Source organism: Clostridium sp. FP2, from assembly GCF_011065955.2.
GTDB lineage: Bacteria > Bacillota > Clostridia > Clostridiales > Clostridiaceae > Clostridium_AD > Clostridium_AD tagluense.
Map to the genome: position 1 here is coordinate 230,686 of NZ_JAAMNI020000001.1, position 57,671 is coordinate 288,356.

Annotated in this window: 56 protein-coding genes, 2 tRNA genes, 2 rRNA genes and 1 other annotated feature (2 of these 61 only partly in view); of the genes, 47 read left to right on the plus strand and 13 right to left on the minus strand. The window is 29.4% G+C overall.

Translation table 11 applies throughout. The features are described 5' to 3' along the window. The 5 genes from G9F71_RS01105 to G9F71_RS01125 form a co-directional block, all read left to right on the plus strand. Positions 1 to 187: ribosomal RNA gene (locus G9F71_RS01105) — 23S ribosomal RNA — on the plus strand (it extends 2,739 nt beyond the left edge of the window). 81 nt (positions 188 to 268) lie between these two features. Beyond that, positions 269 to 385 (plus strand): 5S ribosomal RNA (gene rrf, locus G9F71_RS01110). A 5-nt stretch (positions 386 to 390) separates the two neighbouring features. Then, positions 391 to 466 (plus strand) — tRNA-Phe (locus tag G9F71_RS01115). A 5-nt stretch (positions 467 to 471) separates the two neighbouring features. Then, a tRNA-Cys gene (locus G9F71_RS01120) sits at positions 472 to 546 on the plus strand. A 427-nt stretch (positions 547 to 973) separates the two neighbouring features. Then, positions 974 to 1,465: a hypothetical protein gene (locus G9F71_RS01125; RefSeq protein WP_124996796.1), complete on the plus strand. Its 492-nt coding sequence runs from the start codon at positions 974 to 976 to the stop codon at positions 1,463 to 1,465. A gap of 94 nt (positions 1,466 to 1,559) precedes the next feature. On the opposite strand, the gene G9F71_RS01130 is transcribed toward G9F71_RS01125, so the two are convergent. Further along, positions 1,560 to 2,705, minus strand: a complete 1,146-nt coding sequence (locus G9F71_RS01130; RefSeq protein ID WP_164950285.1) for a M20 family metallopeptidase — start codon at positions 2,703 to 2,705, stop codon at positions 1,560 to 1,562. Between the two features lie 391 nt (positions 2,706 to 3,096). Between G9F71_RS01130 and G9F71_RS01135 the strand changes: the two genes are divergently transcribed. From G9F71_RS01135 to G9F71_RS01175, 9 genes are all read left to right on the plus strand, one after another. Then, entirely contained in the window at positions 3,097 to 3,309 is a 213-nt protein-coding gene (locus G9F71_RS01135; RefSeq protein ID WP_124996800.1) for a sigma factor G inhibitor Gin, read from the plus strand. Then, complete coding sequence (locus G9F71_RS01140) at positions 3,288 to 4,736, plus strand: aminotransferase class I/II-fold pyridoxal phosphate-dependent enzyme (protein ID WP_164950286.1); 1,449 nt, start codon at positions 3,288 to 3,290, stop codon at positions 4,734 to 4,736. The genes G9F71_RS01135 and G9F71_RS01140 overlap by 22 nt, the downstream gene beginning before the upstream one ends. 50 nt (positions 4,737 to 4,786) lie before the next feature. Then, positions 4,787 to 5,407 carry a dTMP kinase gene (gene tmk / locus G9F71_RS01145; RefSeq protein ID WP_164950287.1) on the plus strand — a complete coding sequence of 207 codons (621 nt, stop codon included), beginning with the start codon at positions 4,787 to 4,789 and terminating at the stop codon, positions 5,405 to 5,407. 14 nt (positions 5,408 to 5,421) lie between these two features. Next, a complete protein-coding gene (locus G9F71_RS01150; RefSeq protein ID WP_124996806.1) occupies positions 5,422 to 5,751 on the plus strand; it encodes a cyclic-di-AMP receptor in 330 nt (109 codons plus the stop codon). Between the two features lie 57 nt (positions 5,752 to 5,808). Further along, positions 5,809 to 6,753: a DNA polymerase III subunit delta' gene (locus G9F71_RS01155; RefSeq protein WP_164947229.1), complete on the plus strand. Its 945-nt coding sequence runs from the start codon at positions 5,809 to 5,811 to the stop codon at positions 6,751 to 6,753. Between the two features lies 1 nt (position 6,754). Further along, on the plus strand, positions 6,755 to 7,666 hold the full coding sequence (locus G9F71_RS01160) for a stage 0 sporulation family protein (RefSeq protein ID WP_164947230.1): 912 nt from the start codon (positions 6,755 to 6,757) through the stop codon (positions 7,664 to 7,666). A gap of 10 nt (positions 7,667 to 7,676) precedes the next feature. Then, positions 7,677 to 7,880 carry a heavy-metal-associated domain-containing protein gene (locus G9F71_RS01165; RefSeq protein ID WP_164947231.1) on the plus strand — a complete coding sequence of 68 codons (204 nt, stop codon included), beginning with the start codon at positions 7,677 to 7,679 and terminating at the stop codon, positions 7,878 to 7,880. A 167-nt stretch (positions 7,881 to 8,047) separates the two neighbouring features. Further along, positions 8,048 to 8,299 (plus strand): YkuS family protein, encoded by a 252-nt coding sequence (locus G9F71_RS01170; protein WP_124996815.1) that lies wholly within the window; start codon positions 8,048 to 8,050, stop codon positions 8,297 to 8,299. 234 nt (positions 8,300 to 8,533) lie between these two features. Next, positions 8,534 to 9,175 (plus strand): LysM peptidoglycan-binding domain-containing protein, encoded by a 642-nt coding sequence (locus tag G9F71_RS01175; protein ID WP_164950288.1) that lies wholly within the window; start codon positions 8,534 to 8,536, stop codon positions 9,173 to 9,175. Between the two features lie 71 nt (positions 9,176 to 9,246). On the opposite strand, the gene G9F71_RS01180 is transcribed toward G9F71_RS01175, so the two are convergent. After that, on the minus strand, positions 9,247 to 9,903 hold the full coding sequence (locus tag G9F71_RS01180) for a PIN domain-containing protein (protein ID WP_124996819.1): 657 nt from the start codon (positions 9,901 to 9,903) through the stop codon (positions 9,247 to 9,249). 198 nt (positions 9,904 to 10,101) lie between these two features. On the opposite strand from G9F71_RS01180, the gene G9F71_RS01185 reads away from it, so the two are divergent. The 3 genes from G9F71_RS01185 to G9F71_RS01195 all read left to right on the plus strand — a co-directional run bounded on the left by G9F71_RS01185 (position 10,102) and on the right by G9F71_RS01195 (position 13,014). Further along, positions 10,102 to 10,845, plus strand: a complete 744-nt coding sequence (locus G9F71_RS01185) for a tRNA1(Val) (adenine(37)-N6)-methyltransferase (protein ID WP_164950289.1) — start codon at positions 10,102 to 10,104, stop codon at positions 10,843 to 10,845. 29 nt (positions 10,846 to 10,874) lie between these two features. Continuing rightward, positions 10,875 to 11,717, plus strand: coding sequence for a 16S rRNA (cytidine(1402)-2'-O)-methyltransferase (rsmI, locus tag G9F71_RS01190; protein ID WP_124996823.1), 843 nt, complete (start codon positions 10,875 to 10,877; stop codon positions 11,715 to 11,717). Positions 11,718 to 11,913: 196 nt separating this feature from the next. Further along, entirely contained in the window at positions 11,914 to 13,014 is a 1,101-nt protein-coding gene (locus G9F71_RS01195; protein WP_164950290.1) for an NlpC/P60 family protein, read from the plus strand. A 151-nt stretch (positions 13,015 to 13,165) separates the two neighbouring features. On the opposite strand, the gene G9F71_RS01200 is transcribed toward G9F71_RS01195, so the two are convergent. Further along, the gene (locus G9F71_RS01200; protein ID WP_124996827.1) at positions 13,166 to 13,411 is read right to left on the minus strand and encodes an AbrB/MazE/SpoVT family DNA-binding domain-containing protein; all 246 of its coding nucleotides are present in this window, start codon (positions 13,409 to 13,411) and stop codon (positions 13,166 to 13,168) included. Positions 13,412 to 14,080: 669 nt separating this feature from the next. On the opposite strand from G9F71_RS01200, the gene fsa reads away from it, so the two are divergent. Beyond that, positions 14,081 to 14,725, plus strand: a complete 645-nt coding sequence (gene fsa / locus G9F71_RS01205; protein ID WP_164950291.1) for a fructose-6-phosphate aldolase — start codon at positions 14,081 to 14,083, stop codon at positions 14,723 to 14,725. A 279-nt stretch (positions 14,726 to 15,004) separates the two neighbouring features. On the opposite strand, the gene G9F71_RS01210 is transcribed toward fsa, so the two are convergent. Next, positions 15,005 to 15,649: a PspA/IM30 family protein gene (locus G9F71_RS01210; RefSeq protein ID WP_164950292.1), complete on the minus strand. Its 645-nt coding sequence runs from the start codon at positions 15,647 to 15,649 to the stop codon at positions 15,005 to 15,007. Between the two features lie 318 nt (positions 15,650 to 15,967). On the opposite strand from G9F71_RS01210, the gene G9F71_RS01215 reads away from it, so the two are divergent. Next, a complete protein-coding gene (locus tag G9F71_RS01215; protein WP_164950293.1) occupies positions 15,968 to 16,558 on the plus strand; it encodes a DUF1836 domain-containing protein in 591 nt (196 codons plus the stop codon). A gap of 67 nt (positions 16,559 to 16,625) precedes the next feature. Here the strand turns inward: G9F71_RS01215 and G9F71_RS01220 are convergent, their stop codons facing one another. Further along, positions 16,626 to 16,811, minus strand: coding sequence for a hypothetical protein (locus G9F71_RS01220; protein ID WP_164950294.1), 186 nt, complete (start codon positions 16,809 to 16,811; stop codon positions 16,626 to 16,628). Between the two features lie 599 nt (positions 16,812 to 17,410). On the opposite strand from G9F71_RS01220, the gene arcC reads away from it, so the two are divergent. From arcC to G9F71_RS01245, 5 genes are all read left to right on the plus strand, one after another. After that, positions 17,411 to 18,355 (plus strand): carbamate kinase, encoded by a 945-nt coding sequence (gene arcC / locus G9F71_RS01225; protein ID WP_164950295.1) that lies wholly within the window; start codon positions 17,411 to 17,413, stop codon positions 18,353 to 18,355. A gap of 28 nt (positions 18,356 to 18,383) precedes the next feature. Continuing rightward, positions 18,384 to 19,592, plus strand: coding sequence for an arginine deiminase (gene arcA / locus G9F71_RS01230; protein ID WP_164950296.1), 1,209 nt, complete (start codon positions 18,384 to 18,386; stop codon positions 19,590 to 19,592). Positions 19,593 to 19,629: 37 nt separating this feature from the next. After that, positions 19,630 to 20,631 carry an ornithine carbamoyltransferase gene (gene argF / locus G9F71_RS01235; RefSeq protein WP_202017950.1) on the plus strand — a complete coding sequence of 334 codons (1,002 nt, stop codon included), beginning with the start codon at positions 19,630 to 19,632 and terminating at the stop codon, positions 20,629 to 20,631. A 219-nt stretch (positions 20,632 to 20,850) separates the two neighbouring features. Continuing rightward, the gene (locus tag G9F71_RS01240; protein ID WP_164950298.1) at positions 20,851 to 21,057 is read left to right on the plus strand and encodes a hypothetical protein; all 207 of its coding nucleotides are present in this window, start codon (positions 20,851 to 20,853) and stop codon (positions 21,055 to 21,057) included. 363 nt (positions 21,058 to 21,420) lie between these two features. Continuing rightward, positions 21,421 to 23,334: an EAL domain-containing protein gene (locus G9F71_RS01245; RefSeq protein ID WP_164950299.1), complete on the plus strand. Its 1,914-nt coding sequence runs from the start codon at positions 21,421 to 21,423 to the stop codon at positions 23,332 to 23,334. Positions 23,335 to 23,401: 67 nt separating this feature from the next. Here the strand turns inward: G9F71_RS01245 and ispF are convergent, their stop codons facing one another. Then, positions 23,402 to 23,869, minus strand: a complete 468-nt coding sequence (gene ispF, locus G9F71_RS01250) for a 2-C-methyl-D-erythritol 2,4-cyclodiphosphate synthase (RefSeq protein WP_164950300.1) — start codon at positions 23,867 to 23,869, stop codon at positions 23,402 to 23,404. Between the two features lie 123 nt (positions 23,870 to 23,992). On the opposite strand from ispF, the gene G9F71_RS01255 reads away from it, so the two are divergent. Together G9F71_RS01255 and G9F71_RS01260 are read left to right on the plus strand one after the other, a co-directional pair. Beyond that, entirely contained in the window at positions 23,993 to 24,139 is a 147-nt protein-coding gene (locus G9F71_RS01255; RefSeq protein WP_164950301.1) for a hypothetical protein, read from the plus strand. A gap of 577 nt (positions 24,140 to 24,716) precedes the next feature. Then, a complete protein-coding gene (locus G9F71_RS01260; protein WP_164950302.1) occupies positions 24,717 to 25,253 on the plus strand; it encodes a hypothetical protein in 537 nt (178 codons plus the stop codon). 128 nt (positions 25,254 to 25,381) lie between these two features. Here G9F71_RS01260 and rluF read toward each other — a convergent pair whose 3' ends face one another. Continuing rightward, the gene (gene rluF, locus G9F71_RS01265) at positions 25,382 to 26,167 is read right to left on the minus strand and encodes a 23S rRNA pseudouridine(2604) synthase RluF (protein WP_164950303.1); all 786 of its coding nucleotides are present in this window, start codon (positions 26,165 to 26,167) and stop codon (positions 25,382 to 25,384) included. Between the two features lie 294 nt (positions 26,168 to 26,461). Here rluF and G9F71_RS01270 point away from each other — a divergent pair, with 294 nt between their 5' ends. Then, positions 26,462 to 27,619 carry an N-acetylglucosaminidase gene (locus G9F71_RS01270; protein WP_164950304.1) on the plus strand — a complete coding sequence of 386 codons (1,158 nt, stop codon included), beginning with the start codon at positions 26,462 to 26,464 and terminating at the stop codon, positions 27,617 to 27,619. 28 nt (positions 27,620 to 27,647) lie between these two features. Here G9F71_RS01270 and G9F71_RS01275 read toward each other — a convergent pair whose 3' ends face one another. Further along, entirely contained in the window at positions 27,648 to 28,220 is a 573-nt protein-coding gene (locus tag G9F71_RS01275; protein ID WP_164950305.1) for a hypothetical protein, read from the minus strand. Between the two features lie 213 nt (positions 28,221 to 28,433). Here G9F71_RS01275 and G9F71_RS01280 point away from each other — a divergent pair, with 213 nt between their 5' ends. The 3 genes from G9F71_RS01280 to G9F71_RS01290 all read left to right on the plus strand — a co-directional run bounded on the left by G9F71_RS01280 (position 28,434) and on the right by G9F71_RS01290 (position 34,026). Continuing rightward, positions 28,434 to 29,783, plus strand: a complete 1,350-nt coding sequence (locus G9F71_RS01280) for a GAF domain-containing sensor histidine kinase (RefSeq protein WP_164950306.1) — start codon at positions 28,434 to 28,436, stop codon at positions 29,781 to 29,783. A gap of 199 nt (positions 29,784 to 29,982) precedes the next feature. Further along, positions 29,983 to 32,340, plus strand: a complete 2,358-nt coding sequence (locus G9F71_RS01285) for a DUF5050 domain-containing protein (RefSeq protein ID WP_164950307.1) — start codon at positions 29,983 to 29,985, stop codon at positions 32,338 to 32,340. A gap of 126 nt (positions 32,341 to 32,466) precedes the next feature. Continuing rightward, on the plus strand, positions 32,467 to 34,026 hold the full coding sequence (locus G9F71_RS01290) for a hypothetical protein (RefSeq protein ID WP_164950308.1): 1,560 nt from the start codon (positions 32,467 to 32,469) through the stop codon (positions 34,024 to 34,026). A 74-nt stretch (positions 34,027 to 34,100) separates the two neighbouring features. Here the strand turns inward: G9F71_RS01290 and cls are convergent, their stop codons facing one another. Further along, positions 34,101 to 35,555, minus strand: a complete 1,455-nt coding sequence (gene cls / locus G9F71_RS01295) for a cardiolipin synthase (protein WP_164950309.1) — start codon at positions 35,553 to 35,555, stop codon at positions 34,101 to 34,103. A 213-nt stretch (positions 35,556 to 35,768) separates the two neighbouring features. Here cls and G9F71_RS01300 point away from each other — a divergent pair, with 213 nt between their 5' ends. The 3 genes from G9F71_RS01300 to G9F71_RS01310 all read left to right on the plus strand — a co-directional run bounded on the left by G9F71_RS01300 (position 35,769) and on the right by G9F71_RS01310 (position 40,049). After that, positions 35,769 to 37,286, plus strand: a complete 1,518-nt coding sequence (locus G9F71_RS01300) for a YiiX/YebB-like N1pC/P60 family cysteine hydrolase (protein ID WP_164950310.1) — start codon at positions 35,769 to 35,771, stop codon at positions 37,284 to 37,286. A gap of 95 nt (positions 37,287 to 37,381) precedes the next feature. Then, entirely contained in the window at positions 37,382 to 38,119 is a 738-nt protein-coding gene (gene truA, locus G9F71_RS01305) for a tRNA pseudouridine(38-40) synthase TruA (RefSeq protein ID WP_164950311.1), read from the plus strand. Positions 38,120 to 38,369: 250 nt separating this feature from the next. Further along, positions 38,370 to 40,049: a PAS domain-containing sensor histidine kinase gene (locus tag G9F71_RS01310; protein WP_164950312.1), complete on the plus strand. Its 1,680-nt coding sequence runs from the start codon at positions 38,370 to 38,372 to the stop codon at positions 40,047 to 40,049. Positions 40,050 to 40,153: 104 nt separating this feature from the next. On the opposite strand, the gene G9F71_RS01315 is transcribed toward G9F71_RS01310, so the two are convergent. Together G9F71_RS01315 and G9F71_RS01320 are read right to left on the minus strand one after the other, a co-directional pair. Further along, positions 40,154 to 40,339, minus strand: coding sequence for a hypothetical protein (locus tag G9F71_RS01315; RefSeq protein ID WP_124996871.1), 186 nt, complete (start codon positions 40,337 to 40,339; stop codon positions 40,154 to 40,156). 109 nt (positions 40,340 to 40,448) lie between these two features. Then, the gene (locus tag G9F71_RS01320; RefSeq protein ID WP_164950313.1) at positions 40,449 to 41,309 is read right to left on the minus strand and encodes a putative ABC transporter permease; all 861 of its coding nucleotides are present in this window, start codon (positions 41,307 to 41,309) and stop codon (positions 40,449 to 40,451) included. A gap of 171 nt (positions 41,310 to 41,480) precedes the next feature. On the opposite strand from G9F71_RS01320, the gene G9F71_RS01325 reads away from it, so the two are divergent. From G9F71_RS01325 to G9F71_RS01385, 13 genes are all read left to right on the plus strand, one after another. Further along, positions 41,481 to 42,056, plus strand: a complete 576-nt coding sequence (locus tag G9F71_RS01325) for a nucleoside recognition domain-containing protein (RefSeq protein ID WP_164950314.1) — start codon at positions 41,481 to 41,483, stop codon at positions 42,054 to 42,056. A gap of 51 nt (positions 42,057 to 42,107) precedes the next feature. After that, on the plus strand, positions 42,108 to 42,638 hold the full coding sequence (locus G9F71_RS01330) for a spore maturation protein (RefSeq protein WP_164950315.1): 531 nt from the start codon (positions 42,108 to 42,110) through the stop codon (positions 42,636 to 42,638). Positions 42,639 to 42,831: 193 nt separating this feature from the next. Then, positions 42,832 to 43,557 (plus strand): ABC transporter ATP-binding protein, encoded by a 726-nt coding sequence (locus G9F71_RS01335; protein WP_124996879.1) that lies wholly within the window; start codon positions 42,832 to 42,834, stop codon positions 43,555 to 43,557. Continuing rightward, a complete protein-coding gene (locus tag G9F71_RS01340) occupies positions 43,550 to 45,214 on the plus strand; it encodes a putative ABC transporter permease subunit (protein WP_164950316.1) in 1,665 nt (554 codons plus the stop codon). The genes G9F71_RS01335 and G9F71_RS01340 overlap by 8 nt, the downstream gene beginning before the upstream one ends. An 83-nt stretch (positions 45,215 to 45,297) precedes the next feature. Continuing rightward, positions 45,298 to 45,532: a binding site (T-box leader), on the plus strand. 148 nt (positions 45,533 to 45,680) lie between these two features. Then, complete coding sequence (gene metG, locus G9F71_RS01345) at positions 45,681 to 47,621, plus strand: methionine--tRNA ligase (protein ID WP_164950317.1); 1,941 nt, start codon at positions 45,681 to 45,683, stop codon at positions 47,619 to 47,621. 188 nt (positions 47,622 to 47,809) lie between these two features. Further along, complete coding sequence (locus G9F71_RS01350) at positions 47,810 to 49,327, plus strand: DUF445 family protein (protein WP_164950318.1); 1,518 nt, start codon at positions 47,810 to 47,812, stop codon at positions 49,325 to 49,327. Positions 49,328 to 49,394: 67 nt separating this feature from the next. Then, positions 49,395 to 50,162, plus strand: a complete 768-nt coding sequence (locus G9F71_RS01355) for a TatD family hydrolase (RefSeq protein WP_164950319.1) — start codon at positions 49,395 to 49,397, stop codon at positions 50,160 to 50,162. A 282-nt stretch (positions 50,163 to 50,444) separates the two neighbouring features. Next, positions 50,445 to 51,485 (plus strand): 3D domain-containing protein, encoded by a 1,041-nt coding sequence (locus G9F71_RS01360; protein ID WP_164950320.1) that lies wholly within the window; start codon positions 50,445 to 50,447, stop codon positions 51,483 to 51,485. Between the two features lie 167 nt (positions 51,486 to 51,652). Then, positions 51,653 to 52,216, plus strand: a complete 564-nt coding sequence (rnmV, locus tag G9F71_RS01365; protein ID WP_164950446.1) for a ribonuclease M5 — start codon at positions 51,653 to 51,655, stop codon at positions 52,214 to 52,216. Continuing rightward, entirely contained in the window at positions 52,197 to 53,033 is an 837-nt protein-coding gene (gene rsmA / locus G9F71_RS01370) for a 16S rRNA (adenine(1518)-N(6)/adenine(1519)-N(6))-dimethyltransferase RsmA (protein ID WP_124996891.1), read from the plus strand. Before rnmV ends, rsmA begins: the two co-directional genes overlap by 20 nt. A 77-nt stretch (positions 53,034 to 53,110) precedes the next feature. Beyond that, entirely contained in the window at positions 53,111 to 54,502 is a 1,392-nt protein-coding gene (locus G9F71_RS01375; RefSeq protein ID WP_164950321.1) for a cell envelope integrity protein TolA, read from the plus strand. Positions 54,503 to 54,613: 111 nt separating this feature from the next. After that, positions 54,614 to 55,198, plus strand: coding sequence for a hypothetical protein (locus G9F71_RS01380; protein WP_185732550.1), 585 nt, complete (start codon positions 54,614 to 54,616; stop codon positions 55,196 to 55,198). 214 nt (positions 55,199 to 55,412) lie between these two features. Then, positions 55,413 to 56,246, plus strand: coding sequence for a hypothetical protein (locus G9F71_RS01385; RefSeq protein WP_164950322.1), 834 nt, complete (start codon positions 55,413 to 55,415; stop codon positions 56,244 to 56,246). A gap of 91 nt (positions 56,247 to 56,337) precedes the next feature. On the opposite strand, the gene G9F71_RS01390 is transcribed toward G9F71_RS01385, so the two are convergent. Further along, entirely contained in the window at positions 56,338 to 56,517 is a 180-nt protein-coding gene (locus G9F71_RS01390; RefSeq protein ID WP_124996897.1) for a hypothetical protein, read from the minus strand. A gap of 219 nt (positions 56,518 to 56,736) precedes the next feature. Next, positions 56,737 to 56,937 (minus strand): cold-shock protein, encoded by a 201-nt coding sequence (locus G9F71_RS01395; protein WP_071611001.1) that lies wholly within the window; start codon positions 56,935 to 56,937, stop codon positions 56,737 to 56,739. A 552-nt stretch (positions 56,938 to 57,489) separates the two neighbouring features. On the opposite strand from G9F71_RS01395, the gene nrdD reads away from it, so the two are divergent. Next, positions 57,490 to 57,671 carry the 5' portion of an anaerobic ribonucleoside-triphosphate reductase gene (gene nrdD, locus G9F71_RS01400; protein ID WP_164950323.1) on the plus strand. The gene runs 1,927 nt beyond the window's last position, so 182 of the gene's 2,109 nt are visible here — the first part of the coding sequence; the start codon lies at positions 57,490 to 57,492; its stop codon lies beyond the right edge, outside the window.

Consider the following 57,671-nt stretch of genomic DNA (forward strand, 5'->3'; position numbering starts at 1 on the left):
TGTTTGGAAGGGATAAACGCTGAAAGCATCTAAGCGTGAAGCCCACCCTGAGATGAGATTTCCCATAACTCGCACGTAAGTGCGGTGTTAGTAAGACTCCTGGAAGAACACCAGGTTGATAGGTTAGAGGTGTAAGCATGGTAACATGTTCAGCTGACTAATACTAATAAGTCGAGGGCTTGACCTTAATATATATAAAGCGTAAGCTTCAAGCGAAAGCGAGAAGATAATTTCACTGTGCAATTTTGAGAGAATATAATTTTCTCAATCTGGTGATTATGGCATGAAGGTAACACCCCTTCCCATACCGAACAGGTCGGTTAAGCTTCAATGCGCCAATGGTACTGCAGGGGTAACTTTGTGGGAGAGTAGGTCGTCGCCAGGTAATGTGGCTGGATAGCTCAGTCGGTAGAGCAGAGGACTGAAAATCCTCGTGTCCCTGGTTCGATTCCTGGTCTAGCCACCAGTTATGGCGCTATAGCCAAGCGGTAAGGTCAAGGTCTGCAAAACCTTTATTCCCCGGTTCAAATCCGGGTGGCGCCTCCAAAGCACTTTGTAAATAATACAAAGTGCTTTTTTACGTTCAATATTTTGAGTGTATATGTTGAAGGAAAACTGCATATCAATTATAAAGTAGACAATTATATAAAATATTGTAAAATAAAAAAATGTATAAGTTTACATTTATACTGATATACTTATACTAAGTTTATATTCTTTAATATATATAAATAAATAAAATAGACATAAATTTTTATAAAAAATAGCAATTTAGAGATAAACTTAGAAATACATATGTTGATACATACAAGTTAGCCTAAGTAAGTAATATGCTCATATACTGAGGTTATACACACTATAGGGAACTTGGTGCAAGTAGATTAATGTATGAAATGCTAGTATAATCACATATGTTGGACACAAAACTATTTATGCCTAACATTTTAAATTACTTTAGGGGGTCTAAAATTTTATGTATAAAGAGATGGTTCAAAGAAAAAAGTTTCCAGTTGTGGTGGTGTTGTTTATTACACTAATTACATTTATATGCCTATCAGACTTATTACCTAAGATAAATATAGGTAGCATAAATTTAAAAACATTCATAACTATGTTCTTTAATACATTAATGGTAGCTCTTTGTTTTATTGAATTTTCAAGATGTAAGATTAAGTATAAGTATTCTATTGTTGCAGACCAATTCATTATTCATAAAATAAGAGGTGAAGAGTCTAAAATACTAGAGGATATTAAATTAAAGGATATAGAATTTATCGGTAAACATAGTAATTGTAACACACACATTCATATTAGTAGCAGTAAAAAGTATATATGTTCTACATTTAATGGAAGTAAGTTTTGCTGTGTATATAAAGCAGGAGATAAATTCAAAAAGTTTTACTTTGAGCCTAGCGAAGGTCTTATGAATAAAATTAGGTCATTAAAAGCAAAACCATTATTTTAAAAATAATTAGTAAATATATAAAAGAAGTATAATTGGATTAAAATTATACTTCTTTTTTTTTATCGCAAAGATATTTAACAATATTAATTTTATGCTATTTTAATTCAACTATAATTTCTTTTAATAAATCTTGCTTTTCAATAATGTCTAGGCCGGTTATAGCAAGAGCTGCAGCAGCTCTTATAATATTACTTTTGCAAAAGTCTGTTTGAGTTTCTAAAGCAAATGCTGTTGATGGGCAACTTATTAGGGATTTATCTGTAATAGCTATTGAGGGGTATATGCATGGCGTAATATGGCTTATAGCTCCTATTCCGAGGCCATATGTTGCGTTTTTACAAGGATCAATATTAATAATGCCACATTCTTTTAAGTTATGTGTAAATATTCTTGATAGTGATTTATTAGTCAAAAGTTCTTCTGAAGGTAATTCAAATAGGCTAATCTCTGGAGTTATATTCATTATTCCAGACAGTGACTTCACAAAATCACCCATAGTTTTTTCTAATACTTTAGCCTCGGTTATTTTAGTAGCTGTCAAATAAAGTTTAGCCTCTGATTGAGAATGTGAGTTAGCACAAGAGGAAGCATTACTTATGGAGACAGCATCAATATAACAACTGTTGTTTAACCCTTTTAACAATTGACTAAATGTATTAAATATATATAAATAAGCATCTAAAGATGAAAATTTACCAATCTCTTTATTATTAGTGTTAATATCTTGATTATACACAATTTTAATTGGGATGGTAGCCATGGAAGTACCACTTTCCGCATTGCTTATATCGCAGTGAGGTGCAAATATAACATCTATATCATCCAAGCATTTTTCTTTTGTTAAAGCTAATTCTGCTCCATTGGAGTAACCACCTGGGCATCCTAGTAAAATTACAGTTCCTCCAATTTTAGAGATTACCTTTGATAAACCTAATGCCGCTGCAGTAGAAATACTTGCATTCACGTTATTACCAAAAATATGACCTGCATTTTCTGTAGATGCGTATTTGCATATATAACATATCTTAGGGTGACCACTTCCATATTTAGCGTAAAAGGAAGTAGGAATATTACAATAGTTTTCTTGTATTTCAAAATCATGATCTTTTAGCATATTTATTATATAAGAACAACCTTTATATTCTTTATAACTTGTTTCTGGATTATCATAAAGATATTTAGATAAATTATATATATCTTCTTTTATAGTGCTTAAATAACTTATAATTTTTTGTCTCATGGAACAATCTCCTTTCAAATTTTTGTTATTATTAACACAGTTAGTATAACCTAAGGTCCATAAATATATTGATAATAACAAATAAAGTTTTATAAGGTCATATAACAATTTTTAATAGCTTGTTTTGACTTAAAATGTAGATAAATATATTTCCAATAATTATGTGGACAAAATAAGAAACCGTACTTACTTGAATAAAATATATAATAAGAGGCTATACTTTAGTTAGTTTTAACGGCATTTCAGAAGGGAAGTAACCGATATTTATAAATAGGCGTCAAATACTGTAACAAGAAAAAAACTTATATGGAAGTATAAATATCATTCTGAAGTCGTTAATATTGCAGTGCCAGAGGTGATGATTTAAAAGAGCAAGTTTAAGGGGGAAATTATGAAAAAAGAAAAATGTATTATATGCAGAAAGCCTCTAAATGATGGTATAATAATAAATGGAAGAGGAATTTGTGTGAATTGCGAAGGAAGAATTATAAAGGCAAAGGCTAATACAGATTTCTATGAATATTACAAGAACTGTATAAGAAAGACTTTGGTACAGTGCTTGCCAAGAGGAGTGACTAAGGATTGTCAAAATTACCACTTGTAGAAGGAGTGTTAAAATATATAAAAGAAAAAAATATTCCCTTTTCTATGCCAGGTCATAAGGGTGGACTCGGGTTTTTAAAAACGTTGCAGGGAAGGGAGCTTTATGAAAATCTCATAAAAGGAGATATCACCGAGGTTGATGGAGTAGATAATCTTCATTGTGCAGAAGGTATAATAAAAGAATCTCAAAAGTTGTTGAGTGAATACTATGGAAGTATTAAATCTTATTTTCTAGTGAATGGCAGTACTAGTGGGAATTTAGCTATGATTTTTTCATGTTTCAATGAGGGTGATAAAATTATAGTAGAGAGAAATTGTCATCGTTCCATATTTAATGCCATTATCATGAGAAAATTAAAACCAGTATATATTAAAAATAAAATTAATTCGAAATATGATGCTCCTTTTCCCTTAGATAAGGAGCATTTTTTATATTTGATTAATAAAAATAAAGATGCTAAAGGGATTATCGTTACCTACCCTAATTATTATGGTATATGCTTAGATTTACGGTATGTTATTGAAATAGCTAGAAAATATAACATGAAGGTATTAGTAGACTCTGCACATGGTGCTCATTTTGGATCATCTACGTTATTACCTGAAAGTCCTTTGAAAATGGGAGCGGATATGGTAGTCATGAGTGCACATAAAACACTACCCAGCTTAACACAAACAGCTTTTTTACATGTAGGAGAGGGGATTGATATTAGTAAAGTAGATTTTTATGTAAGTGCTTTTTTAAGTACAAGTCCCTCCTATATGCTCTTATGCTCTATGGATTATGCAAGGTTTTATCTGGAGGAGTATGGTGAAAATGATTATGAAAAGTTAATTGAACTCTGCCAGTTTTATAGAGATAAAATTAATAGCCTTAATAAATTTTATGTTTTAGGCCCTGAAGATTTATATGAGATGTCAGGAAAATATGATAAAGACATTAATAAGTATACTATGGATTTAACTAGGTATATACTAAATGTACCCAAAGGTTACAGTGGGCATAAATTATTAGAATATTTAAGAGTAAACAAAATTCAAGCTGAAATGAGTGATAGTAGAAATGTAGTTTTAATATTTTCTCCATTTAATTCGCAGCAAGAGTTTAATGCCTTATATATAGCGCTTAAAGACTGTGATATGAATACTTTAAAGCAAGAATATGTAGATTTAATAGATTACGATATTCCAATTTCTCTTATGCACCCATATGAAGTAATGGATAGAGAGAAAACCATGGTGGAGGTAAGAAATTTAGAGGGTAAAATAAGTGCGGTAGCAATAGTTCCATATCCGCCAGGAATACCTATTGTAATGCCTGGAGAAAGGATAGATGAACATACTATAGCTGTCATAGAATATTACATGCGGTGCAATGTAACAGTGCTTGGAATTAATGAAGGAAAAGTAGCAATAGTAGAGAAATAGATATTATTATTGTTATATATTAATATATATATATTGGTGGAGGGGATTGCATGGAAATAGGTCGTCTAATAATATTAGAAGGTCCAGATGGTTCAGGAAAAACTACTCAAATAGAATTATTAGAAGGGTATCTAAAAGAGGCAGGATATGAGGTAGTAAGAACAAGAGAGCCAGGAGGAACAGAAATTAGCGAGAAAATCAGAGATATAATACTAGACAATGATAATTCTAATATGAGCGATATGTGTGAAGCATTACTCTATGCAGCATCTCGTGCACAACTAGTGAGTGAGGTTATAAAGCCAGCATTAGCCCTTGGTAAGATGGTTATATGTGATAGGTTTGTTTATTCTTCAATGGTGTATCAAGGGATTGGTAGAGGACTTGGTATGGAAAGAATAAGAAGCATTAATGAAGCTGCCTTAGATGGACTAGAGGCAGATTTAACTTTTATGATTACCATTCCTTATGAAGAAGGGCTAAAGAGGAAAAAAATGCAAGGGACTTTAGATCGTTTAGAAAATAGTGGAAATGAGTTCCATAAAAAAGTTTTTGAAGGTTACTTAGATATTTGTAAGAAATATGATAAAATAGAAGTAATCAATGGTAATAGAAATGTAGATGAAGTACATAAAGATATAATAAAAGCTATTAAAAAAATAAAATTATAAAAGGATGGGATTATATGAAATTAGTTATTGCAATAGTACAAGATGATGATGCAAGTGATTTAATTGAAGTAATAACAGACAAAGATTTTAGAGTTACAAAACTCGCGACTACAGGTGGTTTTTTAAAAGCAGGAAATACAACATTGCTAATAGGTGTAGAGAAAGAAAAGGTAGATGAAGTTTTAGCTATTATAAAAGATGTGTGCAAGTCAAGAAAGCAAATAGTAACATCACCTTCACCAGTAGCTGGATCTACAGGAGTATATATGCCATTTCCTATTGAAGTGGACGCAGGTGGAGCAAATGTATTTGTAGTTGATGTGGATAAATATATAAAGTTATAACTATTTATAAGCAAGTATATAAATCTATACTTGCTTATATGCATATGGAGGACTAAAATGAGTTTTGAGAGCATAATAGGCCATAATAATATAAAAAACCAAATAAGTAAATCTATAAATTTAGATAAACTATCACATGCTCATCTTTTAGTTGGAGAGGATGGAATAGGAAAAAGTATACTCGCTAGGAATATAGGGTTTAAGATTTTAGGAAAGAATAAAGATATGCAATATGTTGATTTAGTGGAATGGCACATAGAAAAAAGTAAAAGTACAATAGGAGTTAATTCTATAAGAACTTTAATTGAAGAAATTAATAAAAAACCTTATGAAGGGGATAAGAAAGTCATAATTATTTATGAAGCTGATAAAATGACAACCCAAGCTCAAAATGCTTTTTTAAAAACAATTGAAGAGCCACCTAAGAATGTGACTATATTTTTACTATGTGAAAATCTAGAAGTAATATTGGATACAATAAAATCAAGATGTCAAATACATAAATTAAAAAGCTTAACTGTAGGTGAAATGGAAAAATTTCTAAAAGTAAATCATCCAAGTTTATCTTTAGAGGAAACAAAAGTTATTGTGGCTTTTAGTGATGGAATACCTGGGAGAGCAGAAAAATTTCTTTTCGATAATAATTTTAAAAATATTAGAAATATTACATTGGAAATATTACTCCAGCTCAATAAAGTGGGAACTGAAGAATTAATGAAATATGAAAAGAAATTATCGGATCAAAAAGAAAACTTTAAAGAAATATTAACTGCATTTCTTTCGTATATTAGGGATACTATAATATATAAAGAAATTGAAGAAGAAAATATAATTATTAACATAGATAAGTTATTAAGTATAAAAGAATTAGCCAATATATTTTCATTTAACAAATTAAATGGTATTATAAATATAATAAACGATACTAGAGAGAATTTAGATAGGAACGTTAACCCAGGGCTTACGTTTCAGGTAATGCTACTTAAAATGCAGGAGGTTTAAAATGGTTACAGTCATAGGAGTAAGATTTAAAAAAGCTGGTAAAATATATTATTTTAGCCCAAACGATATAGATATTCAAAAGGGAAATAAGGTTATCGTTGAAACAGTAAGAGGTATAGAATTTGGAGAATGTGTTATTGGAATAAAGGAAATAAAAGAAGATGATATAGTATCTCCTCTAAAATGCGTTATTAGAAAGGCTACAGATGCAGATGCAGAAAAAGATGCGGAAAATAAAAGAAAAGAAACGGAAGCTTACGAGGTTTGCTTAGATAAAATTCATAAACATGAACTTGATATGAAACTTATAGATGTAGAGTATACTTTTGATAATAATAAAGTTATATTTTACTTCACAGCAGATGGAAGAGTAGATTTTCGAGAACTCGTAAAGGATCTTGCGGCTGTATTTAGAACAAGAATAGAACTTAGACAAATAGGCGTTAGAGATGAAGCGAAAATGATAGGCGGGCTTGGACCATGTGGTAGACCTATGTGTTGTTCAACTTTTTTAGGAGAGTTCGCACCAGTTTCTATAAAAATGGCCAAAGAGCAAAACTTATCATTAAACCCTACAAAAATTTCAGGTATATGTGGGAGACTAATGTGCTGCTTAAATTATGAGCAGGATACTTATGAAAAAATAAGAAAAACATTACCTACTTTAGGCTCCATAGTTGATACACCTTATGGTAGAGCAGAAGTTATCGGAAATAGTGTAGTAAAAGAAGCTGTTAAAATTAAGATAAAACTTAATGGTAGTGATGAAGAAATAGTGGAGGTTAAAATTGAAGACCTAACATTAATTTCAGGAAGCTATGAAGATACTGTAGTTGTTGCGGATATTAAATTGGAGTTGGTCGGAAATGAAGAAGATTCATATATAATAAAAGAATTATTCAAAGATAATTAGGAGGATATAGATGAAGTCAGTTATAAAAGTATGCAATATGAATACTTCAGATGATATTAGTAACATTAATGTGGCAATATCAAATAATCAAGGAGTTATTGCTTGCCAAATAAATTGTGAAAGCAAAGAAATAGAAATAATATATGATGATTATTTTGTTTCATTAGATAATTTAATTGAGTCTATTGAAGATGCTGGGTACGCAGTTATATAAAAAAACAAAAAAGACCCACAATTAGAGTTTTATAAATACCGAGTAGATGGTTTGGATAACTATGTATTCGGTATTTTTTTTACAATGTTAAAGACTCAAGTATAATTACTTCCTGTGAATACTCTTTTTTTTATTGGAGATAATAATTTTGAAGGGAGGTATGAAGTATGAAGAAAGTGGCAGTACAAAATGGGTTGGGCATAATTAGTGATTACTTATGCAAAGAAGGATATACAGTGAAAGAGTTTGATAACAGAAAGAAAAATGCAGGCAATTTTTTAAATAAATATGATGCAATTGTTGTTACAGGTGAAAATCAAAATATTATGGGAATAGAGGATACTATCTCAAGCACTCCAATTATTGATGCAACTGGAATGACGGCCAAGGAAGTTATGCAGAGAATAGAAGCTAAGTAGTAGATAATCAACCGCCAACTACTACTAAAATTTATAAAATAGAGAATATAGAGAATATAGAGGTTGTTAACTTATATTAAAGTTAACAACCTCTTTTTGTTTGGCAAGGATACTTTAAATGTATTTTAATAAGATTAATTTAAACAAAAATATATTTTATGTATGAGATTTTTAAATTATGTCAATAATTTAAATGTAAATAATTTACTAATAGATATGAAAGGGGTTATAAATATGAGAATGAAAAAAGGAATAATTACTGTATCTACTATTGTTGTAGTAATCTTAGGAGTATTTTTTTCTTTAAGATTTATTGGAGGACGAGAAACTGCTACTAATGTAAAAACAAAGGATGATAGTATAGTTAAAAAAAATAATGAGGTATTAAAAAATGAAAATGAAGAAAGTAACCTAGGCGCTACGAAAACAGAGCAGGGAGTTGAAAATACTGAGGGGAAAAGTACTAATGAAATGGATGCTGCTTATATAAATGACAAAAGTAATGTTGGAATTTATACTGTTAAAAAAGATGATACAGTATTCAGTATAGCAAAAACATATATGCCCAGTCAGGATAAAAGCAAAATTGTTGAATTTATTAGAAATAGAAATAGTATAGATGAATCTTATAAGATTTCAGAGGGGCAGAAAATAGTAATTCCTTATGAAAAAGCAAGAGCAACAGCAAAGGCTGTAGATTCAGATGTTAATACTAAGGAATACATTATTAAAAAGCAAGATACCTTAAGTTCAATTGCTAAAAATAACATGCCTTCTTATGCTGTAAAACAGGCTATAGAAATGATAAAACAAACAAATAAAATTACAAATGAGAATAACATTAAAGAAGGAACACATATTTATATTCCCAAATAACAACTAAAAAAGAAGCGTATTTTGAGAAAATTAAAATACGCTTCTTTTTTAGCTTAATTAATCTAAATGGTTTAAATTTTAAGGATTTTCATTTTACTGCTTTCAGCAAAAAGAAAATCACCGTCCAAAGTTAGTAGAAAATCTATATTGTTGTACTCCGCAGTAGCTAGGTGGAAGGCATCATTTACAGACAATAAGTTTTCGCACATGAAAATTTTAACTAGGGATATACACTCTTCAGAAATGTTGAGGTATTTTATATTTATAATTTTTTCTAGTTCGGAAATTATTTCTACGGACTTATTGTAATAGATATTCAATAGGTTTCTTCTCATAGAATTTTTAGAAATATTATCAAAATACCTTTTATATGGAATATGAATAAGCCTATCTTCTTTCCTTTGCTTTAATATCTTTGTGTCATGGCGGCTAAAGCTACCTGTTATAGACCTAATGTTGTCAATTGAGTTATAGGGGCTAGTATTATTTATTTTGGATTCAATGTCACTAATGAATAATTTATAAAGTATTTGATTTAAAACTTCGGCAGATATGATACTGGTAGTGTAAAATTGGGAGCTTCCTTCAGAAAGTTGTTTTAAGCATGATAGACAATCACTATGTTTAATATCATCATCATATATCAAGCTAAGCACGAAAGAGGCGTCTAATAGTACAGAATTTTTATTGAAAACTATATTTTTAAAAGGGTATAATATTAATTCCATTTTAACCTCATCAAAATCAATTATTCTATAATTAATATATATTCAGCAATGCTTACTAATAGTAGTTTTATAAACTATGAATAATGAATTTATTATTTTATAAATGGTAGCCCCTTGATTTAGCAATAAAAATTGAGGTATACTTCTTTTAATGCTATTTATATAGTTAACATAAATTTTATAGAGAGGAGATGCATAATGGAGTTTTTAAGAAATGATGAAACTTTGGATGATCTTAATTTAAAGGGTATTCAAGTTATTCAAAAAAAAGACGATTTTAGGTTTGGCGTGGATGCAGTATTACTTGCTAATTTTGCTAAAGTAAGAAAAAATGCCAAAGTTGTTGATTTATGCAGTGGCACAGGGATAATTCCTTTCATATTAGCAGGTAAAACCTATGCAAGTGATTTAATTGGTGTAGAACTTCAAGAAGAATTTGTTGAAATGGCGAATCGTTCCATAAAGTTCAATAAATTGGAAGATAAAATGAAATTTATATGTGGAGACTTAAAAAATATAAAATTTATTAAAAGCATTCCTAAAGTAGATATTGTTACAGTTAATCCACCATATAAACTTCAAAATTCAGGTTTGATAAATTTAAATGATAAAAATGCAATAGCAAGACATGAGATTTGTTGCACATTAGAAGACGTAATTATTGCAATTAGAATTCTACTGAAAGATAGCGGAAGGGTGTATATGGTACACAGACCTGATAGATTAGTTGATATTCTATGTACTATGAGGAAGCATAGAATTGAGCCTAAACGTATAAGAATGGTTCATCCTAGTGTGAATAAGGCACCAAACATTGTACTTATAGAGGGGCAAAGAGATGGGGGAGCCTTTTTAAAATGGGAGACGCCTCTTTATGTTCACAGTGAAGATGGTGGGTATACTCAGGAAATTATTGACATGTACAATTCGGATACAATTTAATGCAAATATCAAAGTAAAGGGTGGTAAGAATGGTAGGAAAATTATACTTAGTTCCAACTCCTATAGGAAATCTAAAGGATATTACACTAAGAGCATTAGAGGTGCTACAAAATGTAGATATAATAGCAGCAGAGGATACAAGGCAAAGTTTAAAGCTATTAAATCATTTCAATATAAAAAAAACGCTTATAAGTTATCATCAACATAATGAACAAGGTAAAAGTGGAAATTTAATCGATCAGATTAAAGAGGGTAAAAATATAGCTATAATTAGTGACGCTGGTACACCGGGGATATCAGACCCTGGAAGTGTAATAGTTCAAAAGTGCATAGAGCAGAATATAAAATTTGAAGTCTTACCTGGAGCCACAGCAATTACTACTGCGCTTGTATATTCAGGACTTGATACTACAAAATTTATATTTAGAGGATTTTTACCTAGAGAGAATAAAGAAAGAAAGCCTATTATTGATGACCTATTAAACAGGAGCGAAACTTTAATTTTTTACGAGGCTCCTCATAGACTTTTAAGCACATTAGAATTTTTATATGAAAATATTGGTAATAGAAAAATATCAATGTGTAGAGAACTTACAAAATTGTATGAAGAAATAATTAGACTGACGTTAGAACAGGCTATAGTATACTATAAAGAGAAAGCTCCAAGAGGCGAATATGTATTAGTAATTGAAGGAAAGAGTCAGGAAGATATAGATAAAGATGAAAGATCAAAATGGGATACACTAACTATAGAGGAACATATAGAAAAATATATGAAGGCCGGAACGGATAAAAAAGATGCTATGAAAAAGGTTGCAAAAGATAGAGGTATGGCTAAATCTGAAATATACAAGCATTCATTGAACATTTAATATACAAAAATAAGAAACAAAACGCTTTTTACAATTTTATTGAGAATATACGTTGAAATTTAAAGAAGTGTCAAAAAGTTTACATTTCAATTTATGTTTTTCATTGAGGTTGGTTTAAAGTAGTGTTATAATAAAATTGTTGATTTAAAAATGTTTAAATAATATGAATATATATATACATATAGGGGGAATTACATTGCGTAGAAGGATGATATCATTGATAGTAACACTTGGACTTGTTACTACAATAAGTATGCCAATATTTGCAGACCCGTTATCAGACAAGCTTAAAAATCAAAAGACTCAGCTTGAGGAGCAAAAGAGCGCATATAAGCAAGCTCAAAGTAAGGTTGATGCCATAGAAGCATCTATTGAAAAAATGGATGCAAACATAGAAAAAATTTATGCAGAAGTAAATAAAGCAAAAGCTAAAATAGGCGAAACGCAAGAGCAAATAGAAAAAACCACAAAAGATATACAAGTTGCAGAGGAAAGTATTAAAGAAGAGGAAAACTTATTTAATAAGAGAATGCGAAGCATGTATATAAATGGTGTGGATAGCTATGTAGAAATTTTATTGGACTCAGAGGGAATAGAAGATCTTATTTCAAGAGTTGATAACATTAAAAAAATTGTTGAATATGATAATAAAATTATCGGAGAATTAACAGGCAAAAAGAGTAAAATTGAAAATAAAAAGTTAACACTTGAAACTGAAAAGACTAAATTAGTGCTTTTGAAAACTGATAATGAAAATAAAATAGCTAACATTAAGGTGAAAAGAGAAGAACAAGAAATATTAATTACAGAAGCTGATAAGCAAAAAAAATTATATGCTGGCAAAATAGGTGATGCAGAAGCAACTGTAAATGTTACTATGGAGCAAATACAAGCAAGAATAGCTAAAGTACCTAAGTACACTCCATCTAGAGGAGCTTCATCACTTAGCACTGATTCTGTAGTTGCTTATGCAAGTAATTTTTTAGGAACAGAATATGTTTGGGGTGCTGCAGGTCCTGAAAACTTTGATTGTTCTGGTTTTATGCAATATGTATATGGTCATTTTGGTGTTTCCTTAAGTAGGACTACCTTTACACAGATAACTGAAGGATCATATGTTGCTAGAGAAAATTTACAAGCTGGAGATTTAATTTTCTTTGGTACAAGTTCAGATCCGCATCATGTGGGAATGTATGTAGGTAATAATTCGTATATTCATGCACCGCGTACCGGAGATGTTATTAAAATATCAGCATTGACGAGAGGCGATTACCTTACTGCAAGAAGAGTTAAATAAGTTTAAAATTGGACAGGCTATTTCAAATAGTCTGTTTTTTGTGGGAAGAAAATCATTTTTTTTGTTGGATAGCTATATATATGTATTTATTAAATAATTAAGTAAAAAGAATCCTATAAATTATAGGATTCTTTTTACTTAATTATTTAATTTATTTTTCTTGTTTAAGTTGCTCTAGGCAAGGTTTGCAGATGTTTTTGCCTCTGTAGTTAACTACATCTCTGGCATCACCACAGAAAATACAAGCTGGTTGATATTTTTTTAGAATAATTAGCTCTCCGTCAACGTAAATTTCTAAAGCATCCTTTTCAGCAATATCTAGAGTCCTTCTAAGTTCTATTGGGATAACAATTCTTCCAAGTTCATCTACTCTTCTTACAACACCTGTTGATTTCATAATAATTCCTCCTTAGGATAACAATTTCCGACATCTTAATATTGAAATATTAATAAATATGACGTATAAAGTCAAAATTTCACTTGATTAATTTAGTTAATATTACAAAATTAATATTTACTTCCATCTAAAGTTAATATACTACCATATAATACAAATGTCAATATATTTTTTAAAAAAAATACAAATTTTTACTATACTTGTTAGCTCTTTAAAATCAATAAATAGAACTAAAAATACCTAATAAAATCATAAAACGCAATGAAAAGACGGTTTTAGATTATAGGAATATATGAAAAGTAAAATAGTAATTTTATGGATATATCCATTAATATATGTCGAAGGGTTGCACTAATAATTGGTTATCTAATAATCTATTAATTATAAAAACAAAAATAATATGTAAATTATCAAGAAGTTTAACTATTTTAACATTAGTGGAAATAATTATAAAATAGAAATTAAAAATAAAGAAGAAAAATATTTTAAACTAATAGATTGTAAAAAAAAAGAAAATTTATTGTAAACGCAATACTCTAAAATTAAACAAATGAAGAAAGAATTAAAAGTCATATTGCAATAAGAAATATTTGCTAATTTTAATGTGTTGATCTAAACAAAGTGATATAGTTATGAAGTAAATATTTTTAAAACGAAGGAGAGAATAATATGAAAATTTTTATTGATACTGCAAATGTAAACGAAATTAAAAAAGCTGCAGAATTAGGGATAATAGATGGAGTAACCACAAATCCTTCTTTGATAGCAAAAGAAGGGAGAAACATAAAAGAAGTAATAGAAGAGATATGTGCTATTGTTGATGGACCAATAAGTGCAGAGGTTATAAATATGACCGCCAGTAAGATGGTGGAAGAGGGAAGGGAACTTTCAAAGCTTCATAAAAACGTAGTTGTTAAAATACCTATGTGCGAGGAAGGCCTAAAAGCTGTTAATATTCTTTCAAAAGAAAATATAAAAACAAATGTTACTTTAATATTTTCACCTCAACAAGCATTACTTGCTTCGAAAGCAGGTGCAAACTATGTAAGCCCTTTTATGGGAAGATTAGATGATATAGGAGCATCTAGTTCACAAGTAATTTCAGATATAGCTCAAATTTTTAAAATGTATAACATAAATACAGAAATTATAGCTGCTAGCATTAGAAATCCTATACATATTTTAGACTGTGCAAAAGTTGGGGCTAATATAGCTACAATTCCGTACAACCTAATAATGGATATGATTAAACACCCTCTTACTGATAAGGGCATAGCGAAATTTTTAGCGGACTACAATAATTCATTAAAATAATAGAAAAAGAAATAGCAGAAAAAGATGAAAATTGAAGGCTGATAAGTAATAGGGTACTGTTTATTCCACACAAGAATTAACAAGTTATGCACAGCCTATAATGATCGATGTGGATAATAAACTTGTCGGAATTACTTTTAATATGTAAAAGCCTTTAAATAGTGATCTAAATATAAATTAAGTTGTCCACAGCTTCTGTTGATTAAATGTTGAAAACTGTGGATAATTTAATTGCAATGTTTACAATTTATCTATCTGCAATATTAACTGTGAGTTAAATCACATGTATTTTTTTAGTTCTAAGTTTAAATCTAGATTGGTAAGACTTGTTATTTCATTATACAATTCATTATCAAAATCGAGTTCTGTCAACGCGGATATAAAGCATTCTTTTTTTTGTATACTCGCTTCAATATTTGAAATGCACAAAGAATTATTTTCAACTGATGTATTGCCAATGATTTCATTTATTTTTTTATGAGCTTCAGCTGCAGTGTATCTTGCGAATGCTTCATTTTTGTATATCTTTATATCATATATATTTTGCTGTAGTTGCCTTAGTTGTAATTTTAAAGCTTCACCTTTTGAAGTTGCATGATTATAACTTGTGTTTAATGAATTAAAATATTTATCATTATCTAATTTTTTTTCAAGGATTTTTTTAGCCAGTTCTTCATTACCTTTATTTAATGCAAGTTTAATTGTTACAATATATTCATCAGATTCTTTAGATAAGCTTTCGAGTCTTCTTTCAATTTCATGTATATTACCTAAAATTTTAGCAGATGAAATCCTAGCATCATTTAAAATGAATTCCATATCTCTTATTTTTTGATCTAGTAGTTCTAAGGGGTTCTCTAATTCATCTAAAATACTGCTTATTTTAGATTTTATAAGATAAAATAGTCTACTAAGTATTGTCATAGCAACCTCCTTAATGGTACCCTTTTATATAGATGAAAAATACTTAATAAAATTAATAGCTTATATATATAAATTTTATTAATACTATTATGGTAATATATTTCTTCTTATATACTATATTTTATAAATACATTTTTATATAAAAATATAAAGTAATTTATATTCATAGGATTAAAAAAAATAGAAAAAAATAGCATATACAAAATAACTTGTAATGGGTTTATATTTACCTTATAATAAAAATATAATTATGTTTATATTTGACAGACTAAAAAGCATATTTTATTTAAGATATTAATTTTGGGAAGGTGATAAAACTTGGAGAAAGCTAAATTTACCCTTGAAAGTATAAATTTATTAGCAAAATCAATATCAGAAAATAGTATAATTACATATGAGGAATTACCTCAATATGACTTATTTTTATCTCAAGTTATTGATTATTTAAATGATAAATTTGAGGATGACAATTACACTAATAATATAGTACAGAATTATATAAAAAGCGAAGTTATATCAAAACCCGAAGATAGTAAAAAAAGAGGCTATACAAAATTACATCTTGCGCAGTTAGTATTGCTTAGCCATATGAGACCTATACTTACAGCAGAAGAGATTAAAAAAGTTTTTAGGTTGGCTTTTAATGAAATTAATGATAGAGATGATGATATTATTTCATGGGAAAACGCTTATAAATTCTTTTCAGATATGCAAAAGGAAAGTTTTGATGATTTTTCTCAAAAGCAGTTTTGTGATAAAGAAAAATTAGGAAAAATAATTGATTCACTAGATTTAAAAGAAAGTGACGAGGAAAGAATATCAGTTTTTTTGATTGTAATGAACTTAGTATCGCAAGCAAGTGCTATAAAAAAATTAGTTCAAAAAATTGTAGGAGATTATGAATCTTAAAAAACAAAATATTAAAAAAATAAAAGATCCTATAAATATAGGTCTTTTATTTTTTTATAGGTAATTATTATTTACAAGAACTATTTGAAGTATCAGCAGTTGTTATTTTAAATGATTCTCCAAATATGCTTTTAGCGTACATGATTTTTGTATCTTCAAAAACAAATGAAGATTCATTGTCTACTATAAAGTTTATCCCGTTTACTGATTCTAAAATATCGTCTTCTTGTTGCTCGTCCATAGCAACACCCAATATTGGGCCTCCTCAACCAAAGCCTTTTATAAGCAGTCTAACTGAAGATTTACCTTTTTGTAAGAGCTGTTTGTTTAAAGCATTTTTAGTAACCTCATCAAAAGAAATATTCATATCTTATCCTCCTTGTACCCGCTGGGGGTATGTATTACTATTAGTATATGCGTTAGATATTATTATGTCAAATAAAATGTAAAAATATAAAATAAATTTTATAAAATTTATTCACTAAATATATATATTTATACAAGTAAGACGCCAGTTTTTTTCATATTTAATAAGTTTGTAAATCCTATTAACCACATTTCAGAAGGAAAGTATCTCATTTTTATAAGTGCTGAGATAACAATTGAAAATTGTTATCTGAACCAGAGGAATACAAAGGCTATATATGCTATAAGGAGTCTAATCTACTTCTGAAATCTTTAATATTTTAGCATCCCAAGTGATGATTTAATAATTCAATGGGAGATGGGCAGAATACTTATGAAAGTAAAATGAAATCGTAGTGGTTGACAAGGATTGTATAAGAGGATAGTATAAAAATATGGATAATATAAAATTATTGTAAAAATTAAAAATATTTTGGGGGTTTAGTGATGAAAATAGTATTAGCATTAGGCGGAAATGCACTTCAATCAGATCCTAAAGACAAAAGTCCAGAGGCACAGCTTAAAACTTGCAAGGAAACAGCTAAATCAATAGTGGATCTTATAGAAGATGGACACAGAATATCAATAGTCCATGGAAACGGGCCTCAAGTAGGTCAAATTGTTGCAGCAATAGAAGCTGCCCAAAAGTTCGATAATGGAAATGTATTGTTCCCATTTGATGTATGTGGTTCCTTTTCACAAGGATATATAGGATATCATCTTCAAAATGCTATAGGTGAAGAATTAAGAAATAGAAGTATAGATAAGACGGTAGGAACTATAGTAACTCAAGTAGTAGTTGATAAAGATGATCAAGGTTTTAAAAACCCAACTAAACCAATAGGTTCTTTTTATACAAAAGAGGAAGCTGAAAAGTTAGAAATAGAACATGGTTATATAATGAAAGAAGATGCAGGAAGAGGTTATAGAAGAGTGGTTGCATCTCCAAAGCCTATTGATGTTATAGAAAAAAATTTAATAAAAGAATTAGTTGATATGGGAAATGTGGTTATATCATGTGGTGGTGGTGGAATCCCTGTTATTCGTGAAGGCGGAATGGTTAAAGGAGTTGCAGCAGTTATAGATAAGGATTTTGCTGCTGAGAAACTTGCAGAAATACTAGACGCAGATGTGCTTTTAATATTAACAGGAGTAGATAGAGTTTGCGTAAATTATAATAAGCCAAATCAAAAGGAACTTAAACAAATTAATATTGAAGAGCTTAATAATTATATTACGCAGGGTCAATTTGCTCCAGGGAGTATGCTGCCCAAAGTGGAGGCTTGTAAGAAATTCATAATGAATAATAAAGATAAAACGGCTATTATAGCATCATTGTCAAAAGCTAAAGAAGCATTAAAAGGCTTATCAGGAACAAAAATTGTATACTAATTATTTCAAATAGGAGGCTTAAAAGAGGATGGATAAGAGAAAAATCAATATTTATTCAGAAATAGGAAATTTAAAGACTGTTCTTATACATAGACCAGGGGAAGAAATTGAAAATCTTATACCAGAGTATCTAGAAAGACTTTTATTTGATGATATTCCATTCTTAAAGGTAGCAAGGGAAGAACATGATAATTTTGCTAAGATATTGCAAGAAAATGGTGTTGAAACCTTATATCTTGAAAATTTAGTAGTAGAAGCAGTAAAAGATCCCAAAATTAAGGAATTATTTCTAGACGAAGTTATAGATGAATGTGGTATAAACGAGACTAGAATCATAACATCTCTGAAGGATTATTTATATTCATTGTCAGAAAAGGGAATGATAGATAAGGTCATGTCAGGAATAAGAAAAAAAGAGATTGAGATTAAAGAACATTATGATGAGTATCCATTTATAATGGATCCGATGCCTAACTTATATTTTACAAGAGATCCATTTGCATGTATTGGAAATGGAATAAGCTTAAATTCTATGAAAACTAAAACTAGAAGACGTGAGACAGTGTTTGGAAAATATATTTTTAAATATCATCCAGAACTGAAGGATTCAGGTATTCCGTTGTGGTATGATAGAAATGAGATATATAATATTGAAGGTGGCGATGAATTAATTTTGTCAAAAGACGTTATTGCCATTGGACATAGTGAAAGAACAGATAAAGAAGCGGTTATAAGTATGGCTAAGAATATATTTGAAAATGGTGAGTCTTTTAAAACAATTTTAATTTTTGATATCCCTAAAACTAGGGCGTTCATGCATCTAGATACTGTATTTACAATGATCGATTATGATAAATTTACTGTTCATCCAGGAATAGAAGGTACTTTAAAGGTAACAGCAATAACTTATGATCATAAGAATAAGGAATTAATATTTAGAGAAGAAGAAGGTAGTTTGGAAAAGATACTTTCTAATCATTTAAAAAAAGATATTACTTTGATACGCTGTGGTGGCGGGGATAAGGTTATAGCAGGAAGAGAACAATGGAATGATGGATCAAATACACTAGCTATATCTCCTGGTACCGTAATAACTTATGAGAGAAATTATGTTACTAATGAGATTTTAGATAAAAACAACATAAAGGTACTTCAAATGGCTTCTAGTGAGCTATCAAGAGGTAGAGGTGGTCCTAGATGTATGTCTATGCCATTCTATAGAGAAGATTTAATATAACTATAAAAAATTTAGTATTGATAAGAGAGGGGAATTTATTATGTTTAACTTAAGAAATAGAAATTTTTTAACACTTATGGATTTTTCACCAAAAGAGATTAATTATTTTCTTGATTTAGCTAGAGATTTAAAAAGAGCTAAATATGCAGGTACAGAACAGCAAACATTAAAAGGTAAAAACATTGCATTAATATTTGAAAAGAGCTCAACAAGAACAAGGTGTGCTTTTGAAGTAGGAGCACTAGACCAAGGAGCACATGTAACTTACCTTGGACCTACAGGCACTCAAATTGGTAAAAAGGAATCCGTAGCAGATACAGCGAGAGTTCTTGGAAGAATGTATGATGGAATAGAATATAGAGGATATGGCCAAGAAGTGGTTGAAGAACTAGCAAAATATGCAGGAGTGCCAGTATGGAATGGATTAACTACTGAAGATCATCCTACGCAAATTCTTGCTGACTTTTTAACTATTAAAGAACATTTTTCTAAACCATTAAATGAAATCAAATTTGTCTATGCTGGTGATGGAAGAAATAATATGGCAAATGCACTTATGATAGGAGCTTCCAAGATGGGTATGGACTTTAGAATAGTTGCTCCAAATTCATTATTTCCTGAAGATGCACTAGTTAATAAATGTAGAGAAGTAGCCAGTGCTACAGGAGCAAAAATAACTATTACCAGTGACGTAGCGCAGGGAGTAAAAGATGCAGATGTTATATACACTGACGTTTGGGTATCCATGGGTGAAGCAGATGAAGTTTGGCAGCAAAGGATTAGTATATTAAAACCATATCAAGTTAACAAAGAAATGATGAAGTTAACTGGCAATAAAGATACTAAATTTATGCACTGTCTGCCAGCGTATCATGATTTGAAAACAGGAGTTGGTAGAGAAGTATTTGAAAAATTTGGAATGAATGGTGTTGAAGTTACAGATGAAGTATTTGAAAGTGAAGCTTCAATAGTGTTTGATGAAGCTGAAAATAGAATGCATACTATAAAAGCAGTTATGGTGGCAACATTAGGAAATTAATATATCATCATAGTAGGTAATGATTTGATTAGATGATACATTTTATTAAAAAAAACTTTCGAATTTATTTCGAAAGTTTTTTTGCGTTGTTAATCCATATTTTTTATATATTACATTTTAAAAATATAAAAGAATAAATAAAAGATATCAAAATTTTAAGCATAAATATTTGTATACCGTAATATTTATAGTTATTAAATATAAAAGGGGTAGATATATATGCTAAATAAGATACCACTAATAATTTATGATATTTTTGGGGATAAAGTAGAGATTATGAATTATACAAAAGTTTATTTTATAAATAGAAATGAGGAGGGATATGTGCTTCATGTAGAGCAGCATGATAGAATTACATCTATAAATGAGTTTGACTTAGAAAAAAGAGAAGATAAGTACTATTGCACAAGAAAGTTATTTAGTTAACTAAAGTTTAAACATGGCTTTAGCAGGAAAAATTTTAAAATCATACAAGATTTATAAATTATAAACTTGTGTGATTTTTTGTATTTATAGCAATATAATATATTTGTAGTATAATCAAATTAAGAAGATTATGTTTTGCATACCCCAAAAAGATTATCTATAAATATAAGTGTGAATTAACCTATAATTAGTGAAAACCATAAATTTTATAGAAGTTAATAGTTTATACATTGTTAAATTCACTAGAAATGGTTTATAATTTTATTATATTAGCATGTGAAAATTAGTAAGTCTGGAGAAATGTATGTTTATCTATATTATAAATAATAGTGTAATCACAATAACTGATACAGGGGGTAAAATATGCTAAGCCAGCAAGAGAAGATAATGGTTTTAGAAAACTTTAAAGAAGAAAATCAACCTATAGAAATAATAAATGAATTAAATGATGGAGAATCTGGTGCAGCGGTATATACTGTGGAATTTGGTGAATCTCGCAAACTCGGAGTTTTAAAGATTCAAGAAATGAATGAAAGTGGATTACATAATAAAGCCTTTTTACAATCAAAAGAGAATGCAGTTGAAGGATATATACCTAAAATTATTGATGAAGTGGAAATACAATGCAAAAATAATTTAAAAAGATTTGGAGTGCTATATGAACTTGGGGGAGATAACGTATTAGGAATTAAAACCCTAAAATATTCTTTGGAAAATGAATTAGCATTAGTTAAGCAAACTTCAGAACAAGTAGCTAAATTTTTATATACTTGGAATAAACCGCATACCTCAGAAATTAAATCTCCCATTGATATAATGAAAACCTCCTTAGGCTATAGATTTATGGATGAAAAACTTATAAGGTCTTTTGAGACCTTAATGATTGATGAAGATAAAAAATGGTTAGTTATTGATGGAGCTGATAAATTTTTTCCCAATCCCTATAGATTCTTTACAGATGAAGAGGTTTGGGAGGGGAGCGAGATAAAATATTTACATTCCTGTATACATGGAGATTTCCATGGAGGAAATATAATTGTTTCAGTGAAGAAACCATCTATTATCGATTTTGGAAGTTATCAAACTCATAGTAACATTTTTTATGATACAAGGTATTTAGAATTACATTCATTAATGGACTATTTAAAGTTTGATAATAATAAGCAAAGAAAATTTTGGATTAGTTTATGCGAAGAATTAACAAAAAATGTAAAGTATGTTGATATACCTGATGGTGATGGAGCTAGTATATTAAGGGATATAATACCGGAATTAAGACATGGCATAGATTATTTGCTTTCGGATTCTAGAAATAAACTATATGAGCCATCTTTTTATTTAGCTGGAGTTTCAGCAGGACTTAATTTCATCCGTAAAACCAAGGACGAAAATAAAAGAATGGCAGCAATGATATATACAATGTATAACTTAAGAGCTGTTTTAAAACATGAACTTATAGATTTATATAATCCTAGTCTATCATCATGTAGTAGTATTCAATGGTTTTTAGACGAAACTTCGATAAGTCAGTATTTAGATAAGGAATCAATCTATAAGATTGATCAAAAGGCTTATCATATTTCAGGTATAATAAAAAACAAATCTATAGAACTTACTGTAGAGCCTATTATAAATCTAAAAAGTGGGAAGGTTAAATCATTAGAAATATTAGTCAGAGATTCAAGATTAGAATTTTTCCCAGATGAAATGTTTGAAAAGGCTAGGCTTACTGGGGACTTAGAAAAGCTTACATTGCTGGCTTGTGATAAATTGTGTAATTATCTAAATAGACTTAGGCCATTTATTGAAGACGGATTATTTTTTAAACTTCAATCGGATACAACCAGGCATACTATCAAAAAAGTCATAAATAAATTACAAGGGACGAACTTGGTTTTAGAAATTACACAACGAATACCAAGAAGTGCATTCTGGCGTAATTTTGCTCATGAGCTAAAATTCAAATTAGCTATGGAAAATTTTGGAGAGGGAAACTCTAATATGGTAGAATTAATAAAGATGAAACCGAATTTTATAAAAATCTCCCAACAAATTGTTAGAGATGTTCATAAAGATGAAATAAAAGCATTAATGGTAGAACATATGGTTAAAATGGCTATAAAAAGTGATATGAAAATTATAGCTGAGGGAATACGAACTTTAGAAGAAAAGAAAAAGTTAATAGAGCTAGGTATTGAATACGGACAAGGAACATATTTTTCTTCTGCTATGCTTATCGATCATGCAGATTATGAAATTTGGGAAAAGGGATTTTAGGGTTTTAAGGACATTTCTTTTATAAGAAATGTCCTTAGTTTTTTATTTTCGAAAAAGTTATAAGTTTCTATTTTAAAAGGCATATGGCATTTGCGGAGATCCCCTCACAGCTACCAGTAAAACCCAGACCTTCCTCTGTAGTAGCTTTAATATTGACTTTATCTATAGGTAATTGTAATGCCAATGCAATATTTTTTACCATATAAGGGATGTGCGGTGCCATTTTAGGGCTTTGTGCAATAATTGTGGCATCAATATTTTCAATTATATAATCCTTAGCCTTTACTAAAGTTCCTACATGTTTAAGGAGATCAATGCTAGAGACACCTTTATATTTAGCATCGGTATCAGGGAAATGTTTCCCAATGTCACCAAGAGCTGCAGCTCCTAAAAGAGCGTCCATAATAGCATGAATGAGAACGTCGGCATCTGAATGACCTAGTAACCCAGTTTCATGAGGTATGTTTACTCCGCCAATTATTAAACTTCTATCTTTAACTAATCTATGAACATCGTATCCCATTCCAATTCTCAAGCAAATTACCTCTTTTCAATTTAATTTATAAATAAGTTCAATAGACCTAGCATATTTAACTTATTTATTTTTTTCATGTGCCTAATATAGCATTTTATAGGGATGTAATCAAGGAATTTTATTATGTGTTACGAAAGTAAAGTGGTAAAATCAGAAGAAATATCTGTTCTAGATGATACGCAAGGCGCAGAAATCATATTAATAACATGTACGATCATAATAATAACTACCAATATTATTACAATAAAAGGAGTAAATGTAAGCAAATAGGATAAAAGTTATTAACATGTTATCAACAAAACTGTGGATAATGTGCATAACTTAAAATTAAAATTTTCAAATATTTTATTTAAAATGAAAAAAAATACATATTTCCAGAAAAAATATTTCTAATTAATACTAATAATCAGTTCATAACATCAATTCCACAACTTATACACAAGGTAATTGTGGATAATGTGTATAAGTATTGAATTGTATATAATTTTTTTAAAAAAAGCTATATAGGTTTAATACATTTGTGGACTAGTAAGTTTTAATGTGTATAATCTGTTAATCTAAATAAAAAACATTAAATAAATTAGATTATCAATAAATTTAAAAAAATAATTAAATATATAAGTAAAGAATACTTGTATAAAATATGAAATTTATAATTTATATATATAAAATAAAGAAACTTTGCCATCATTATGCTTGCTTAAATGTTTTTTAATGGTATAATATGTTTTGTGGCAAATTAATACATTGGAAAAAACTACATAAATTTAAATTATTATTATGCTATTTGCTTTAAATTATGAAGACGGTAGTAAATATAAATAACATCACTTAGGGGGAATTTTAAATGGTTAAAAAGGTTTTATCTAGTATTTTGGTATTAGTAATGGCGGGTTCTTTAGTAGCTTGCTCAGGTAACAAAAATGTAACTAAAGATGATACAGCTACAAAGCAAGAAGAAACTAAAAAGACTGAAACTACAGAGCCGGCTAAAGAGGCTATTAAGTTTGAGTCACTAACTCAAATGATGGACAGTATTTCAGAGAAAGATTATTATTATTCAGATCACTATAATTTAAAAATATTGAAAAAAGATGCACTAGCAGCTTACGATGCAAAGGCAACTACTATAACGCAAAGAGCTATGAAAGACAATAAAATTGATGCTAAGAGTTCAAAGACTTATAAGTACTACAACAATATTAATGGCGTACGCTTTGAAAAGGACTACATAGTAGTATATGATGCAAGTAAAGTGCCTACAACAGTATACGAAGTGATAATAGCGCTCTCAGATAAAGACGAACCATCTTTGAAAGAAGTTAAAGAAAATAAAGCAATAATAACTGATGAATTTAAAGTCTTATTTCCAAAAGAATTATAAGTTAAATAAAATAGTCATTGTTAGCTAAGAGTAACAAGTTATCCACAAATGACTTGTTGATAATGTTTATAACTCTATATAAATTAAAAAGCACACAATTTTGTGTGCTTTTATTTTGTATAGGCATGTTATTTTGAGGCATTTTCAGTTTTAATAGAATCAGAAATTAAATCATTAATACCTACTAGCTCATTTTGTGTTATATATCTCCATTTACCAATAGGTAATTTAGCTATAGAAACATTCATAATTCTAAGCCGCTCAAGTCTTATCACCGCGTAACCTAAACACTCACACATTCTTCGAATTTGACGGTTAAGGCCTTCTGTTAAAATTATTCTGAAAACATATTTGCTTTCTTTTCTTACAAAACAATTTTTGGTTACAGTATCAAGTATAGCTATGCCATTTGCCATATTTTTTATAAAATCTGTGGTTATGGGTTTATCCACAGTAACAATATACTCTTTTTCGTGGTTATTACCTGATCGTAAAATCTTATTTACAATGTCTCCATCATTTGTTAGAAAGATGAGACCTTGAGAAGGTTTATCAAGACGACCTATGGGGAAGATTCTTTTTGGAAAATTTATAAAGTCTATAATATTACCCTTAATTTTATGCTCTGTAGTGCAGGTTATTCCAACAGGTTTATTGAAAGCTAAATAAACTAATTCTTCTCTTTTTTTTAATGGCTTACCATTTATTTCAATGAAATCTGTTGCAGATACTTGAGTGCCCATTTCAGGGATTTTACCATTTACTTTGACCTTGCCTTCGTCAATCATTTTATCAGCCGCGCGCCTAGAGCAAAAACCAGTTTCACTTATAAATTTATTTAATCTAGTTTTTGAAGCAAAATTTTCATAGTGCTGAATAATGTTTTTTTCTTTATCATTATTTATGGTTTTCATTTTACACCGTCCTTTGGAATTGTAAAGTAAAATTAAGTTGAATAATTAATAATATATGGTAAAATAGTTATAATATACGGCAAAATATCCATATGAATATAAGTAATGGAATAATTGTGGACAAACCGTTTATTAACAAAAATAATGTTTTATTTCATTATATTAAATAATCATCAAAACATAAAGAGAAATGGCAAATTAATTAGATTTTGGAGTGAAGTTGTTGATTAAGACAAGTTAGTGGATTGAGATACTTTAGTTGATTTTTAATAAAAAGTATAGGGGGAAGATAAATTGATAAGTAAAATTATTTTAAACAAGTTAAAATTATTCCTAATTATAATGTGTGGTTTATTTATATTTATTCCGAATAATGTTATAGCAGCCACGAGTCCTATTCAAATGGAACATAAGACAAATGTACCAGCTGATAAAGTGTGGAAGATTAAGTTTAATCAAGGAATTAATGTAGACAAGCTTAGTGATAGTGTTAGGGTTTATAATCCCATAGGACTACCAGTAAAGGTAAAAATATCATATGACATTATAAATAATACCATAAAAGTAGAACCACCAGATGGAGGATATATAAATGGACAAACTTATGCTTTGCAAATTTATCAAAGTATAAAGGATTTAAAGAGGAATGCACTGAAGGCTCCTGTAACCATGAATTTTACTATAGAAGTATTAGATAAGAGTCCAAGAATAGATAGTGGCAATAAGAAATATAATTATGAAAAATATGATAAGACAATAAATCAAATTGTAGGAATGCAAAGTAAAGGTGACGCTTTTAATGTTGTACCTAATTATATGTTAGAGGCTAGTAATAAAGATATTTATGAATATCTGAACCCTAAAAATTTTGAAAATCATGATTATGCTGTGTATCAATTTTTAACATTGAATTATATTGATGGAATTACTGTAGAAGATGTAGATAGTTTATTAAAGGGCGAGGGAATATTAGAAGGACAAGGAAAAACACTAATAGATGCTTGTAAACTATATGATGTTAATCCAGCCTATATTATTGCCCATGCTATTTTAGAAACTGGTCATGGATCATCAGCACTGGCTAAAGGTATAGTGGTTAATCAAGTTGCTGGAAAACCAGTTGTAAGTAAAACAACATACAATATGTTTGGTATAGGCGCATGGGATGAAAATCCAAATAAACTAGGATCTGAAAGAGCATATAAGGAGGAGTGGTTTACTGTAGAGGCTGCTATAGAAGGTGGAATTAAATTTGTTTCTACTCAGTATATTAACAATAGCACTCGTAAACAGAACACATTGTATAAAATGAGATGGAACCCAGAGAGTCCAGGAGTTCATCAATATGCTACAGATATAGCTTGGGCATATAAACAAAGTTACAGAATTAAAGAAATTTTAGATAAATGCAGTAATGCATCTTTAATATTTGAAATACCTGAGTATAAATAGAACTAAGGGTATCCTGGAAAGGATACCCTTAGTCAATTTTAACTTGTTCATTATTATTTACTAATACCTTGAAATTATTAGTGTTAGCATATTTTATAAACTCAGTCAAGTTAATTGGACTCTTATTTTTGTTTCCAGAAATAAATATAGAAATTTTAAAACCATCATCTGCATGTGCTTTAGTTAGGTATTTTTGCTTAATAGATTCATCTAGAATTAATGTTAAGGCCACGTCCAATGGCTTATCTTCTAAAGAAAGAAGTTGCTTAATTTTATAGCCTCCAGAGCTTACTCCTTCAACTTTTTTTATTTTATCTGTACCAGTTACCTCCATCTTTATAGAAGAATTCATATCTACAATAACGGAATAATTATTTTTATTATCTAAATATAATTTTTTTATTGAAAATAAAAGTACTGCCATGCAAGCAATTATTAATAAATATTTCCAAATGGCAACACTATGAAATTCTTCACCTGCATAGGGTTCACCTATTTTAGGTGAAGCCGCATGCTTTTCGAGAGTAGCGAATTCATTCTTTGCGGTTATGATATATACTTTATTTTTTTCAATATTGATTACTTTACCAGCTTTTCTCATAAAGGCACCTCTTTCATATGATAGATAGAATACATTAAATACTTATTAATACTTGACATAACGTGAAATAATTGGTATTTTCATTGTAGCACAGTATTAAATTGTGTTTTAATTGTAGAAGTATATAAAATATTTAACAGAATCGAAGATGATTAATAGCATCGAAGATGATTAATAGCATCGAAGATGATTAATAATAAATAGAGGTATATTATGATAAAGATATTAGATAACAACGGTTACTTATATATAGGCATCTTAATTATAGCAAGCATTGCAATTGTTCATATAAAAATGCTAATGATTAAAAAATCTAATGAATTTGATAAGAAAATTAATGCTACTATTAATATATTTAGTTCTACAACAGATATCGATGATGTATTTAATAGGCTACTGGAAAATTTATATGAAATTTTAGATTATGATATTGCTATAAGTGTATTTAAAAATGGTAATAATTTTGAACTTACGGCCTGTCATGGGTGTGAAGAGGAAACAACCATAAGTAGTTATTTGAAGAATAATAAATGTATTGAACTACTAAAAGAAATCACAAAGTCTGGAACAACCTACTATATTAAGGATTTAAAGAAAGCAGATTATACAAATTATAGCACAGAGATTCAATTATTATTATTATATCATATGAGAAGCTTATTTATAATTCCCATAATTTATAAAGATAATATATATGGGGCAGTGATAATGCTAAATCATAAAAAATCAGCTTATAATGAAAGTGAGAGAGCTAATGTTTTTTCCTTTGTTAGGCAAGTAGCCATAGCTATAGAAAATGCTACGCTTTTTCAAAAACTAAAAGATGTGGATAAGATGAAAACAGATTTTTTATCGACTGTTTCTCATGAGCTCAGGACTCCATTAACTTCAATCATTGGCTTTGCAGAAATGGTTAAGCGTAAGTTTGAAGGAGTTATAGTGGAGCAGCTAGATCTTGAAAATGATAAAAATAAAATAGCAGTCATTAAGATAAAGAGAGATATAAATATAATTTTATCAGAAGGCGATAGATTATCATGTCTTATAAATGATTTATTAGATATATCAAGGATGGAAGCTGGAAAAATAAGTTTGAATATGAGAGAAATTGATATAGAAGAAATTATAAACCAGGTAATAACCTTAACTAATCCAATTATTAGAGAGAAATCTGTTCAAGTCATACTAAATATAAGAGAATCGCTTCCTAAAATTATGGCAGATAAAGATAAATTACTTCAGGTAATAATTAACCTTATTTCTAATGCCATAAAATTCACGCAGCAAGGGTGTATCGTATGTACAGCTAGAGCGGTGGAAGAGAATGTAATAGTAAGTATTAGTGATACAGGGATTGGAATTAGAGAGGAAGATAAAAAAAATATATTTGAAAAATTCAGCCAAGTTGGTGATACGCTTACAAATAAACCTATGGGCACAGGCCTTGGACTAGCTATATGTAAGTATATTATTGAAGAACATGGTGGAGAAATATGGGTTGAAAGTGAAATAGAAAAAGGCAGTGATTTTTCATTTAGTATACCTATTTCAAGGAAAAAATAAATAAATATCATAGCCTTTGTATATAGAATAAAAAAAGTATTTCGTGTATAATATATTCATTGGAAACTTGTTGGAAGTTTACCAACTATAGCAAAAAATGTTTATGACAAAATATTAACAAGTGCTGTGTAAATTGTGAAATACATACTGAGATTTTATTTATAACGCTTGTGGTTCTAAAATCAAAGGGGGTGGATTTTTGAGGAAAACTGGAAAAGGATTTAAAGTTTTGTTACTTATATTCCTTACCATTATTTTATGTGGGAATTTTAAATATGTAATGGCAGTAGAAAACGCTGTCAAGATATCCTTTGTAGGAGTAGATCATTCTCCATTAATTGCAGGGGATAGTGAAAGCTTTTATTTAACGGCTATGGGAGCTAAGAAAGTTAAATATAGAGTGTTTCTAATTGATGCTAACATGAATAAAAAGATAGAAATTACTAGTGGGTATACAGAATCATTAGATGCTAATAAACCATATATGGTTACGCCTAGTGAAAAATTTAAATTAGGTAAATACAAGCTTATAATTTGGGTTAAAGAAGAAAACTCCGTAAAAAATTATGATAGTGAATATATAGCTAGTTTAAACTGTGTAAATAGAGATGATAATAATAGAGTGTATTCAGCAGGCGATGTTGATATTTCTAAAGATGTTTATACAGTAGGCGAAAAGGTAATGATAAATGGGATAAAAAATATTAGTGGAATGAAAGGTCCATATACATATAAACTTCATGTATATGATACTGAAACTAATGAATGGATATTAGATAATAAGGGATTTAGGAACAATTTAGAATGGGTACCTACCAAACCAGGAACCTATGTTTTAGTAGTTTGGGATATGTCTTATAATTCTACACTCTGGAAGACCATGATTAAAAGTCCAGAAAGTAAGTTATATGAAGGATGGAAGCTTAAAGTTATTACAGTAAAAGATACGGAGAAAAGTGTACAAGTATCTTTTGTGGGTGTTGGACATTCGCCACTAGTGGCAGGTGAAAAAGAGAAATTTTACATTACTTCAAAGTATGCAAAAAAGGTTCAATATAGAGCTTGGATATATAGTGATAACACAAAAACATCCGAAGATATCACTAATGGTTATACTCCTTTAGTGGACGCAGATAAACCTTACGAGATTTCTCCAGATAAGAAGTTTTGGGTTGGAAAATATAGACTTGTGGTACGGGTTAGAGAAGAAAAATCACTGAAGCAATATGATAATTATTATGTTTCTTATCTCAATTGTGTTGAAAAAAACGATAGTAATAGAGTTTATACCATAAATGATATGGATATAGAGAAAAGTACTTTCAAAGTAGGAGAGAAAGTAACAGTAGGTGGAATTAAAGATATAAGTGGAATGGCTGGACCATATACTTATAGGCTTCACATTCTTAATACTACAACAGGTAAGTGGACGCTAGATAGTAAAGAATATAGAGGGAAAACAGAATGGACCCCCACTGAACCTGGCACATACGTTTTAGATTTATGGACAATGTCTTCTAATTCTACACTATGGCAAGTTATGAAAAGTGATCCAAGTAGAAAACTCTATGAAGGTTGGAAATTAAAAGTTATAAAAGTTGTACCTGAAAACGATGATGGTAATGAAGTAGAACCAGCAAGGGCATACACCGTAGTCAATGATTTTGAAGAATTGTATGCTGCTATAGAAAACAAATATGATGTAATAATAAATGATGCTAAGGTAGCTGCAGTATATGATAAAGCGAAAGACATCGTAAATAATATAACTAATAATAATATGAGTGATTTAGAGAAGGAATTAGCTATACACCAATATGTTGTAAAAAATACAGCTTATGATTATGAAAATTATAAAAGTGGAACACTGACAGAGGATTCATATACGGCTTATGGAACATTGATTATTGGAAAGGCTGTTTGCCAAGGATACGCTGATACAATGAAGTTACTATTAAATTTAGCGGGAATAGAAGCTAAAGTAGTAAAAGAAGATGCCTATGTAAAAAAAGAGCCCCATGCTTGGAATTTGGTGAAAATAGATGGGGAATATTATCATCTAGATGCCACCTTAGATGATCCAGTTCCAGATGAAGGGGATAAGGTGGCATATGCTTATTTTAATTTATCTGATGAAAAAATATCTAAAGACCATGAGTGGGTGAGGAAGAATTACCCAATAAGTGTCAATGAAAAATTTCAATATTTACAATCAATGAAACATGCTGTTATTGATGGAACTTGGATATATTTTACTAATTCGTTAAATGAGGATAAACTATATAAAATGTCATTGGATGGAAAAATACAAGCGAAACTTGTTGATTCTGTATCTTGGTTTGAAGCAGTAGATGAACAGTGGATTTATTACAGTAACTATTCAAATGGGGGATTTTTATATAAGATCAGAAAAGATGCTCTGGGAAATACTAAGTTAAATAATGAGTGGACTATGGACATTGAGGTACAGGGTGATTGGATTTTATATAAAAATGGTAAAGATAACAAAAATTATAAAATAAGAAAAGATGGAAGTGAGCGACAATTAGTAAATTAAGTATCTGAAAAAATAACAACGAAGTGGTTAGTTTCGCAAGAAATTAACCACTTCGTTAATATTTAAGTTAATTATGGGGTGAAAAATCTAAAGGTTTACAACGAAATATTCATGGGGGGCAAAAGAATGAAAAAGAAAATGTATATAATAAGTTTTATAGTATTATTTTTTGCAATAATAGGTTTCCAATACAAAGTGGAATATGATATAAGGAAACAACCACCATCTGATAAATGGAGTAAAGAAGTTGCTATATCTAAAGGGAATATAACATGCTTTCCTAAAATATTAAAGAATGATAAAAATAACATTGTAGCTTTTAATGATGGGGGGAAGTTACAACTTGTAGTAACAGATGATTTAGGAAAAAAAGTCATGGAAAAAACCTTTCAAACTAAGGATACTTTAGTTAAAGAGGTGAATTTATTAAAAGGGCAAGGGGAGGTTTATCTTAGTTACAATTCTTATGATAATGGTGCCAACAGTTTAAAAATTATAAAATTGGATAAAGAACTAAAGGAGTTAAATAGAACGAAAATAGAAAATATAACGGAGACCTATCAAATAGGTGAGGATATTTTAATAATGGGTTATAAAGATAAAATTCAAGTATTAGATATGGCTAAAAATTCTAAGATGAATTTTGATATAAAGGGTGCAAGCCTATTTTCAGGTGTTAAAACTGAAAGTGGATGCATGGTTACATATTTTAATGGAAAAGACGGGTTTAGTTATATAACTATAAAAGATGGAGTAGCATCATTGCCTAAATTAGCAGGAGTGCTTAATAAAAGCGATTCTATGACATTCATGAATACTGCTACCTCAAGCGATAGTAAAAATGGATATTTGTTAATTGAATACAGTGTGCAAGGAGAAATTGTAGGGACTAGAATTCTAGAATTTGCTCTGGATGGAAGCAGTAAAAACTCTAGTGAACTGTATATTGGTAATAATAAAAATATATATAACGTGGTTGGAACTAACTCCAAAGAAGGGGCTAGATTTTTTGCCACAACTGATAGGATATTTGGGACTAAAGATAGGCAACAGAGTATAGTTGACTTTATTTTAAAAGATAATAAGGTAGCTAGCTATAGCTTTGCATCTAGACTATCAGGACTTACTACTTATCCTGCCATAAGTGGAGATACAATTGCGTACGCCAGTTACAATAAAGAAGATGAATATGGGATTTATATAGGATCACAAAATGAAAGGTTTAAGAAAGCTAATAATATACATTTAGCAGTAGAAACAAAGCAGACCAGATTAAATACTCTACAGGGGCTATTATATAGTTTTGTTTATATAATATATCCTATTAAATGGTCAATACCTGTAATCATGCTAATATCTATTATAACTTTTTTCTCTTACAGTTTTTCAGAGAAGAAAAAGAAATTATCTTTCATACTTATTTCAATTGTAAGCTTTGCATTAAAAACTTCAACTGTATTAAGTAACTCCTATGGAGATAATTTGTATTTACTTCCACAAATTTTATCACAAAAATGGGTTGCAGTATTGGTTGGTGTTGTTATAAGTACAATATGCTATTCCTTTGGATATAAGCTTTATAAAAAAGATTTAGAAGCAATGCCAATTGGTAAATTTGGTATAGCTTTAGTATTGGATACAACATTAACTATGATGATATTTGTACCTTTTTTTATTACATTTTAAAACCTAATATAGTATGTTAGGCACTCTTAAATAAAAATACCACAAACATTAAAAAAGTTTGTGGTATTTTTTATTTATAGTATAGGAGAAAGCAATCTTGAAACAGATTCCTTGAATTTAACGATAAAACTTCTATTAGTATATTTCTGGAGAGTTAGCTCCTCACAAAACTTTAAATCATCATTAAAAAAATCATCTAGCTTAGAAGTTATATTTTTATCATATATAAAGGCATTAATTTCAAAGTTTAAAGTAAAACTTCTAATATCTAGATTGGCAGTACCTACAGAGCTTATAGAGCCATCAATAGAAAGGAATTTACTATGAAGAAAACCCTTAGTGTAGGTATAACATTTGACACCAGATTCTAATAACTCTCCCATATATGATGTGGAAGCCCAATACACAAAGGGATGATCTGGCTTACTAGGTATCATAATACGCACATCTACTCCAGATAAAGATGCTATTCTTAAGGCCTCTAATATACTGTCATCTGGAATAAAATAAGGGGTTTCAATATAAATATTTTTTTCTGCTTTACTAATCATTTTTAAATAACCATTTTTAATAGAATTGAAAGTGGAATCAGGACCGCTTGAAACCATTTGAAGACCGGTTTTCCCAAGGTGGGTCCTCCGTGGAAAATATTTGCTATCAAAAACAGAATCTTCATTGGAAGCAAATCTCCAATCCATTAGGAAGTGCAATTCCAATGCATCTATTGAATCTCCTTGTATGAATAAATGGGTATCTCTCCAAAAACCAAACCTTTTAGAAAGTCCTAAATATTCATCACCAATATTAAAACCACCTATAAAGGCATACTCCCCATCAATAGTGCAAATTTTACGATGATTTCTAAAGTTTACTCTAAGATTTATATAAGGAAGAAATGGTGGAAAGAAACATGCAATTTTTCCGCCAGCTTCAGTTAAAGAGGCGAAAAAAGATTTAGGAACTTTGAGGCATCCCATACCATCATAGAGTAACTTTACCTCTACACCTTGTTTAGCTTTTCTACATAGAATATCAAGAATAGTAGTTCCTAAATTATCATTTTGGAATATATAATACTCCATATGAATATATACTTTTGCATTCTCAAGATTTTCTTTAAGCTGATCAAACTTTGATTTACCATCAATAAATATAGTTACTTGGTTATTATTAGTGTAAAAGGCATTATCACTACAAAGATTAAGTTCCATCATATCAGAATATTTACTCAAAAAAGGATTAGTTTTAATTAGTGATTCATTGTTTAAATATTCTTTTTGTTTATCAATAATTGAGGTGAGATTTTCTTTTTCTTCTTTTTTTAGCAAAAACATTCTTTTCTTTTTTAAATTTTGACCAAGAAATAAGTATAATATAAACCCTATGCTAGGTAAAAATAGTAGAACCATAAGCCAAGTCCATGTGCTTGCAGGGTTTTTTCGTTCAAAAAAGACAACTGCTAAAGCAAAAATGATATTTATAAAAAATAACAAATTGAAAAAACGTAATAATAGTTCACTTGTAAACATATGAGCCTCCAAAAATTCGTTATATAACATAACTATAGTATACATATAAAAGTGCATAAAGAAACATGTAAAAATAAAATATCTATGTTACCATTGAATATTTTTTAAAAAAAATAAATAATTCAATTTTATAATTTATATTAGTAAAGGAATAGTGAGTTATATGGTATAATAATATTAAATTGCAAAAGTCAATTTATGGGGGATAGGGGTATGGGCGTAGTTCATAGCGAAGTTAATGAGGAAATAAGCCAATCCTTAGAGCTTATAAAAGAATTAGAGCATGTGGTAAGTGAGATTCAAAAAAATGAAGTCTTATTTAGTTCTGACATTCAAAATATGTCCTTAGCGAACAAACTGAGTATATTAGATAAATGGGTTAGTTACGTAGGATGTTATAATAGACTTAATGAAATCAGGAAAAAATATAAGAATGAACTTATATTAAAAGGTGAAGAAGATTCACACATTAAATTTAAAAATATATTGTTAATTTATGCTTCTACCATAGCAATACGAAAAAACTCTATATTATTGGCCAGCATAATAGATAAAAACAAGTATCTGGAGTCAATGTTAAATGAAAGTAGGCCTGAATACAATATTAACAAAAAACAATATTATTACATTACACAAGAAATTACAGAAATTTCTTATATGATATCTTTGTTTAGAAATAAACATTACTTTGATTTTATGGTGAAATACTATGAAGTTTCTGGGTATGAAAGAGAATTATTAGATTATGCAAGTTATAATTATTTAAATGTAATTAAGCTTGTTAGAAATCATAAAAGTATTGTTTTTAACAACATGATTCAATTTTTTGGAAAAAATGTTTTTGATTTTTGGTTCCCATTTCAAAAATGGGTTGCTATAAGTATTACTGGAGTAGATTATTCTAGTAGAAAAGAAAAGTATGTTAGCGATGAAGATATTAATATTATCAAAGGTGAATTGCTACCAGGTGATGTACTTTTAAAGAGAAATAATTACCAATTAACTAACATGGGATTGCCTGGATTTTGGACTCATTCTGCTATTTATGTAGGCTGCTTAGAAGAATTAGATAAGTATTTTGAGGACATGCCACTAGGAGATTATTTGTGTGTGTCAGATTATTTAAAAGTAATATATCCTAAAGTATACCATAGTTTATGTGGAAAAAATAATAGACAATATATTATAGAAGTTGTTGCCCCTGGTGTGGTAATAAATTCTCTAGAAGTTATTGCAAAAGTTGATTATTTTTCTGCACTACGCCCTAAACTATCAAAGGAAGACAAATTAAAAGCACTATTTGTAGCCTTTGAATATTTAGGAAAGGCATACGATTATAATTTTGACATTATGACAGATAACGCTTTGTTTTGTAGTGAACTAATTTATAAGTCTTATTTATCTTCAAGCAATAAGAAAGGGCTTACATTTATATTAGAGCCAAAAGCAGGGAGATTATTACTTTCACCTAATAGTATTATTAAAAAATTCGATGCAGAATTTAATAGTGAAAATGCAGAACTTGATTTTGTACTGTTTTATGATGGTAGTGAAAGAGAAAGAAAAGCTGTAAGGAAAAGTGCAAAAGATTTAAAGACAACTTGGAAGTTGAATAAGTGGGCAATTGTAAAGCGTAGAATCATTTTAAATACAGAAACAAGGTATCCTGTAGTAAAATTTCATTCAGCAGTATCAAAGTTAAGAATTATTTTATATGGTATGTTTTATTAATCATGATATATGTATATAATATAAGATATGTATTGAAAAACACAGTTAAAATATTAGATTAAACTCTAAAATAGAAAGTAGGATAAATAATAAATATGAGAAATATAAAAATTGTAATAGAATATGATGGTACTAAGTATAAAGGATGGCAAAGACTTGGAGACAGTGACAATACTGTGCAACACAAAATAGAAACTGTTTTAAGTAAGATGGCTGGAGAAAATATTGAAATTACAGCTTCAGGTAGAACAGATGCAGGAGTTCATGCAACAAATCAAGTAGCAAATTTTAGAACAGACGCTATAATGCCTACACATAAGATGCGTAGTTATTGCTACGAATATTTACCTGACGACATTGTAGTTAAGACAGTGGAAGAAGTAGATTTAAATTTCCATGCTAGATACAATGCCAAGGTTAAAAAATACGTTTATAATATATGTAATAACAAGGCACATAATGTATTTAATAGAAAATATGAATATCATATACCACAACCTCTAAATGTTGAAAAAATGAGAAAAGCAGCAGGATATTTAATAGGAGAACATGATTTTCAAAGTTTTACAACTCTTAAAACTAAGAAGAAATCTACTGTCAGAAACATTTATACTATAAATATTGTGAATGAAGATGGAAATGTAGAAATCAGTATTCAAGGGAATGGGTTTATGAAAAATATGGTAAGATTAATAGTTGGAACCCTTGTTGAAGTAGGCCTAGGTGAAAGACCAGCAGATGGAATCAACGATATTTTAGATAAAAAAGAAAGAAAATTTTCAGGACACATTGCACCAGCTAAAGGATTATTCCTAGAAGAAGTTAATTATTAAAAACTTAGCGGTTACTAGGTCATAATTTATATAATAAGAGTAAATGGTTATAAAAAATAAAAATAATATTGATACCTCTCATCCAAATGTGTTAAAAATGGATGAGAGGTATTTTTGCGGGTATTATTAAATAAATATCAAATGTAAAATATAATATAGTAATATTTATAAATACAAGCTTTACTATAATATTGTATTGCTGTATGATAATGTTATATAATATCTAATTATAGTACGAAGGCGGTAGGTTGTGGAAAAGTTGTATAATAATATTAGTAATACTGAATATTTAAAATTCAAAGTAATGGATAATATAAAAAAAAATGGCTATAGTAATAATTATTTAGGTGAAAAATTTATTTCCATTCTCGCTATAGAAAAAATATCTAATTGTATTGTTGACTTTATTGAAGGTGACTATGTTTTAGAAAAGGTCACAGGGTATAATGAAATATCACATATTATTATTAATAATATGCTTAAATATATTCAAGTTCAAGGCATTGAAAAGCTTAATATTGGATTTATTATAAAAATATTTAAGTGCTATAGAAATTCATATATTGATGTAGTTTTAGAAGAAGGCTGCAATAATAAAGTTAAGCTGAAAATTACTAATTATATAGAGAGATTTTTTGATGAATTAGAAATAGTAGCTTGCGGTCGGGGGTTAAGTAGCAGTAAAGTTAAGAAAACTGAAGATGCGTTAATAGAAAGTGAAAACCGATATAAAAAGCTTTTGGAAGTTATGCCGGATGCTGTGTATGTAAATGACAATGGGAAGATTGTGTATACAAATAAAGCCGGTGCTAAATTAATGGGATATTTAGAGCCAAAAGAAATATTAGGAAAATCATCATATGAACTTTTGGAAATTGATGATTATAATAAGATATTAATAAAACAACAAGAGGACATTACTATGAGAAGTGGATATTTACCTCCAGTTGAAAGAAAATATTTCAGGAAAAGTGATGGCAAATTTTTGGAAGTAGAGACTACTTCTACAGTAATATCATATGAAGAAGAAAAAACAATTTTAAATATTACAAGAGATATATCTGAGCGTAAAAGGATAGAATTTTTAAAACAAAAGGTTAGACAAAAAACATTTTTATTAAATAAAACTATTGAATATAATAAACTCAGAACAGAATTTTTTGCAAACATATCTCATGAATTACGAACACCACTAAATATGATACTAGGAACTATTCAGCTCGTAAATATTACAAATAATGATAAGACCTTAATAAGCCCTAATATTAAGGTTGAAAAATACATGTCTATCATAAAGCAAAATTCTTATAGATTATTGAAGTTGGTAGATAATCTTATAGATATTACAAAGATCGATGCAGGATACCTAGATATTAGTCTACAAAATGATGACATTGTGAAAGTTGTAGAGGATATAGCACTATCTGTAGTAGAATATGTTGAGAGTAAGGGCTTAGAACTTATTTTTGATACGGATATTGAAGAAAAATATATGGCCTTTGATGCAGATAAGATAGAAAGAATTATGTTAAATCTAATATCAAATGCTATTAAATTTACTAAACGCTGTGGGCGAATATATGTTAATATATATGACAAACAGGACACTATAGTAATAGCTGTAAGGGATACAGGAATTGGCATACCACTAGAAAAACAAAAGGAAATTTTTGAAAGGTTTAGTCAGGTTGATAAATCACTATCTAGGAAACAAGAGGGTAGTGGTATAGGGTTATCTTTAGTAAAGTCATTAGTTGAAATGCATAAAGGAAAAATTTACATTAACAAAAAAATAACTAAAGGTAGCGAATTTATAATTGAACTGCCAGTTAAGGTTTTAGATAGTATAAAAGAAAGCAATGAAAATTACAACGCAGCCGAAAATTATATTGAAAGATCGAAAATCGAATTTTCTGATATATACTCATAAAAGCAATTAAGGGACTAATGTTATTAGTCCCTTAATTGCTTTTATGAGTATATATATAAACTAGATATTTATTTCAAGATACTTTTTATATTTGGATTAGTGAATTAAAGTATACCTTCATTTTTTAATATATCTTCAATTTCATCAACTTTTTTAGAAAGAATATAAAAACTTTCTTTTAATACATTTTTGGGAAGAGGGGTTTCTTTTATAGTTTTTTCTAGGGCTTCTATAGTTTCCAGTGCATCATCAATGCCCTTTTGTGCTAGTTTTATGTTTGTTTCTTTCATTTTTTAATCTCCTTTAACTTATGTTATTTTTTAATATATATATGTTCTAATGTTAATAACCACTAATTTGGAATTAATAATAAACTCTATTTTATGGAAAATAACAAAATCACATTTTCTTATTCTTGTAAACCTTGTTTTTAATATCTTTTAAAATGGAATCTAGCCCCTTGAATTTTAAATCTGGAAAAGCTTTTATAAGCCTTGAGTAATCAGGATATTTTTTAATAACCAAGGAGTCATATTTTAATTTCAATTCTTTTACAATATTTTCAATTTCAGATTTCTTCTTACTTACTTTCATTTCGGCACTTTCGATTAAGCCATCCAACATAATTTTAAGTTCAGATATGTCCTTAGTATTCCCTAAATTCAATTTGAAATCTGAAAGTTTCTCAGTTAATTCTGAATATACTGTATTTATTTGGTTTAACAGGGAGCGCAATTTATATATTGTTATTACAGTAATTGTAAAATCTGCAACGAAATATAGGAGAATAATATAGAAAAGTATTATGCCGGGTGTAGGTGGTATTGAATTTACTATATAAGCAATATATGGATGGACTACCTTCAAAATAAACATGGAAACAAGCCCCCATATTATAGAAAAGGATAAGCAAATCCTTCCATGAAGATTATAGGGTTCGTCACTATAATCCCACCAAGTACTATTAAACGTAGTTTCTAGAATATATCCTGTTATGTATTCTAGAAGAGAAGTTAAAATTACTGAACCTAAAAAGAGAAAAATATAATTAGATTCTATAGGTTTTAGTAAAATAATTATTAATAGTGTACCAAAACCATAAATAGGGCAAAAGGGACCATGGAGGAAGCCTCTATTAACAAATTCATTTTTCTTTATTGTAGCGTACACTGTTTCAAGGCACCATCCCATAAAAGAATAGATAATAAAATAATAAAAAAGTGTAAATACACTAAAATTTAATAAAGGTACATTAATCATATAGTAACTCCTTTTTCCATTGTCAATTGTATATGCAACAAGAAAATAATAACACAAAAAAAGTTTTTTTTATAGTATATGCAACCAATAAAATATTAATATATGCAATTATATAGAAATGGATACATATATATTAATGAAATACTGATTTAAATGCTAGGGGGGAAATGTATGATTAATATTATTTGGTTTTTAATTCTATTCCTAGGTATAATTATTGGGATTTTTGCAGGAAAAGCAGAAATTCTATCAAAGGCTGTTATTTCATCAACATCTAGTGCAGTTGAACTCGTAATAGGTCTGGTTGGAATGATGTGTCTTTGGTGTGGCATAATGAAAATTGCTGAAAAAAGTGGACTAACTGATAAACTGGCAAAGGTACTTAGGCCAATTTTAAAACTTATATTTAAAGAAGCTGGAAAAAACCAGAGTGCAATGTCTAGTATTACTATGAATTTAACAGCAAATATGATGGGGTTATCTAATGCTGCCACTCCTTTTGGTATAAAAGCTATGGAAGAAATGCAGAAAATTAATAAGGTTAAAGATACAGCTAATAATGACATGGCATTATTTCTAGTTTTAAATGCTGCCTGTATTCAGTTTCTTCCTACAACAGTGATATCTATAAGAGCTGCTTACAATTCACGAAACCCAGCAATTATTATACTGCCAGCTATAATTGCAACGGGTACTGCTGCGATTTTAGGCGTAGTTTATTGTAAAATTTTACAACGGTACTTTTAATTTGAAATATTGCTATTGAAATTTAAATGGGGTAGGTGAAATGGTGTGATTTTGAGTAATTTACTATCATATGTATTAAAGGGGATAATACCAATTATTATTGGATTTGTAGTAATATATGGAGTTATTAAGAAGGTGAAGGTATACGAGTGCTTCGTTGAAGGAGCAAAGGAGGGAATAAGTATTTGTCTTAGGATTTTCCCATACCTTCTAGCTATGATTATAGCTGTTAATGTATTTAGAGCTTCTGGGGCTTTAGACTTTTTTATTTATTTAGTAAAACCGGTTGTTGTGCTTATTGGACTTCCACCGGAGGTTGTTCCTTTGGTTTTAATAAAACCTCTTTCAGGAAGTGGGGCCCTAGGAGTATTTACTGACATCATAAAACAATATGGTGCAGATAGTTACATAGGAAGAGTTTCATCTATAATAATGGGATCAACGGAAACAATCTTTTATACTTTGACAGTATATTTTGGAGCAGTAAATATAAAAAAAATTAGACACACCTTATTGGCAGCTATACTAGCAGATATTACAGCAATTATAATGGCAGTTAATTTAGCCAAGTTTTTCTTTTAGTTGAATTTTAAAAAGTCAAACAATTACATAATAAGGAAACAGTTATAGGATATATTGTAAAAAAAGAGAAAGTATGATAACATAATAGGTATGTTAATTTGGTGAAAGATTAGTAAGCTAGAAAATATACTATAAGAGTAGATAACAATTAATAATTGTTATCTACTCTTATGGAATACAGGAGGGTTAAAATATGATTGAAATTACGAATGTAAACAAAAGTTATAATGGCAAGAATAAAGCTGTAGACAACATAAGTTTAACTATAAGAGATGGAGAAATATTTGGATTTTTAGGTCCAAATGGAGCAGGTAAAACTACTACCATAAAGATGATTACAGGAATATTAAGTGCTGATAGTGGAAAAATCACTATTAATGGAATTGATATAGAAAAAAATGATTTAGAGGCTAAAAAACAATTTGGATTTGTACCAGATAATCCGGACATGTTTTTAAGGCTTAAAGGCATCGAATATTTAAATTTTATGGCTGATATTTATGATGTGCCAAGTATTGTTAGAAAAGAAAAAATTGAAGCCTTAGGAAATAGATTTGAAATGAGTAATGCATTAACGGACCAAATTCAAAGTTATTCTCACGGCATGAGACAAAAGATAATGATTATGGGCGCACTCCTTCATGAACCAGAAGTTTGGATTTTAGATGAACCAATGACTGGACTTGATCCTAAATCTTCCTATGTTTTAAAAGAAATGATGAAGGAACATGCAAATAAAAAGAAAAGCGTATTTTTCTCAACTCATGTTCTAGAAGTAGCTGAAAAACTATGTGATAGGGTTGCAGTAATAAACAAGGGGAAAATATTGTTCTGTGGAACTCTAGATGAACTAAGGGATCATTTTAAAGCAAGTGGGTCCCTAGAGAAAATCTTCTTGGAGATGACTGAAAATGAGTAAATTTATAGCGCTAACTAAGGTGCTGTTAAAAACAGGAACTGGATCCTCTAGCAGTAAGAAAAATAAAAACAAGATTAAGGGGCTATTGCTTGGACTAATTTTAGTACTAGCATTCACACCGATGGCAATAGGGTTTGGAGAGTTCATATTTGCGGCCTATGATGGATTACATCAAATTGGTCAGGAAGCTGTTATATTGGGATTTGGACTATCTATTGTTAGTGTGGTTATTTTCTTCTTTGGTATATTTTATGCTATGAGCATATTTTACTTTTCTATGGATGTAGAAAATTTATTACCACTACCTTTTAAGCCTTGGCACATTATGGGAGCTAAATTTACTGTAGTATTAATTTATGAATACCTTACAGAAATTATATTTTTTGCGCCTACACTAATTGCTTACGGGATAAAGAGCGGTGGAGGGGTATTGTATTATATTTATGGAGTTATAATATTTTTACTATTGCCTATAGTACCACTAGTAATTGCCTCTGTAATTAATATGATTATAATGAGATTTACTAATATTGCAAAGAATAAGGACAGGTTTAGATTAGTAGGCGGACTTATAGCTATGGGCTTTGGTGTAGGAATCAACATATATATCCAGAAGTTTTCACAAGATTTAAGTGGAGCAGAAATTACTGAAATGTTCTCAAAGGGAAATAACTCCTTAGTTGAGTTGGCAACAAAAATGTTTCCAAGTACTAAGATAGCTGTAAATAGTCTGATTAATACTAACAATATTAAAGGTATTATAAATTTAATCCTATTTATAGCCATAACACTGGCTGCAGTAATGATATTTATAATATTAGGTCAAGCATTGTACTTTAAAGGGGTTATGGGAGTATCTGAAACATCTTCAAAGCGGAAGACACTTAGTAGTAAAGAACTTACAAATAATACAACACAAAATTCTTCCTTAAAGGTATATATATTAAAAGAATTAAAGATTTTGTTCAGAACGCCAATTTATTTTATGAATTGTGTACTTATGAATTTTTTATGGCCCATATTTTTACTTATACCAATTTTCGCTCAAAAGGGCGGTTCAGGGCAACTTAAGGAATTAACTGGTTTTTTACAAAATGGTAAAAGTACAGGTATAGTATTAGGTGTTTTTTTTGCATTTATGGTTTTTTCATCTTGTAGCAATTCAATCGCAACTACAGCAATATCAAGAGAAGGTAAAAATCTATTTATGTTAAAATATATACCTATGAAATATAAAGATCAGCTTATGGCAAAAGCATTATCTGCAGTAGTACTCGGAGTAGCTGGAATGCTTATGATAAGTATACTTGCTTTGATATTACTTAAATTGCCATTGGATTTAGTTTTATTAATGATTATAGTTGCTTTTTTAGGAATACTATTTACATCATTTATAGGAATATTTATTGATTTGAATTTTCCTAAACTTCAGTGGGATACAGAGCAGGAGGTAGTAAAACGAAACTTTAATGTGATGATTAGTATGATTATTTGCATAGCTTTAGGCGGGATTATGGTATTTATGATTATCAAGTTTGAACTAACTAAATGGATAGTATTTGCCTTAATAGTAGGTTTATATGGGGTTTTGGATTTACTGTTATATTATCTACTAGGTACAAAAGGCGTAAAAATGTTAAGAAAAATAGAATCATAAAATATTGATGCTCTAAGTATAATTTTATGGTTTTAGGATAAAATGTTGACATAGTGATTTATTTGCAATATAATTACCATTAAACAAATGCAATGATGAGAAGAGTAATAAGCTTAAGTGTTAAAAGAGAGCTGAGATAGGTGAAAATCAGTAGCAGGTCAGCTTATGAACATGGTCTCTAAGCAGATTATCTGAATTTAATTATTAGGATAATACGGTTGCAACCGTTATATTGACAGGTGATGATGGTCACCAAATGAGATCTTTATAGTGATGTAAAGATGAATTAGAGTGGTAAAACGTTAATACGTCTCTAAACAGAAAGTTCTTTCTGTTTAGAGACTTTTTTTATTTTCCGGGAACTTATAATATTTTAGGATTATTATAAGTTAAATAACATATTTATACATGATTTTGTTTTCCTAAAAACTATAAATAATTTTAATTTGAGAGGTAGGAGAAAACTATGACTAAAAAAACTTATTACATTACTACACCAATTTATTATCCCTCAGCAAATCTACACATCGGGAATACCTATACAACGGTAGCTGCGGATGCAATTGCTAGATTTAAGAGGCTTATAGGCTATGATGTAATGTTCTTAGTAGGAACAGATGAGCATGGTCAAAAAATTCAAACAATAGCGGAGGAAAAAGGAGTTACTCCAAAAGCGTATGTAGATGAAATAGTGGCAGGAATACAAAATTTGTGGGAAATGATGGATATAAGCTATGATAAATTTATAAGAACTACAGACGATTATCATAAAAAGGCTGTTCAAAAACTGTTTAAGCAGTTATACGATCAAGGAGATATATACAAAGGTTCATATGAAGGATGGTACTGCACTCCCTGTGAATCATTTTGGACAGAAACTCAAGCAGTAGATGGAAAATGTCCTGATTGTGGAAGACCAGTAGAAAAGGCAAAGGAAGAAGCATATTTCTTCAAGATGTCAAAATATGCAGATAGACTTATAGCGTATATTGAATCTCATCCAGAGTTTATTCAACCAGAATCAAGAAAAAATGAAATGTTAAATAATTTCTTAAGACCAGGTCTTCAAGACTTATGCGTTTCAAGAACAACATTTAACTGGGGGATACCGGTGGAATTTGATCCAGGCCATGTTATATATGTGTGGGTAGATGCCTTGTCTAACTATATAACGGCTCTTGGATATAATGGAGAGGATACTTCACTTTATGAAAAATTCTGGCCAGCAGATGTACATTTAATAGGTAAGGATATACTAAGGTTCCATACGATTTATTGGCCAATAATGCTCATGGCATTAGAGCTACCTCTTCCTAAACAAGTATTTGGTCATGGATGGCTTCTTGTTGATGGTGGAGTAAGAATGGCAAAATCTAGAGGGAATGTAGTAGACCCAGTAGTACTAGTTAATCATTTTGGAGTGGATGCAGTAAGGTATTATTTACTTCATGAAATACCATTTGGTTCTGATGGAATATTTACTAGTGAAATATTCATAAAGAAAACAAATTCGGACCTCGCTAATGATTTAGGAAATTTATTATCAAGAACTGTAACAATGATAGAAAAATATTTTGATGGAGTTATTCCAGTGCCTAAAGATATAGCAGATGTTGATAATGAACTTATAGAAATAGCACTTGCAGCACCAGGAAAAGTAGAAAAAGCTATTGACGAACTTAAAATACCTGAAGCATTGGACCATGTTTGGGCACTTATTAGGCGAACTAACAAGTATATAGATGAAACAACTCCATGGATACTTGGAAAGGACGATAGTCAAAAGGGAAGACTAGGTACAGTATTGTACAATTTAGCAGAATCCTTAAGAATGACATCAGTGTTAATATCAGCATTTTTACCAACTACAAGTGGCAAAATAAATGCTCAACTAAATGTAGATAAAATCACATGGGATAGCTTATCATCATTCAATGGAACAAGTGCAGGAACAAAAGTTAATAAAGGTGAAGTAATGTTCCCAAGAATAGATGTGGAAGCTAAAATAGAAGAGCTTAACAAACTTGTAGAAGAAACTAGGAAAGCGGCACAAAAACCTACTATGGAGCCAGTAAAAGAAGAAATTACAATAGAAGATTTTGAGAAAATAGATATGAGAGTTGTTAAAGTATTAGAATGCTTGCCAATGAAAAAATCTAAAAAACTTCTAAAGTTAAAAGTAGATTTAGGTGGAGAAATAAGGCAGGTAGTTTCAGGAATAGCTCAGAACTATAAGCCAGAAGATCTAATTGGAAAGTATGTAGTACTCGTAGCTAATTTGAAGCCTGTTACACTTAGAGGTGAATTATCCCAGGGAATGATAATTGCAGCAGCAACCCAGGATGATAGTAAGCTATTTGCAGTATCAATACCAGGTGAATTGCCTACTGGAAGTACAGTAAGGTAATTCTAATAAAAAAGCATGAAGTGCTAGTAAATTAGGCTTCATGCTTTTTTATTTAAAATAAAACAGTCTATTGAATTTTAAGAAGGTTAGATTTACAATAGTAATTGTGACTATTACAGAGAACTACGAGGGTCAAAACAATCCATAATTGTTTTGTACTACAAAGAACTGCGAGGAGGAAAAATAATATGAAATTTCTTATTGGTTCCTTAGTTGGAGCTATTATCGGGTACATAACCAATTGGTTAGCTATAAAAATGTTGTTTAGACCACACAAAGAGCTTAAAATTGGTAAATTCAAAGTTCCATTTACTCCAGGGCTTATTCCAAAGGAAAAGTCTAGAATTGCTAAAAGTGTAGGTGAGAGTATAGGGCAGCATCTTTTGACAAAGGAGACAATTCTGAAGTCATTATGCAGTGAAAATATGAATGAACAATTGGATTTTTGGGTGCAAAGTAAAATTGGTGCTATAGAAAATAGTGATGTTACAGTAGAAAATGAGATAAAGGGCTTATTGGGCGATGAATTTTCTAATTTTATACAAAATACTAACAGGAATGTTTCTAAATTATTTGTTGATTATATAAATGAAGAAGATGTTAAACAAGCTATTGGTAAATATGTAAAAGGACAAATAATATTAGAATTAGCTGCTAAACCAGAAGTGATTTGTCAAAGTGAATTATATAATTCAATAAAAAATAAAGTGTTAAATGCTGCTATTGAGTATAAGGATACAGAAAAATTTTATGGAGAAATACAAAATATATTAGAAGAAAAGGTAAATGGATTAAAGGTTTTAGATAAGAGCTTTGAGGAGGTTATACCTAAAGGCATAACAGATAATATAAAAGTATATGTTTATGGAAAAAGATATGATATTGCAATGGCAATAAAGAAAATAATTAAAGAAGAAAAGACTAAAAAGAAATTGAGACAAATTGTAGGAGAAACAATAGCAACTAAACTAAATCCAATGATAGCAATGTTTATGAATGCTGACAGTACTTATGAAAAAGTTGTTACGGGTATAAATGAATTCTTAGATGAAGATGAAAACCATAATGATATTGCATTAATGATTAATGATATAATCGATAAATTTTTGAAAAGTTCAGTTTCTAGCGTGTTTTCTGAATTTTCTAAAGAAGGAATTCATGATGGCATAGAGCCTTTGATCCATTTATTCACAACAGAGATTGTAGATGAAAAACTTATTAGAAATACCTTAGATAAGCTTGAGGATAAGTTTAACAATTATATATCTATTGAGGCGATGCTAGAAAAAACAGGTATAGATTATAAAAGTGAAATAGAAAAAATTATAAAGAGTCGAATAGAAGCTATGACAGAAAGCAATTCTGTGAAAATAAAAATAGCAGAAATAGTTTCAGTAATGATTAATAGATTGCTAAATGTAGAGATGAAATCGATATTTGAAGGGGAAGGAGATAAATTATCTAAGTCTATTTCTATAGTAGTTAAAGAGCTATACAATAAATTTATAGAGAATAAGGCAGCGGACGTAGTTGAAGTGTTAGATATTGCTAAAATAGTTGAAGATAAAATCAATGAATTTGATGTAGATTTTTCAGAAAAAATCATACTGGATATTGCTAGTAAAGAGCTAAATGCTATAACTTGGCTTGGAGCACTACTAGGGGCAGTTATGGGATTATTATCTCCTATATTGGGTTCACTTTAAGAACATGAAAGGAAGGTGAAAACTGTAATTAAACTTTTGAAATTTTTAGTTTAATGCAGTGTTTATTATGATATTTGATTCACATGCACATTATGATGATGAGGCTTTTAATGAAGATAGAGAAAACGTAATAATGGGATTAAAGGATAAAGGTGTAATAGGTGTTTTAAACTGTGGCGCATCACTGGAAGGCGCAAGAATGTCAGTAGAACTATCTAGTAAATATGATTTTATATATTCCGCAGTAGGAATACATCCTGAGCATGCAGACATTGTTAATGATGAGATTATTGATGAACTAAGAAATTTAGCGCAGAATCCAAAGGTTAGAGCTATAGGGGAAATAGGATTAGATTATCATTATGAAGAAAATCCGCCTAGAGATATTCAAAAGGCGGCCTTTAAACTTCAAATGGAGCTTGCGAGAGAACTTAAATTACCGGTAGTTATCCATGATAGGGATGCCCATAGTGATACTTTAGACATATTAAAACAATTTCCAGAGGTTATAGGCACCATCCATTGCTTTTCAGGAAGTGTTGAGTTTGCGCAGGAATGTTTAAAACTCGGCTATTACATTGGATTTACTGGAGTTATAACCTTTAAAAATGCAAAAAAAATAGGTGATGTTGCCAAAGTTGTTCCAATGGACAGAATATTAGTAGAAACGGATTGTCCATACATGTCACCAGAACCAAATAGAGGTAAAAGAAATGAATCCCCTTATATTAAATACATAATTGAAAAGATATCACAGATTAAGGAAAAAACCATACAAGAAATTGAAGATATTACAGTTTGTAACATTGAAAACTTGCTAAAAATAAATAAATAGTGTAAAATGATTATTAATTCTAATTATTGGAAAAAATATAAAAATATATCTGTAATTAAAATTGTGTAGATCACATATAATTTTAATGGTAAATACTATTTTACTAATTTACCCTGAAAGACTGGATTAGTTGTTTTATTTTAAAATTATAATTTAATATTATAATTTTATGCACAATGATGCATTAACAGTCAAAACTAAGAGTAGTGGGTTTAAAATTTGACATATTTCTTGCTTCAAGGTATAATACCCAAGTACTCTTGACTAAGGGAGGGAATCTCTATGATGAAAAACGTGAAAAATAATTTGAAGTACTATTTTTCAAATGGGCCCAAGACATTTTTTATAGTAATGCTGTTATTAACATGTGTTACGGTGACTATATTTAACATGAAAAAAGTTATATCTGTTATTGTTGATGGTAAATCCATACAGGTTATAACTTTAAAAAGTAATGTTAATCAAATACTAAAAACTAATAATATAGCGCTAGGGGCAAAAGATCAAATTACAGTTAGTTTAGACAGTGAAGTAAAAGACGGAGACAAAATATATATAAAAAAAGCTGTAAATGTTAAAGTGAAAGTTGATGGGAAAGAATTGAAGATTCAAACTGCTGAAAATACAGTAGCAGATATGCTGAAAGCAGAAAAGATTGTATTAAAGGATGAAGACAAGATTACCCCATTAAAAAGTGAATCGCTAAAATCAGGGTTACAAGTACAAATAACAAGAGTAAACACTGATGTTCTTCAAGAAACTAAAGCGATTGACTTTGCAACTGAATTTAAAAGTAGTGATGAGCTGGATAAGGGTGTAAAAAAAGTTATCCAACCCGGAAAATCGGGTCAGAAGGTTATTACTTCATCTATTGTCTATGAAAATGGCAAAGAGGTATCTAGAAATTTAGTAAGTGAAAAGATTAAATCACAGCCGGTTAAACAAATAGTTGCACTAGGTAATGTTAATGTATATACACCATCCCGTGGAGGTAACATTCGTTACACCAAAAAAATTAAGGTTAGGGCAACAGCATATACTGCTGATTATAATTCTACGAATAAAGGCCCTGACGATCCCTACTTAGGGATAACGTCCACTGGAGCAAGAGCAAAAAGAAACGCTGATGGCTTTAGTACTATAGCTGTAGATCCTAGGGTTATACCAATGGGAAGCAAGGTTTGGGTAGATGGCTATGGATATGCTATTGCAGAAGATGTAGGTGGAGCTATAAAAGGTAATATAATAGATTTATATTTCCATTCCAGTGATGAAATGTGGGATTGGGGATCGCGTAATGTAGATGTATATATTTTAAAGTAGGAGCATTAGCTCCTTTTTTTTTGCTTTACAGTTCACTATTAATAAGTAAAATGATATTATAGATACAGGAATAAAAAGAAATACTAAAGGATATCTTTCTTTTTTATTAATATATAATAGTAAGTGTCTTACAATAGTATAGTATGGAGGATAATATGGATAATAATATGATTAAAGAAGTAATAGTAGTTGAAGGAAGAGATGATGTTACAGCGGTTAAAAGAGCTGTAGATGCTGAACTAATTTCTGTAGGTGGGTTTGGAATCAATGAAAAGGTAATTAATAAAATAAGAGAAGCTCAAAAGCGAAAAGGTGTAATAATTTTTACAGATCCAGATTTTGCTGGAGAAAAGATAAGAAGAATTATTACCAAAAGAGTAGCTAATGTAAAACATGCATATATATCTCAAAAAGAAGGAACTAAAGATGGAGATATAGGTGTTGAAAATGCATCACCTGAAACAATATTAAGAGCTCTTGAAGCTGCAAAATTTGAAGTTCAGGAGAAAAGAAAAGAATTTAACGTGCAAGATATGATATATTTTAAGTTGACAGCTGATAGCCGCGCAAAGGAAAGACGGGATGCCTTAGGTAATAAATTAGGGATAGGATATGGTAATTCATCACAGTTTATAACTAGGTTAAATAATTACGGGATTATAAAGGAAGAATTTATAGATGCCCTTAAAGAGATAGACAAGGAGATGGATTATGGAAAATTTAACTATTAGTGAGGTTGCAAAGAAATATAATTTCAGGTTTAAAAAAGGTCTGGGACAAAATTTTCTTATAGATGACTCTGTGCTAGACGACGTGGTTGATGGGGCAGAAGTTAATGAAGAGGATTTTGTTATTGAAATAGGACCGGGCTTTGGAACATTAACTAGAGAACTTTTAAAAAGAGCTAAAAAAGTTTGTGCTATAGAATTGGATGAAAAACTTTTCCCCATTTTAGAAGAGGAGCTTAAAGATTTTAATAATTTTGAGCTTATTCATAATGATGCTCTTAAAGTAGATTTTAATGAGTTAATGGGAGATGAAAAATCTGTAAAACTCGTAGCCAATTTACCATATTATCTCACTACTCCAATAATAGTTAACTTACTTACTAAAGGTTATGATTTTAAATCACTAACTATAATGATACAAAAAGAAGTTGGGGTGAGAATAGATTCTGAGCCAAATTGCAAGGCTTATGGCGCTTTTTCAATATTGGTTCAATACTATTGTGATACGAAAATTATACGATTAGTACCACCCACAGCATTTATCCCAGAGCCTAAGGTAGAATCTATTGTTATTAGATTGGATAGATTAAAGGAGCCTAAAGTTAAGGTTAAAGACGAGGCCTTGTTTTTTTCTATAGTAAGGAAATCTTTTAATATGAGAAGAAAAACCTTGTGGAATGGTCTTAAAGATATAGGAATTGATAAAGAAAATTTACTAAAATGTTTTGAAAGAGCAAATATTGATCCCGTAAGAAGAGGGGAAACACTATCACTTCAAGAGTTTGCTTTGCTTTCGGATGAAATAGGATCTGCAAAATAAATTTTCAAATGTTGTTCACTTTCTATTATATACTTCATATAGTATAATGAATAAGTTTTATATGGAGGTAAAAGAAGGTGACACCTAAAAAAAGTTATAGTAGGTACTTTATTATATTACAAGAAGATGAAAAAGGTTATTCTTTAGACGCGGGTAAAATTCCTTCTGGATATGCAAAGTTAGAAATGAAAAATAACAAATGTAAGATTTCATACTATGTGCAAAACTTAAGGAAAGAAAAACAACCTTATTACATGGTTTTAATATGTGGTAAAAAAGATGTAAATAAAATTATAAAACTGGGTAAATTGAACATAGACGACTATGGTAGAGTAGATATTTCTAATGAATATGACATGGAAAATATAGCTGAAACTGGTATAGCTGCTGAAAAGATTGTTGGAGCTGCAATTGTAAAATTTTTAGATACCAATGTGGTTTCAATAATGAGCGGATTTTCAACAACAGATAAACCAAATGAATGGAGAAACTATAAACTGGCCGATGTCAAAAATGAAAACAAAGACACAAGAACGGATGATATAATTAATGAATTTGATGAATATGAACAGAACATTGAATTAATTAAAATAAAAAGTGATGAAGTAGATATTTCAGGAGGCGTTAAAGCCGAAAATGTTGAAACATCAGGTGGACTCGAAGATATTAAAGGTGAAGATTTTAGATTCAAAGAACCTGAAGCTAAAGAACCTGAAGTCAAAGAAACTGAAGATAGAGAGCCTAAAGCCAAAGAATCTGAAGTTAAAGAATATGAAGCTAGAGAGCCTAAAGCCAAAGAACCTGAAGTTAAGGAATCTGAAACTAGAGAATCAGAGATCAAAGAATCTGAAGCTAGTGAACCTAAAGCTAGAGAACCTAAAGCCAAAGAATTAGAGGTCAAAGAACCTGAAGTTAAAGAGCCTAAGGTCAAAGAATTCGAAGTTAGAGAACCTGAAGATGTTTTAGGTGGGAATAGAAGCAAGGATAAAAAACAAGATGAAGAAGATAAGCATCATGATAAGAAAGAGGATTATGATAAATGTAAATACCCTAAAGGTGCTATGGGAGAATTCTTTAAAACAGTAGCACTAGGTTTTGATGAAGTACCTAATTTTTCTAAAGAAATCAAATGGTGTAAATGGTATAAAATACCTGCGAATAGTTTAGAGAATATGTATGATTTCAGTGACTATAATAAATATGCAATAGCATATTATCCTATGATTTGTTACTATCCATATATTAGAAATCATAAATCTTTTATGCTAGGATATAAATGTGACTCCAGTGGGAAAATGAAATATATTGTTTATGGAATACCTGGAAGCAGAGCTAAATGTCATCAACCCTATGGAGGTAAAACTGGTTTTGTAACTTGGATTTCAAATAATGAAAATGATGAAATGGGACATTGGCTGATGTTTTATGATTTCAAAAAATCTACAATTGTTGTCCCTTTAAAAAAATAATATATATGAAATTAAATGTGCGACTATATAATTTAGTAGCACATTTAATTTTTTAATATTCTTTTAATATGTATCATATAGTATATTAACATTAATATATGGAGGGGTACAATGAGGGTTATATTTATAAACAGAAAAAAAGTTGGAATCATAGTAATACTAATGGGACTTATGATAACGCTTTTGGGGATATCAAAAGGATTTGATAAACAGTTGAAAACTACCATTCTTGTGGAGCATAATATTAATTTGCTAAATGATTATACTGCTTTAAACGGAAAAGTAAATTATAAATTACCAGAAGGATGGACAACTAAAGAAAAAAAGTTCCCTGGTGGAGAAATTATATATCACAATGATTTTCAATCATCCGACGCGGTAATTCATGGATTTGTGGAAGTGTGGAGGAGCAAAAATGATTTAAAAGCATTTTTAGATAGCAGTAAAAAAATATCTGAGGAGCAAAATCTAGTTAAAAATTATAAACTAGACAGTATTATTATAAATGGTAAAAAAACATATTTAGTGCAATACTTAATTAGTGTAACTGATAATAATTGGTACAAGGCCTATGAATATTTTATTGATGATGGGAATGAATTTTATAGAATTTCATTTTTTACAAGGAATGTTAATTTTAAAGAATCTTTTGGAGCTATTTATGAAAGTATAGTAGAGACCTTTAAAATTAATTAAAGTTGCTTAATACTTTTTAAAGTATTATAATTTATCTAATGTCATTTTAAAAGAAAGATCCATAGCTACATTGTTAGTGAATAAAGCGTGTTTAATGAGTTTTTAACGAGTTTTCAACTAAGGGTGGCACTATGCTTCTCTTAATATTTTATTGCGCTAGGCAGCTTAAATAATGTGTTGAGGCATCTTCAGAGAAAAGCAAGGAGGATAAAAAATGCACAAAAATAAAAACAAGCTCCTGATATTTTCTTTTATAATTATAGCTGCATTTATATTTACAGGATGTAAGAGCTTTGATGGGATCAAAGTAAAGCTTGGGCTAAAAAATAATGATTTTGAATATATTAAGGATGGCAGAATTAAAAAGATAATAATACAAAGTACTAGGGATAAAAGCTTTAGATTTGTGGTTACAGATGAAATAGCCATAAAAGATTTGTATGAAATTTTATCAACATCTAAGGAAGTTAGTGAAAAATCAACACTAGAGTCTGATTATATATTTGAAATGTATGAGGGCGTAGATAAAGTCCACAAATTTAACTATATAGCAGGGCTGGATGAAAAAGATGGAGCTAATTTGTATAGTTCAGATAAGAGCTATATTGTATCTAAAAGAATTGATAATGATATAATACAAAACTTTTGGAATATACGAAAGCCAATAGATTTTAAAACTGTATATTATGATTCAATTTCAAAGGTATTAGATAAGTATGTAGAGGGTGAAGGCAAGGGCAAAAAAATAGGACTTGATATAAGTGAGGATAATAGTGTAGCTAAATTTGTACTATCAACTGATTTAGAATCCTTTAAAAGTAACTTAATAGATGATTATAATGCTACATTACTAAAAGGTAAAGCTACGGATTATGATGTGTTAATAAAAGTTAAAACGCAAGGGTATAAAGCCACTATATACAAGGCCACTGCTACAATTAAGACTACACTTAGTGAGAAAGAAAAAGTGTATTACGTAGTAGCTAAATATAATAAAGGACTATGGAACATTGAAACTTTTGAAGATAAAAAACCAGCTAAATTCTAACATAATTTCATTGTGACATCTTTTCAGGATGTCTAAATAATAAAAATCTGTATTTGGAAAACAAATACAGATTTTTATTGTTAAAATTTTATTAGAAAAAGCTTTCCATTATATTGTTTCTCAAATTAGTAGGAGATGCCATATTTAGATCAATAGTATCTCCTATTTTTGAATCTTTAGGTAAACGAGCAATACATATATCCACAGTAGTTCCGTCTGAAAAATTTATAAAGGCATCTGTATTGTCCATATCTATTATTTTACCAATCATTATAAAACATCCTTTCACAGTCTATAAACTAACTCCTGTATAGTTTTAGCAAAGATAGATATTATATTCATGAAAGTGATAATATTTTTATAAAATGAATAAAACAAAGTACGAAAGTAGACTTAAGGATAGCTGATATAAACTAAAAAACACCTATCACAGTGTGATAGGTGTTTTATCTATAATTGATGTATATTATAGATTACTTTAGAATTTGAATTATAATCTAGTAACGTTTGAAGCTTGAGGGCCTCTAGCGCCAGTAGTTATTTCGAATTGAACTTGTTGTCCTTCTTCTAAAGATTTATATCCGTCTCCTTGAATAGCTGAAAAATGTACGAATACATCTTCTTCTCCTTCTACGGATAAGAAACCAAACCCTTTTTCTGAATTAAACCATTTAACTGTACCTGTTTTCATATAACTTTCCTCCTGAATAAAAAAATTTGTAACATTTGTAACATAAAACATTTGTAACATAAGTATTATAATACTACACTTTGTTAAAATTTTAAATAGTTTTTCAAAAATAAAATAAATAATTGCGTATCTTTTTATTTATTTACTAAGAATTCCTCTAAACTTAATTTACTTAATTATATTATAATATAATTTAAAATGCATACAGTTTAGTTATTTTTTATAAAACTATTTTAACTTAAGGCAGCACATTATTTATAATAGTTTTAGTAGTGGGTGCTTTATGTTCTAAATATAGTTTGGCTTTTAATGTTTTTTTTATACTATTTTATTTTTTTTTATTTTTTTTTATGCAGATATTAATAAAAATAAGTTTAGAGGTTAAGTTATAATGTCAAGAGCACAATAAGGATAAAAAATCAAAGGATATTGAGATAATCAAAACCTAAATGGGCGTATTATATGATAGAAGTTAATTGTGAAATTGATATAAAATTTTTACTAGAGTATAATAAGCAAAGTACAAGATATTGTGTTTAGGGAGGCCTAGTTATGCTACATGTAGTCAAAAGAGATGGACGAGAGGTTCAATTTGATTCGATAAAAATCACAAATGCCATAAGGGGAGCAGCGGATGAGATAGCTTTTAATTTAAAAGAAAGTGAAATTATCGAGCTAACTCAAAAGGTGTTAGAAAGAATTGAGGATTTGGACAAACAGCAACTTTCTGTGGA

Excerpts from the sequence above, each read along its gene's own strand:
- G9F71_RS01325 (WP_164950314.1), top strand. The coding sequence starts at position 41,481 with ATGATTAATATTATTTGGTTTTTAATTCTATTCCTAGGTATAATTATT.
- G9F71_RS01280 (WP_164950306.1), top strand. The coding sequence starts at position 28,434 with ATGATAAAGATATTAGATAACAACGGTTACTTATATATAGGCATCTTA.
- G9F71_RS01320 (WP_164950313.1), bottom strand. The coding sequence starts at position 41,309 with ATGATTAATGTACCTTTATTAAATTTTAGTGTATTTACACTTTTTTAT.
- G9F71_RS01315 (WP_124996871.1), bottom strand. The coding sequence starts at position 40,339 with ATGAAAGAAACAAACATAAAACTAGCACAAAAGGGCATTGATGATGCA.
- G9F71_RS01275 (WP_164950305.1), bottom strand. The coding sequence starts at position 28,220 with ATGAGAAAAGCTGGTAAAGTAATCAATATTGAAAAAAATAAAGTATAT.
- truA (WP_164950311.1), top strand. The coding sequence starts at position 37,382 with ATGAGAAATATAAAAATTGTAATAGAATATGATGGTACTAAGTATAAA.
- G9F71_RS01170 (WP_124996815.1), top strand. The coding sequence starts at position 8,048 with ATGAAGAAAGTGGCAGTACAAAATGGGTTGGGCATAATTAGTGATTAC.
- G9F71_RS01135 (WP_124996800.1), top strand. The coding sequence starts at position 3,097 with ATGAAAAAAGAAAAATGTATTATATGCAGAAAGCCTCTAAATGATGGT.
- G9F71_RS01395 (WP_071611001.1), bottom strand. The coding sequence starts at position 56,937 with ATGAAAACAGGTACAGTTAAATGGTTTAATTCAGAAAAAGGGTTTGGT.
- G9F71_RS01185 (WP_164950289.1), top strand. The coding sequence starts at position 10,102 with ATGGAGTTTTTAAGAAATGATGAAACTTTGGATGATCTTAATTTAAAG.
- G9F71_RS01160 (WP_164947230.1), top strand. The coding sequence starts at position 6,755 with ATGGTTACAGTCATAGGAGTAAGATTTAAAAAAGCTGGTAAAATATAT.
- rluF (WP_164950303.1), bottom strand. The coding sequence starts at position 26,167 with ATGAAAACCATAAATAATGATAAAGAAAAAAACATTATTCAGCACTAT.
- rsmI (WP_124996823.1), top strand. The coding sequence starts at position 10,875 with ATGGTAGGAAAATTATACTTAGTTCCAACTCCTATAGGAAATCTAAAG.
- G9F71_RS01390 (WP_124996897.1), bottom strand. The coding sequence starts at position 56,517 with ATGATTGGTAAAATAATAGATATGGACAATACAGATGCCTTTATAAAT.
- G9F71_RS01150 (WP_124996806.1), top strand. The coding sequence starts at position 5,422 with ATGAAATTAGTTATTGCAATAGTACAAGATGATGATGCAAGTGATTTA.
- G9F71_RS01340 (WP_164950316.1), top strand. The coding sequence starts at position 43,550 with ATGAGTAAATTTATAGCGCTAACTAAGGTGCTGTTAAAAACAGGAACT.
- G9F71_RS01240 (WP_164950298.1), top strand. The coding sequence starts at position 20,851 with ATGCTAAATAAGATACCACTAATAATTTATGATATTTTTGGGGATAAA.
- arcC (WP_164950295.1), top strand. The coding sequence starts at position 17,411 with ATGAAAATAGTATTAGCATTAGGCGGAAATGCACTTCAATCAGATCCT.
- G9F71_RS01290 (WP_164950308.1), top strand. The coding sequence starts at position 32,467 with ATGAAAAAGAAAATGTATATAATAAGTTTTATAGTATTATTTTTTGCA.
- G9F71_RS01165 (WP_164947231.1), top strand. The coding sequence starts at position 7,677 with ATGAAGTCAGTTATAAAAGTATGCAATATGAATACTTCAGATGATATT.
- G9F71_RS01130 (WP_164950285.1), bottom strand. The coding sequence starts at position 2,705 with ATGAGACAAAAAATTATAAGTTATTTAAGCACTATAAAAGAAGATATA.
- G9F71_RS01380 (WP_185732550.1), top strand. The coding sequence starts at position 54,614 with ATGAGGGTTATATTTATAAACAGAAAAAAAGTTGGAATCATAGTAATA.
- tmk (WP_164950287.1), top strand. The coding sequence starts at position 4,787 with ATGGAAATAGGTCGTCTAATAATATTAGAAGGTCCAGATGGTTCAGGA.
- fsa (WP_164950291.1), top strand. The coding sequence starts at position 14,081 with ATGAAAATTTTTATTGATACTGCAAATGTAAACGAAATTAAAAAAGCT.
- G9F71_RS01300 (WP_164950310.1), top strand. The coding sequence starts at position 35,769 with ATGGGCGTAGTTCATAGCGAAGTTAATGAGGAAATAAGCCAATCCTTA.
- G9F71_RS01355 (WP_164950319.1), top strand. The coding sequence starts at position 49,395 with ATGATATTTGATTCACATGCACATTATGATGATGAGGCTTTTAATGAA.
- G9F71_RS01245 (WP_164950299.1), top strand. The coding sequence starts at position 21,421 with ATGCTAAGCCAGCAAGAGAAGATAATGGTTTTAGAAAACTTTAAAGAA.
- G9F71_RS01260 (WP_164950302.1), top strand. The coding sequence starts at position 24,717 with ATGGTTAAAAAGGTTTTATCTAGTATTTTGGTATTAGTAATGGCGGGT.
- G9F71_RS01180 (WP_124996819.1), bottom strand. The coding sequence starts at position 9,903 with ATGGAATTAATATTATACCCTTTTAAAAATATAGTTTTCAATAAAAAT.
- rnmV (WP_164950446.1), top strand. The coding sequence starts at position 51,653 with ATGATTAAAGAAGTAATAGTAGTTGAAGGAAGAGATGATGTTACAGCG.
- G9F71_RS01335 (WP_124996879.1), top strand. The coding sequence starts at position 42,832 with ATGATTGAAATTACGAATGTAAACAAAAGTTATAATGGCAAGAATAAA.
- G9F71_RS01200 (WP_124996827.1), bottom strand. The coding sequence starts at position 13,411 with ATGAAATCAACAGGTGTTGTAAGAAGAGTAGATGAACTTGGAAGAATT.
- G9F71_RS01155 (WP_164947229.1), top strand. The coding sequence starts at position 5,809 with ATGAGTTTTGAGAGCATAATAGGCCATAATAATATAAAAAACCAAATA.
- G9F71_RS01255 (WP_164950301.1), top strand. The coding sequence starts at position 23,993 with ATGTGTTACGAAAGTAAAGTGGTAAAATCAGAAGAAATATCTGTTCTA.
- G9F71_RS01210 (WP_164950292.1), bottom strand. The coding sequence starts at position 15,649 with ATGACAATACTTAGTAGACTATTTTATCTTATAAAATCTAAAATAAGC.
- arcA (WP_164950296.1), top strand. The coding sequence starts at position 18,384 with ATGGATAAGAGAAAAATCAATATTTATTCAGAAATAGGAAATTTAAAG.
- G9F71_RS01360 (WP_164950320.1), top strand. The coding sequence starts at position 50,445 with ATGATGAAAAACGTGAAAAATAATTTGAAGTACTATTTTTCAAATGGG.
- cls (WP_164950309.1), bottom strand. The coding sequence starts at position 35,555 with ATGTTTACAAGTGAACTATTATTACGTTTTTTCAATTTGTTATTTTTT.
- G9F71_RS01385 (WP_164950322.1), top strand. The coding sequence starts at position 55,413 with ATGCACAAAAATAAAAACAAGCTCCTGATATTTTCTTTTATAATTATA.
- G9F71_RS01350 (WP_164950318.1), top strand. The coding sequence starts at position 47,810 with ATGAAATTTCTTATTGGTTCCTTAGTTGGAGCTATTATCGGGTACATA.
- G9F71_RS01175 (WP_164950288.1), top strand. The coding sequence starts at position 8,534 with ATGAGAATGAAAAAAGGAATAATTACTGTATCTACTATTGTTGTAGTA.
- G9F71_RS01125 (WP_124996796.1), top strand. The coding sequence starts at position 974 with ATGTATAAAGAGATGGTTCAAAGAAAAAAGTTTCCAGTTGTGGTGGTG.
- rsmA (WP_124996891.1), top strand. The coding sequence starts at position 52,197 with ATGGAAAATTTAACTATTAGTGAGGTTGCAAAGAAATATAATTTCAGG.
- metG (WP_164950317.1), top strand. The coding sequence starts at position 45,681 with ATGACTAAAAAAACTTATTACATTACTACACCAATTTATTATCCCTCA.